This window comes from Micromonospora sp. NPDC004704 (assembly GCF_053601675.1).
This window is the reverse complement of the sequence record NZ_JBSGCD010000005.1, coordinates 113717-171387: the sequence shown is the minus strand read 5'-3', so window position 1 is coordinate 171387 and position 57671 is coordinate 113717. Positions and strand designations below refer to the sequence as shown.

Sequence of the window (57671 nt, the reverse complement as noted above, 5' to 3'; positions counted from 1 at the left end):
GGGGTGGACCCGTACCTGGTCTCGGTGCCGGTCCTGCTGGCGGTCGGGACCTCCCTGATCGCCCTGCGGGTGCTGCCCTGGCCGCTGCGGATGGTCGGGCAGATCGCCGCGAGGGCCCGGGGAGCGGTCGTCTTCCTCGGGTTGGCCCGAGCCGGGCGGGGCGCACCGGTGACCATCGGCCCGCTCGCGGTGCTGGTCATCGCGATCACCACCGGGGTTTTCAGCGGGGTGGTCGCGAGCACCATCTCGCACGCCCGGGACAGGGCGAGCGAGCAGGCCATCCCGGCCGACGCCAGGCTCACCGGGAACACCTTCGCCCCGTCGACGACCGACCGGCTCGACGCGCTGCCCGGGGTGGACGCGGTGACCGCGATCTCGCTGGAGAACGCCCGCCGGCTCCGTACCGGCCCCAGCGCGTCCGATCGTGACCTCGGGCAGACCCAGGTGCTGGTGGTGGACATGCCGAGCTTCGTCGACGTGATGCGGCGCAGCGGCGTACCCGATGACGGGGTGCCGGCGGCGCTACGGAACGCGAAGCGCACCGACGGCCCGGTGCCGGCGCTGGTCTCCCCCGCGATCGCGGCGGAGGTCGGCGACGGCGCCGTGGTGAACGTGCAGGGCCGGCTCTACGGCTTCACGGCGAGCGTGGTGGCGTCGAGCTTCCCCGGGGTGGAGATCGGGGTCGAGCGGTTCGTGGTGCTGCCCTGGCAGGCGCTGCCGGTGCCCGACTTCAAGCCGATCAACCCGACCCGTTACCTGCTCGCCGGGGACGGCTACGACCGGGCCGCGCTGCTGGCCGCCGCCGACGACGGGCAGCGGGAGTGGCGGGAGAGCGTGATCGGCAGGCCGGTCGACGCGCTCCTGGCCCCGGCTGCGGTGACCACCCTGACCGACTACCGGTTGGGGTTGGACCGGACCGGCGGGAACGAGCTGCTCACCCTGGCGTTCACGATCGGTGCCCTGGGCGGGAGCGGGCTGGCGCTGCTGGCGGTCGGTTTCGCGGTGGTCGCCGAGGCGCGGACCCGGGGCCGGGTGCTCTCCCGGCTCCGGACCATGGGGATGTCCGGCCGGCAGGGTCGGCAACTGCTGGTGTACGAGCTGCTTCCGCTGGTCGGCGCCGCGGTGCTGGCCGGCGGGGTGGTCGGGGTGGCACTGCCCGGCCTGATCGGGCCGGCGCTGAACCTGTCCACCTTCACCGCCGGGGTGGCCGCCCGGACCCATCTGGACCCGCTGCTGGTCGGCGGGGTGCTGCTGCTGGTGGTGGTCGGTCTGGCCGCCGCGCTCGTGTTCGAGAATCTGGTCAACCGACGGATGCGCCTCGGCGAGGTCCTCCGGCTGGGAGAGGAAAACTGATGACCGCTGCCCTGACCACCGCCGTACCCGATCTCGCGGCGTTGCAACGCCGCGCCGCCGAACGGGCGGCGGAGCGGGCCGGCGGTAACGACCGCCTGCGTGGCCACATCGTCTGCGACGGCCTGGTACGCATCTTCAAGACCGAGGGTGTCGAGGTGGTGGCCCTGCAGGGGCTGGACCTGGTAATCGACCGGGGCGACCTGATCGCCATCGTCGGCGCCTCCGGCTCGGGCAAGTCCACCGTGCTCAACATCCTCTCCGGGCTGGACGTGCCGACCGCGGGGATCGCCCGGGTGGCCGGGTTCGACCTGTTGACCATGTCGGCGAAGCAGCGGCTGCGCTACCGCCGGAGCACTGTCGGTTTCGTCTGGCAGCAGACCGGACGGAACCTGCTGCCGTACCTGACCGCGCGGGAGAACGTGGAGCTGCCGATGCGGCTGGCCCGGCGTACCTCGGCCCGGGCGGCCCGCAAGCGGGCGCTGGAGCTGCTGGACCTGGTCGGGGTCGGGTACTGCGCGGACCGGCGTCCGGGGCAGATGAGCGGCGGGGAGCAACAGCGGTGCGCGGTGGCGGTCGCGGTCGCGAACGACCCGGAGGTGCTGTTCGCCGACGAGCCGACCGGTGAGCTGGACGAGGCGACCGCGGCCGACGTCTTCGGGGCGCTGCGGACCATCAACGCGGAGCTGGGCGTCACGGTGGTGGTGGTGACCCACGACCTCAACGTCGCGACCCAGGTCCGCCGTACGGTCGCGATCCGCGACGGGCGGACCGCGTCGGAGGTACGGCGGTCGGCCCGGATCGGCGCGGACGGGCTCGAGGAGCTGGTCACCGAGGAGTACGCGGTCCTGGACCGGGCCGGCCGGATGCAGTTGCCGACGGCGTTCGTGGACGCCCTGGTCCTGCGGGACCGGGTGAAGCTCAACCTGCAGCCGGATCACGTGGAGATCCGCCCCGGCGACGAACCTCAGAAGGAGCAGCCATGAGCAGCGAGGACCTGGTACGGGTCGAGGGTCTGAGCCGGTCCTACGGCTCCGGTGACCGGGTGGTGCACGCGCTGCGGGAGGTGTCGTTCCGGGTCGGCCAGGGCGAACTGGTGGCCGTACGGGGCCGGTCCGGTGCGGGTAAGACGACCCTGCTGAACCTGATCGGTGGTCTGGACCGGCCGACCAGCGGTCGGATCTTCGTCGCCGGTCGTGAGGTGACCGCGGCCGGGGAGCGGGACCTGCTGGAGCTGCGCCGGGACACGATGGGTTTCGTGTTCCAGTCCTTCGGCCTGATCCCGATCCTGTCCGCGGCGGAGAACGTCGGGGTGCCGATGCGGCTGGCCAAGGTGCCGGCGGCCGAGCGGGAGCAGCGGGTGTCGATCCTGCTGGAGCTGGTCGGGTTGGGCGGGCACGCGGGTCAGCGGCCGTACGAGCTGTCCGGTGGACAGCAGCAGCGGGTGGCGATCGCCCGTGCCCTGGCGAACGACCCGCCGTTGTTGATCGCGGACGAGCCGACCGGTCAGCTCGACTCGGAGACCGGTCGGGCGATGATGGACCTGCTCCAGGCGCTGGTCCGGTCGCGCGGGATGACCGCGCTGGTGGCTACCCACGACCCGACGTTGATCGAGCTCGCGGACCGGGTGTTGCAGTTGCGGGACGGTCAGTTGGTCGAGGAGACCGATCTGGCGGTCGCGGCCGGCTGAGTGCCGGTGGCGCGGGTGGGCGCCACCGGTACGACTCAGGGGCGGCGGAGTACGGTTTCCCGTATCTCCGCCGCCCCTGAGACCAAACGAAACGCGGCTGGCCCGGTAAGGGGTCAGTCGCCTTGACGCTGCTGGGGAATCTGCCCCTGCAGCAGGGCGCGAACCTCCGACTCGCGGTAACGCCGGTGGCCACCCAACGTTCGAATTGCGCTGAGTTTGCCCGCCTTCGCCCACCGGGTCACGGTTTTCGGGTCGACACGGAACATCGACGCCACCTCGGCCGGCGTGAGTAGCGGCTCTGGTTCGTGCGTACGCGATGCCATCGGTCACTCCTCCACAGGTGCCTATAGACATCGGCCGGGGTCCCGCCGGCCGACGCGTCTCCCATGGTCCGGCTAGTCCCCGATGTCCGACATGGGCCGAACGGCCGAACGTCCCTGGATGGACGGATGAACAATGACCGATTTATACAACTTTTCTATACTGAAACCTGTCTTATTCGGGCGCGTTGTGGCCCATCGTAACCTCAAGATTACGAGCAAACCTCACGTTGGAAACGCTCTCCAAGCCTCTGACCTCGGAGAACGCGAACAAGTGTCGGGATACGGCATTCAACAAGATCAACACCGGGGCGTTAGGGGATTCGACCGGAAGCCCCTAACGGAACCCCCTAGTTGCAGCGCTCCAGCAACTGCACCGCGCGCCACCGGGCGACCAACTTCTCGTACACCTCGGTGGCGGCTTCCGCGTCGCCCCGGGACAGCCCGGCGAGGCCCTCCGCGACCAACGCGGGCGAGTCGTCGTCGGCCAGCGCCTCGTCCGGCAGCAACTGGGTCAGGCCGCCGTAGTCCAACTCCACCACCGACCGGGGATGGAACTCCTCCAGCCAGCGGGCGCCCTCCTCCACCGCCTCGGTGATCGGCGCGTCCCCGACCGACTTGCGCAGCACCGCCAGCCCCCGCGAGGCCCGACGCCGGGCCTTCGAGATCTCCGTCCGGTAGCGCAGCACCCGCCGTTCCGGCCGTACGGTCAGCTCCCGCTCGGCGGGGTCGACGAAGACGAACCAGCGCAGCGGCACACCCCAGGTGGCGATCTGCTCGTGCAGCCTCGGCACCCCGTGCTCCAGCACCCGGGCCCCGCTGCGGAAGTCCTCGACCACGGCCTTGGCCTGGCCGGCGAGGATCGGTGGCACGAACGCGTCGGCGAGCACCGGCGGCACACCGTCGCGGGCGCTCAGGGCCGCCTCGGCCACCCGTACGCGCAGGTTCCACGGGCACACCAGCAGGGTGTCGTCGGCCTCCAGCACGTACGCCTCGTCGGGCAGGTCGGGCAGCCGGGTCCAGCCGGCACCGAGCGCCTCGATCACGGCCGTACGCTGCCGGCCCGGACCTTCCAGCGGGGCGACCGCCCGGCCCTCCTTGACGTACCGGCGCCAAAAGATCTGCCGGTCCCGGTCGAACGCGGTCAACGGCTCATATACCCGCAGGTAGGAAGCGAAGAGCGACGGCACGGCGCGATCCTCCCATGAAACCCGAGTTCCCTGCCGCCGACGGCCCCGATCGCGGGCCGTCGCCCCCGCCAGGTGGGACGGACCGTCCCCGGTCGGTACCGGCAGGTTGCGACGGCCGATATTAGGCTCGGCAGCACCGGCGTCACCCCGCCGGCACCGGAGAGGTCCGCGTCCCACAAAGACGCACACCGACATCAGGAGCAGTCATGGGCGTTTTCGCCACCACCGACCAACAGGTATCGGCCGGGCATGAGCAGGTCGTCTTCTGTCAGGACAAGCCGACCGGGCTGAAGGCGATCATCGGCATCTACTCGACCGCGCTCGGCCCCGCGCTCGGCGGGACCCGGTTCTACCCCTACGCCAGCGAGGCGGACGCACTGCACGACGTGCTCGACCTCTCCCGGGGCATGGCGTACAAGAACGCGCTCGCCGGTCTCGACCTCGGCGGCGGCAAGGCCGTCATCTGGGGTGACCCGGAGCAGCTCAAGACCGAACCGCTGCTGCGCGCGTACGGCCGGTTCGTCCAGTCGCTCGGCGGGCGCTACTACACCGCGTGCGACGTCGGCACCTACGTGCAGGACATGGACGTGGTGGCGCGCGAGACCCGGTTCGTCACCGGCCGCAGCGTCGAGCACGGCGGAGCCGGCGACTCGTCCGTCCTGACCGCCTGGGGCGTGTTCCAGGGCATGCGCGCCGCCGCCGAGCACCAGTGGGGCTCGGCCACCCTCACCGGCCGCCGGGTCGGCGTGTCCGGGCTGGGCAAGGTCGGCAAGCACCTGGTCGGGCACCTGATCGAGGACGGCGCCACGGTGGTGGCCACCGACGTGAACGAGAAGGCCCTGGACTGGGCCCGGCACACGTACCCGGAGGTCGACCTGGTCGCGGACGCGACCGCGTTGATCACCTCCGACATCGACGTGTACGCCCCGTGCGCCCTCGGCGGCGCGCTGGACGACGAGACCGTGCCGGCCCTCCGGGCCAAGATCGTGGCGGGTGCGGCGAACAACCAGCTCGCCCACCCCGGCATCGAGAAGCAGCTCGCCGACCGTGGCGTCCTCTACGCACCGGACTACGTGGTGAACGCCGGCGGCGTGATCCAGGTCGCGGACGAGATCGAGGGCTTCAACTTCGAGCGGGCCAAGCTCCGGGCCACCCGGATCTACGACACCACCCGCGAGATCCTCCGCCTGGCCGACGCCGAGGGCGTACCCCCGGCGGTGGCGGCCGACCGGCTCGCCGAGCGGCGGATGGCCGAGGTCGGCCGGCTCCGCTCGATCCACCTGACCTGACACCGGCAGCGGGCGGCCGGGGCCCGATCCCGTCCGCCCGCCCCGTACGGCGTCCGACCACGACCCCACGTCACCTCGCCCGTGCCGACGGTCGGGTAAGGGGTCCCCGACGTCGACTCCGGGGGCGATCGGGCCGTCACGACCCGCTCAGAGCCGCTAGCGAGGCAGGTCAGCCGCAGCCGACCGGCGTTCACACCCTCGATCGGCGCCCATGGCCCGTACGACGGGTGCGGGTTGCCGGCTGACCAGCGTGATTAACCTCGTTTTGTCCCTGATCGGGGTCTAAGGTCGGTCTCGGCGGTAAGCCCGCAGCACAGGGTGATCGAGCCGTCATGACCGGTTTTCCGACGCGGTCGTTACCCGGCCGAAAATGGCCCGGTCGGGTCAACCTCGACGCGCGGGCACCACCGGCGGTAACCCGAGGTGCCGAACGCGGGCATACCCATGTACCGTAAGACCCACGAGAGATGCCTGACGTCATCGGGGCCCGCCTTCGGGCTGCCCCGAATTCTGTGCGAGGGGGTCGAGCCATGGGGCGCGGCCGTGCTAAGGCCAAGCAGACAAAGGTGGCCCGGGAGTTGAAGTACCACTCCCCGAACACCGACCTCGCCGCCTTGCAGCGAGAACTCGGCGGCAGCGGCAAGTCGGACCACGACTTCGACGACGACTACAAAGAGTATGTCGACGACGATGACGAGGACCATGACGCGGACGACGAACCAGACACCTGGTCGCCTCCAGCCCGCTGACCTCCGTCGGGCACATTGAGCACGCGGTAACGCCCGCGTGCTCACGCGTGTCCGGATGGTGTGGCACACCGTAGATCTACACGGTTCCATCCGGTCGAGGGTCTGCCGTGCGGATCGTTGTCCGACCCGCGCGGCAGGTCCTTGACCGGTCGGACGTGCCAGATCCGACCGATCGGACCGCCGGCCGGTTCAGCGTGGCCGGTTGTTCCAGTTGTAGAAGGTCGGGATGTTCTCGAAGTGGTTCCACGCGCAGACCGCGCTGCCACTCTCGCCCACCGCCGCCTCCTCCGCTCGTTCCCGACGAGCCTGCTCGGCCTCGTGCAGCAGGGTGGTGAGCCCGCTCCGGGCCGCGCGCACCCGATCGGCGACCGGGTCGGGGACGGCGCCCCCGGTCGGCTCAGCGTCCCGCGGGCTGGTGATCTCGAGCATGGTCCAACACTCCCTCGAGTAGGCGGATCTTGCTGTTACGGCAGTGGTTGGTCTCCGTACCGTCGAAACGTCCTTGCTCGAAGTAACGGTTGGCGGCGTGACCGCCGCCGCAGAAGCCGAAGTAGGGGCAGGTGGAGCGGCAGGTCTCCACACCGCCGAGGAACTCGCGGACCCACGGCAGGCCCTCGGCCCCGGCGAGGATCTCGGCCAGCCCCGTGGCCAGCACGTTGCCGCTGGTGAAGTCGCCGTACCGGGGGTCGGAGAAGCCGGCCAGCTCGGGCGAGAGCAGGACCACCGAGCCGTCGTACCCGACGGTCGGGATCGGGTCGAGCCGGCGCGGGAGCAGGTCGTCCGAGGTGCCGTCGAGGACCGCCGAGGCGTACCGCAGGGACCACTCGACCTCACGCAGGTGGATCCGGGGGCGCTGCCGCCAGGCGGTGACCAGCTCGGCCCAGAAGGCGGTGACCGCCTCGGCCGGGTGGGCGTTGAGGCGGGTGTTGACGCCCTCCATCTCCTCGATGTTGATCCCGAGCACGTCGCACCCCAGGTCGAGAAAGTACGCGTACAGCTCGGCGGCGAGGCCGGGCTCGGGTCGGGTCACCACGCACAGGGCGGAGAAACCGACACCGTTGCGCCGCAGCGCCTCGATGCCCCGCTCGATCCGGTCGTACGCCGGCCGCCCGCCCCGGCCCACCCGGTCGGAGTTGCGCTGTCTCGGCCCGTCCACGCTGACGCTGACCCGCATCCCGTGCTCGGCGAAGAACTCGCACCAGGCGTCGTCGATCAGCGTCGCGTTGGTCTGTACGTGGTGTTCCACCCGCTCGTCGAACGGGGCCAGCAGCGCGGCGAGGTGCTCCCGTCCGGTGGCCAGGGGTTCCCCGCCGTGCCACACCACGGAGAAGCGACCGGACCGGGCCCAGTCGTTCACCGGGCCCGCCACCGCCAATGCCACCGGAACCGGCATCTTCCGATCATCCGCCCGAAACGGGAGATAACAGTACGAACAGTCCAGGTTACAGAGCGTGGTCGGCTGCATCACCACGTACGAGGGCACGGTGTTGATGCCCCGCATACCCGTGAACGTTTGCCGCAGGACAGCCATCAGCCGCTCCTCCCCGTAGCTGAGGTGCCCCTCAGGCTAGGTTGCGGTGGCCACTCGGGTGAAGTCCTGATCGGGTATGCGAAGGATCACGGCAATAATTCGGAATGCACGAATGTACGTTCGGTGATCAACCGCGGGTGTGCTGGCCGATCATCTGCACCTCGCCGGTGCCCTCGATGATCTCGCCGGCCTGCCACGCCTCGACGCCCCGGCCCGCCAGGCAGGCCAGCGCCCGGTCCGCGTCCTCGGCGGAGACGATCGCGAACATGCCCACGCCCATGTTGAAGGTGGACTCCATCTCCGGGTCCTCTATCCGGCCCTTGGCCTGCACCAGGTCGAAGATCGGCTGCGGCTTCCAGGTGGCCCGGTTGACCACCGCGTCCACGTTCTCCGGCAGCACCCGGACCAGGTTCCCGGGGATTCCGCCGCCGGTGATGTGCGCGATCGACCGCACCTCGGTCTCGGCGATCAGCTTGAGGCAGTCCTGCGCGTAGATCTTGGTCGGGGTCAGCAGTTCCTCACCGAGGGTCCGCTGCCGGCCGAAGTCCTCGATCACCGTGTCCAGCCGCATCCGGCCGGCGCCCAGGAGCACGTGGCGGACCAGGGAGTAGCCGTTGGAGTGCAGGCCGGAGGAGCGCATCGCGATCACCGCGTCGCCGATCTCGACCCGCTCCGGGCGGAGGATCTCGCTCTCCTCGACCACACCGACACCGGTCGCGGAGATGTCGTACTCGTCGGGCTTCAGCACACCGGGGTGCTCGGCGGTCTCGCCACCGAGCAGCGCGCAGCCGGCGTACCGGCAGCCGTCGGTGATGCCGGCGACGATCTCGGCGACCTTGTCCGGCACGACCTCGCCGGTGGCGATGTAGTCGAGCAGGAAGAGGGGCTCGGCACCGGTCGCGACCAGGTCGTCGACGACCATGGCGACCAGGTCGATGCCGACCGTGTCGTGGATGCCGAGCTGCTGGGCGATGACCAGCTTGGTGCCGACGCCGTCGGTGGAGGCGGAGAGGATCGGGTTGCGGTACTTGGCGGTGTCGAGCCGGAACAGGCCGGCGAAGCCGCCGAGCTGCCCCATCACCTCGGGCCGCTGGGTGGTTCGTACCTTCGACTTGATCAGCTCGACCGCCCGGTCGCCGGCCTCGATCGAGACCCCGGCGTCCGCGTACGAGACGCTGCGCTTGCGGGTGGCGCGACCGGATCCGGCGGTCCAGGGCTGGCGCACGCCGCCGCCGGAGCCGGAGCCCTCGGCCGACCCGCTACCTGCGCCATTGCGCTCAGTCACGTGCGTCACGGTTCTCCCCTTTGTTCCTCGCGGCGGGCCGCGTCGGGTAGCGGTCGAGGATCGCTCGACTTATGGCACTCACCGGACGCTGGGCGTGGGCCGCGCCGGTCGGATCGTTACGGGCGTTGCAGTGCGTCACGTGCGCCCGGGCTGCTGATGAGTGGTAGCGGGGTGTCGTCGGCGTCGGCTCCGTCCGAGCCGCCGTCGTAGCGCTGCTGTGCGGGCTCCGGTGCCTGGTCCGCGACCCGACGCCCTACCCCTTCGAGTACGTGTTTGCCGATCAGGTTCCCGGCCGGCAGCTCGATCGGGTACTCCCCGTCGAAGCAGGCGCGGCACAGCCGCGTCTTCGGCTGCTCGGTCGCCGCGATCAGTCCGGCCAGCGAGACGTAACCGAGGCTGTCCGCACCGATCGACCGGCGGATGCCCTCGTTGTCCAGCCCGTTGGCCAGCAACTCCGCCCGGGTGGCGAAGTCGATGCCGTAGAAACACGGCCAGTTGACCGGCGGCGAGGAGATGCGTACGTGCACCTCCAGCGCGCCGGCCTCGCGCAGCATGCGGACGATCGCGCGTTGGGTGTTGCCGCGGACGATCGAGTCGTCCACCACCACCACCCGCTTGCCCCGCACGTTCTCCCGCAGCGGGTTGAGCTTGAGTCGGATGCCGAGCTGGCGCAGGGTCTGGGACGGCTGGATGAAGGTCCGCCCGACGTACGGGTTCTTCATCAACCCGGCGCCGTAGGTGATGCCGGACGCCTCCGCGTAGCCGATCGCGGCCGGCGTGCCCGACTCCGGTACGGGAATCACCAGGTCGGCCTCGACCGGGTGCTCCTTGGCCAGCTGCCGCCCGATGGCGACCCGGGTGGAATAGACGTTCCGGCCGGCGATGGTGGTGTCCGGCCGGGCGATGTAGACGTACTCGAAGAGGCAGCCCTTCGGCTCCGGTACGGCGAACCGCGCCGACCGCAGGCCGTGCTCGTCGATCGCGATCAGCTCGCCGGGCTCGACCTCGCGGACCACGCTCGCCCCGACGATGTCGAGTGCGGCGGTCTCGCTGGCGACCACCCAGCCGCGCTCCATCCGGCCGAGCACGAGCGGGCGCACCCCGTGCGGGTCGCGGGCGGCGTAGAGGGTGCTCTCGTCCATGAACACGAAGCTGAACGCGCCGCGCAGCATCGGCAGCACCTCGAGCGCGGCGGCCTCGACCGAGAGGTCGGGGCGGCTGGCCAGCAGCGCGGTGACCAGGGCGGTGTCCGAGGTCGAACCGTCCGAGGAATCCATGCCGCGGGCGGCGGACTCCTTGGCCAGCTCGGCGGTGTTGACCAGGTTGCCGTTGTGCGCCAGCGCGATCGTGGTGCCGGCGGTGTTGGCCCGGATCGTCGGCTGGGCGTTCTCCCAGGTCGAGCCGCCGGTGGTCGAGTAGCGGGCGTGCCCGATCGCGAGGTGCCCGCGCAGGCTGGCCAGGGTGGGCTCGTCGAAGACCTGGGCGACCAGGCCGAGGTCCTTGTAGACCACCACGCCCGAGCCGTCGCTGACGGCGATCCCCGCCGCTTCCTGGCCCCGGTGCTGTAGCGCGTACAGACCGAAGTAGGTGAGCTTCGCGACGTCTTCGTCCGGAGCCCAGACGCCGAACACGCCGCAGGCGTCTTGCGGGCCGGGCCGTTCGGGGTCGAGTTCGTGGCTCAACCGGCCGTCGCCTCGGGGCACCTGCCGCTCCTCAAACTGAAGGCCGATCCGCTCAATGCGGATCTGCTCGGACTCGCCTAGCGCGCGGGAATTTGGAAGTTCCGTCGCCGAACAGTGTACGCGAGCCGGAGACAATACAGAAAGTCACGTACTCGCTCCTTACCGTGACGGCCGATAAGCGCGAGATGCACTATTCGAGCGGGATATAGGGCGATATGTCGGCGCGATTCCCACTGGCTCGAACCCGTCCGGCCTCGACCGCGTCGGCCCATCCCAGCCGCCCCGTTGCCAGCAGGATCCAGGTCACCGGATCCAGCTCCACCACGTTTGCCGGCGTACCCCTGGTGTGTCGCGGCCCGGACCCGCACTGAACCGCGCCGTAAGGTGGAACCCGCACCTCCACCGAACGGCCAGGTGCGCGCCGAGCCAGCTCCGCGAGGAGCTCGCGGACCGCGTCCCGAAGCAGCTCACGCTCCGGGGTACGGCCAGCGTCGAGTTCGGCGACCGCCGCCACCACCAGTGAGGACTTATTGTACGGAGAGGACACGACGGGACGATACGACCTGCCGTCGTGTCAATTGACGCTGCCCCTGGGTCGCGCGAGTCCACTCGAACAAGGCATAGTTGCCGACGGTGTACTCGTACGGTAGTGAACCCTGGCCGGAATTGAGTCGGCCGGAGAAGTCAGACCGGAAGGCGGTGGACGTGACAACACACCGACATGCCTGGAAGCGACGGGCCGGTGTGGTCGTGGCGCTGGCAGCCAGTGCCCTGCTCGCTCTCCCCTCGGCACCAGCTCTCGCAGCACCACCAGAACTTGAGGTCGCGAACTCGGCCACCGTCTCGGCTGGCAGTGACACCACCGTCAGTGTCCGCGTCAAGAGCGGTGAAGGCGACATCACGGTAGACATCAGCGTCACCGGCCTGCCACCGGGCGTCAGCTGCTCCGGCGGTTGCGGCAAGGTCACCGTGGCACCGAATCAGCAAAGATCCGTCGCCCTGACCCTCAAGGCGAATGACAACGCCGCCGCCGCCAACGCGACTTCCGTGACGGTGCGAGCCGAGGGCGGACCGTCGGGCGACGTCGCCACCAAGGACTTCGCTCTCACCGTCAGGGCCGCGCAGCAGCCACCGCCGCAGCAGCCGACCCAGCCGGCGGCCACGCCCACGGTCAAGGAGATCTCGGGCCGGGTCACCGACGCCAACGGCACCCCGGTGCCGAACGCCTCGGTGGTGCTGATCGACTCGCAGGGCCACAGCTACGACGCCACCACGAGTTCCAGTGGCAGCTTCAAGTTCCTCGGCACCGCCACCGCTCCGATCACCCCCGGGCAGATCGACCTCGGCGCCAGCCTGAACGACCGGATCCAGAAGAAGAAGATCACGGCTGCCGCCAACCAGACGCTGACCAACCAGCGCGTCGTCCTGGCGCTCGCCGACGCCTCGCCGTCCGCCAGCGCGGAGGCACCGCCCAGTGACGAGGCGGTGCCGACCGAAGAGGGCGAACCGGCTGCGGACGGTAGCGACGCGCCCGGACAGGCCGCGACCGACGAGACCAGCTCCAACGGCGGACTCAGCTCCTGGATCCTGATCATCGTCGGCGGCCTGCTGGTCGCCCTCGGTGTCGGCGCCATCGTCCTGCTCTGGATGCGGCGCAAGGAGAACGCGGACGAGGACGACGACGACCCGAACGGTCCCCGGTCCGGGGCTGCGGCGGGTGCCGGCGGCGGGTACCAGAGCGGCTCCGACCCGACCCGGGTCGCGAACCGCGCCGGTATGGGCAACGACGCCACGGCGATCAACCGGAACACGTCGCTGGCCGACGCACCGACCATGATGCACAACCGCCCCCTGGTGGACGACGAGTTCCCGGACCCGTACGGCGCGCCGCTGCCGTCTCAGCAGCCGCAGGCGTCGACGTACGGCGCCGCAGGGCAGGGCGCCGGCTACGGCTACGGCGGCGCCCCGCAGGGCGGTGGCGAGTACGGCGCCGGTGGCTACGGCAACGCACCGGGCGCGGGCGGCGCCTACGGCAACGCACCGGGTTCGGGCGCCGGCTACCCCAACACCCCCGGCTCCGGCGCGGGCGGCTACGGGGCCCCGGCCAACGGCTACGGCGGCGCCCCCGGTTCGGAGTACGGCAACGCGCCCGGCTCCGGTGCCGGCGGCTACGGCGGGGCACCCGGCGCGGCCGGCTACGGCAACGCACCGGGTTCCGGCGCCGGTTACGGCAACACCCCCGCCTCCGGCGCGGGCGGCTACGGCGCGGCACCGGGTTCGGGTGCCGGTGGCTACGGCGGCGGCAACTACGGCGAGCAGCCCGGCGCGGGGTACCCCCCGGCACCGGGGGCGTACCCGGCCGCGCCGAGTGGTGGCCCCTACCCGCCCACCCCGGCTCCTGGTGGTGGTGGCCGCTACGACGAGCCCACCGGACGCTACGACGGTCCCAGCGCGGGCGGCAGCGAGTACGCCCCGCCGGCCGACCCGTACGCCCAGGGCGGTGCCGGTGGCGGTGCCTACGGGGCCGGCGGCAGCGACGGCACCCGCGCGTACGGTGCCGACCAGCAGCCGTACGGCGGCCAGGGCGGCCAGCAGGGCTACGGCCAGGGTGGTGGCGGTGCCTACGGCGCGCCGACCGCCGGGGCCGGTTACGACCAGCAGGGTGCCGACGGCTATGGCGCCGGTGGTCATGGGGGCTACGGTGACCAGCCCGGTTACGGTGCCGGGCCGGCGGCGGGCGGTTACGACCAGCCCCAGGCCGGTGGATACGACCAGCGTGGCGGTTACGACCAGCGTGGTGGCGCCGACCAGCGCGGTGGCTACGACGACCGCGGCGGTTACGACCAGCAGCAGGGCGGCGGCTACTACGACGAGTCGGCCCAGGGCGGCGGGCACGGCGGCCGGGGCGGTGCGCCCGCACCGCAGCAGCAGAACCGGGGCGGCGAGCGCCGTTCGCTGGACTGGCTGGACGACTGATCATCCGGGCTGGCCGGGACCAACCTCCCGGCCAGCCCGATCAGGCCACGCTTTAACGAAGACGGCCCACGCAAGACAGCACAGAGCCACCGCACGTCGAATGCCACTGCCTGCCCGGACCTTCCGTCGGTCGGTTCAGGCGGCGGCCGCGAAGACTCCGTCCCGGAGCAGCGGCACCACGTTGGAGACACCGATCTGTACGGCGATCTCCACGTCCGACTCGAAACCCCGGTAGATCAGTTCCCGGCCGGAGACGCAGCCCCTGATCGCCGCCGGCAGGTCCGGTACGCTACTCAGCGCCGCCAACGCGACCGCGGCCTCGACCGACAGTCCACCCGGAACCGTGGCAAGCCCGTCGAGCACCAGGGACGCTCCGAGGTGGTCCTCCACGCCGGGGCGTACGGTGCCGTCCGGCCAACGCTCACCCGCGGCGACCACACCGACGGGTGCCTGCGCGGTGCCGTACCCCTGGTTGACGAGCCAGCGCGCGACGGCGGGTGCGTTACGGAGGCACGCCGCCACCACCGGGACGCCGGTTGCGCTGGCGGCGGCACAGATCGCCGAACCGTTCGGTGAGGGCAGGACGAGATCGGGCACGACCGGTGCGGTACGCAGCGCGGCCGGCGACAACGACCAGGGTTGTTCCGGGGTCACCGCACCTCGTCCGACCGCCGCGACCGCGCCGACCCGACGGGCGTACTCGGCCGCCTGGGCGCCCCACGGAAACGGGTGCACCCTGATCCCACGGCTGACCGCCACCTCCACCGCAGTGGTGAAGGAGAGTACGTCGACCACGACCAGGGCCGCGCAGACCCGGCCGAGTTCGGCGGCACCGCCCAGCCCCCAGTCGAAGCGGGCCCCGGATCCGGGTTGGGCGTAGACGGTGCCGACCAACGTGTCAGTCGCCTGTGACCGGGGCCGAAGCCTCCGTCGCGGGCTCCTCCGCTTCTGCCTGCTGCTGCGCCACCGGTACCTCGTCCACTGCCGGTTCGCCGGCTGCCGACGTCCCGGCCGGTACGACGGACTCGTCGGCGTCGGCCGGCTCGGTGCCGACGATCGGCGCCACCGGGGCGTCCGAGGCGGTCCCGGCGACGTCGCCGAACAGGCGCGGCAGGGTCGACTCGAAGGCCGCCCGCAGCTCGTCCAGGCCCAGGTTGAACTGCCCGCGTACGTCCAGGGCGCCGCCGGTCGGGTCGGTGACCCCGAGCGCGGTCACCGGCACCCCACGGTCCTCGCAGAGCGCCTGGAAGGCCTTGTCCTGGCCACGCGGCACGGTCACCAGCGCCCGACCGGCCGACTCGCTGAACAGGTAGACGAACGGCATCGAACCGGTGCTGAACTCGTCCGGCAGCGCGATCTTGACGCCGACGCCGCGGCGCAGGCTGGACTCGACCAGCGACTGGGCGAGCCCACCGTCGGAGAGGTCGTGCGCCGAGGTCAGGTGACCGAGCCGGGACGCCTCCGCGATCAGCTCGGCCAGGGCCCGCTCACCGGAGAGGTCGACCCGGGGCGGTACGCCGCCGAGGTGCTCGTGGGTGACCCAGGCCCACTCGGAGCCGGACAGCTCCAGCCGGGTCTCGCCGAGCAGGAACACCACGTCGTGGTCGCCGCCGGACTTGGCGGCGAAGCCCATCGGCACTCGCTGTGCCACGTCGTCGAGCAGGCCGAGCACACCGACCACCGGGGTCGGGTGGATGGCCGCGGCACCTGTCTGGTTGTAGAAGCTGACGTTGCCGCCGGTGACCGGGATGCCCAGTTCGGCGCAGCCGTCGGCGAGGCCGCGTACCGCCTCGGCGAACTGCCACATGACGCTCGGGTCCTCGGGGGAACCGAAGTTGAGGCAGTCGGTGACGGCGACCGGCTTGGCACCGGTGACCGCCACGTTCCGGTACGACTCGGCCAGCGCCAGCTTGGCCCCGTTGTACGGGTCCAGCCGGGCGTACCGGCCGTTGCCGTCGACGGAGAGCGCGACACCGAGGCCGGTCTCCTCATCCAACCGGATCACGCCGGAGTCTTCCGGCTGGGCCAGGACGGTGTTGCCGAGGACGTAGCGGTCGTACTGCTCGGTGACCCAGGACTTGTCGGCCAGGTTCGGCGACGCGATCATGCGCAGCACGGTCTCCCGGAGCGCCTCCGGCGTCGACGGGCGCGGCAGCGTTTCGGCCCGGTCCGCCTGGAGCAGGATCAGGTCGGCCGGCTCGCGCATCGGGCGGGCGTAGACCGGACCGTCGTCGACCAGCGATCCCGGCGGTACGTCAACCACGGTGTGGTCACGCCAGGTGATCAGCAGTCGTCCCGGCTCGCCGTCGGCCTGGGCCGGGGTGACCTCGCCGATGGCGGTGGCGAGCACGCCCCACTTCTCGGCGGTCTTGAGCACGGCTTCGAGCTGTTCCGGCGTGACGACCAGGAGCATCCGCTCCTGCGACTCGCTGGCCAGGATCTCGTGCGGGGTCATCGATGCCTCGCGCAGCGGAACCCGCTCCAGCCAGACCCGCATGCCGGTGCCGGCCGCGGCGGCGGTCTCGGTCAGGGCGCAGGTGAGGCCGGCGCCGCCGAGGTCCTGGATGCCGACGACGAGCTGGGCGTCGTAGAGCTCCAGGCAGGCTTCGATCAGCAGCTTCTCGGTGAACGGGTCGCCCACCTGGACGGCCGGGCGGCGCTGCTCGCTGCCCTCGTCGAAGGTGGCGCTGGCGAGTACGGAGACGCCGCCGATGCCGTCCCGACCGGTCTTGGCGCCCATCAGTACGACGATGTTGCCCGCGCCGGCCGCTGCCTTGTTCTGCAACCGGTCGACCGGCAGTACGCCGAGGGAGAGGGCGTTGACCAGCGGGTTGCCCTGGTACGACGGGTCGAAGACGATCTCCCCGCCGATGTTCGGGAGGCCGAGGCAGTTGCCGTACCCGCCGACGCCGGCGACGATGCCGGGCAGGACCCGGGCGGTGTCGGGGTGGTCGACGGCGCCGAAGCGCAGGGAGTCCATCACCGCGATCGGGCGGGCGCCCATGGCGAGGATGTCCCGGACGATGCCACCGACACCGGTCGCCGCGCCCTGGTAGGGCTCGACGTAGCTGGGGTGGTTGTGCGACTCGACCTTGAAGGTCACCGCCAGCTTGTCCGAGATCTGGATCACGCCCGCGTTCTCACCGATGCCGGCGAGCATCCGGTCGCTGGGCGGGGCCTTCTCGCTGAACTGGCGCAGGTGCACCTTGCTCGACTTGTACGAGCAGTGCTCGCTCCACATGATCGAGTACATCGCCAGCTCGGCCTGGGTCGGCCGGCGGTCCAGGATCTGCCGGATCCGGTCGTACTCGTCGTCACGGAGGCCGAGCTCGACGTACGGCTGCAGCTCCTCCGGGGTGTCGATGGCCCGCTCGACGGTGTCGAGGTCGTCCGGATAGGCGCTCGGGGCGGCGTGCGCCCCGGTGGCCTGCGCGGGCGGGAAGGACGCCGCGACCTGGCCGGCCGGGGTCTCCGGGGCGGACTCGGCCGCACGGGGCGTGGGCTGGTCGGTCGGCGGGGTCACCCCACCGACCTCGCTCGACGCCGTGTCGGGCTGGGTCGTCATGCCGGCACTCCCGCAAGGTGCTTGAGGACTGAGGTGAAGAAGCCGAGACCGTCGAGCGAGGGGCCGGTCAACGCCTCCACGGCGTGCTCGGGGTGCGGCATGATGCCGACCACGTTGCCCGCCTCGTTGGTGATCGCGGCGATGTCGCGCTGCGAGCCGTTCGGGTTGCCGCGCTGGTAACGGGCGACCACGCGGCCCTCGGCCTCGAGCTGGTCGAGTACGTGCGCTTCGGCGACGTACCGGCCCTCGCCGTTCTTGACCGGGATCAGCACGTCCTGCTCGGGCTGGAAGGTGTTGGTCCAGGCGGTCTTGACCGCCTCGATCCGCAGCCACTGGTCCCGGTTACGGAAGTGCAGGTGCTCGTTGCGGGTCAGCGCGCCGGGAAGCAGGTGCGCCTCGCAGAGGATCTGGAACCCGTTGCAGATGCCGAGCACCGGCATCCCCTCGCGGGCGGCTTCGACCAGCGACTCCATCACCGGGGCGAATCGGGCGATCGCGCCGCAGCGCAGGTAGTCGCCGTACGAGAAGCCACCGGGCAGCACCACGGCGTCGACCTGGTGCAGGTCGCGGTCGCCGTGCCAGAGCCGGACCACGTCCGCCCCGGCGATGCGCGCCGCGCGGGCGGCATCGCCGTCATCCAGTGACCCGGGGAAGGTCACCACACCGATCCGGGCCGTCACGGATGTTCATCCTCGGCATCGGCCACCCGGATCGAGAAGTCCTCGATCACGGGGTTGGCCAGCAGCTTGTCCGCGATTTCCCGAGCTCGATCAAGGTCGGGCTCACCGGCGAACTCGATCTCGATGCGCCGACCGATGCGCACCGAGGAGACGTCACTGACGCCCAGGCGGGGCAGCGCGTTTGCGACGGCCTGGCCCTGAGGATCGAGAATCTCCGGCTTGAGCATGACGTCGACGACGACGCGAGGCACTGGGCACTCCTGACTGTGTACGCAGTTGGGTGCCGGCCCATAGGGGCGAGCGGGGCAAGCCTACCTGGCAGAGCGCTCGGCCGACGCACCGGCCGCCCTGTGGACAACCCTGTGGAAAATCGCACACCCGCCGCCCACCGGCGTGATCACGAGCACTCACGGGCGTACCGGTGGTGATCATTCTCGGCCCCGACGGTCGACCCGCGGAGATCATATCGGGAGGGTTCGATTTGACTCTTGTGGATGAACGACGAACGTCTTAGCGTGTGGCGTCGAACGTCTGGTTCGTCACACCAAACGTTTGATCTTCAAGGCCGTACGGCGGACACCCAACCGCCGTCGGCGGCTCGCCCCGACCCGGAAACCCCGGGTGCCACCCCCCGGAAGGAGCCCCCTCCATGCGCATCCGCCTCACCCTGGTGACGGTCGCCACCGCCCTCGTCGGTGCGCTCGTCGCCCCCTCCGCCGCCTCGGCGAGCAACGAGCCGGTCGCCCCGCTGATCATCGGCGGTGGCACGGTCTCGTCCGCCCCCTGGGCCGCGGCCGTGTTCAGCAACGGATCGTTCACCTGCTCCGGCACGATCATCGCGTCCCGCTGGGTGCTCACCGCCCGGCACTGCGTCAGCGGCACGATGTCGGTCCGGGTCGGCAGCGTCAACCGGACCTCCGGGGGCGTGACCAGCAACGTCTCGTCGTACTCCACCCGGTACGACCTCGCCCTGCTCCAGCTTTCGACCGCGATCAGCACCTCGTACGTGACGCTCTCCAGCGCCTACCCGCCGGTCAACTCGACCAACTCGATCTACGGCTGGGGCATGACCTGCTACGAGGGCTGCGGCGCCTCGACCACGCTCAAGACCGCCAACGTCCGGGTCACCAGCACCAACGTGACCGACGCGTACGGCGGCCGGGCGATCCGGAGCACCCGGGTCAACGGCAACGCGTGGCGCGGTGACTCCGGCGGCCCCGAGTTCTACAACGGTGCCCAGGTCGGCGTCGCCTCCACCGCCGACGGCGTGAACATCCAGAACTACGGCAGCGTGGCCTACAACCGGTCCTGGATCACCTCGGTGACCGGGGTCTAGTCCTCCTCAGGGGTACGGCGCGGACGTTCCGGATCACCCCGGCCGTCCGCGCCGCGCCGTTTCACCTGCTCGCGGCAACGTTTCCGCCGGTCGCGGCGTACCGGCGCGAGAATGCCCTTGCACGCCCCGCACGAGGTTGCGGGCCGTTGCACGCTCCGCACGTCGTTCTACCGTCGCGCGCGGTTTTGCAGCATGAGCCGACGTGAACACACCTCACAATTGCCACCACCCCGGCTCTGCCAGCATCAACACGTGCTGGTCGTGACGACGGATGTCCTTCCCGGGTACGAGATCCGCGCAGTCCTCGGCGAAGTAGTGTCATCGATGGCCCGAACCCGAAACCCGTACCGCGAAGGGGTGAAGAACCTCCGCGGTGGGGCATACGACCCGAAAGCCCCGGAGAACCTCACCCGGTGGCGGACGGAGGCGGTGGCCAATCTGGGCGAAGAAGCCCGCCGGCTCGGCGCCAACGCCGTGATCGGCATGCGTTTCGACCATCGCGAGGTGGGCGAGATGTGGATGGAACTCTGCGCGTACGGCACGGCGGTGGTCATCCGCGAACAGCCGCGGCCACCGCTCCCGGACGCGCCGCTGCTCGCCGCCGACACGGCGCACAGCGCGGAGATCCTGCCCGACCCGATCGGGGTCTCGGAACCGCCCAGCGCGCCCGATCTGCGCAGTGCGGCCGAAACCCCCACCCCAACCCCGGAGACCTAGCCGGCGCGGCCGATATTGGGCTAGCCAGCTAGCCCAATATCGGCACCGGAATCTGTCTTAGAGGATCGGTGCCGGGTGGTAACCGGCTGCCTCCGGGTGTGCCGCGACGACCTCGGCGACCCGGTCGGCGACCGCCCGTACCTGGGCCGGTGCGGCACCGGCGAAGGCTGCCCGGTCGGCGACCAGCGTGTCGATCTCGGCCCGGCTCAGCCCGAGCCGGCCGTCGGTGGCAAGCCGGTCGAACAGGTCGTTCTCGGTCGTACCCTTCTCCCGCATGGCCAGGGCCACCGCGACCGCGTGCTCCTTGATCACCTCGTGCGCCACCTCCCGGCCCACACCCCGGCGAACGGCCGCCACCAGGAGCTTCGTGGTCGCCAGGAACGGCAGGTAACGGTCCAGCTCACGGGCGATCACCGCCGGGTACGCGCCGAACTCGTCGAGCACGGTGAGGAAGGTCTGGAACAGTCCGTCGGCGGCGAAGAACGCGTCCGGCAGCGCCACCCGGCGGACGACCGAGCAGGAGACGTCGCCCTCGTTCCACTGGTCGCCGGCCAGCTCGCCGACCATCGACAGGTAACCCCGGATGATCACGGCGAGCCCGTTGACCCGCTCGCTTGACCGGGTGTTCATCTTGTGCGGCATCGCGCTGGACCCGACCTGGCCGGGGCGGAAGCCCTCGGTGACCAGTTCCTGGCCGACCATCAGCCGGATCGTGGTGGCCAGCGACGACGGCGCCGCCGCGGTCTGCGCGAGCGCGGCCACCACGTCGAAGTCGAGGGAGCGCGGGTAGACCTGGCCGACGCTGTTGAGCACCCGGCTGAAGCCGAGGTGCGCGGCGACCCGCCGTTCCAGCTCGGCCAGCCGCTCGTCGTCGCCGTCGAAGAGGTCGAGCTGGTCGGCGGCGGTGCCGACCGGGCCCTTGATCCCCCGCAGCGGGTACCGGTCGATCAGGTCGGTGAGCCGCTCGTACGCGATCAGCAGTTCCTCGGCGGCCGACGCGAACCGCTTGCCCAGCGTGGTCGCCTGCGCCGCCACGTTGTGCGAGCGTCCGGTCATGACCAGGTCGGAGTGCTCGACCGCGAGCCGGGCCAGCCGGGCGAGGGTGGCGACGACCCGGTCCCGGATCAGCTCCAGCGAGGCCCGGATCTGCAACTGCTCGACGTTCTCGGTCAGGTCGCGGGAGGTCATGCCCTTGTGCACGTGCTCGTGCCCGGCGAGCGCGCTGAACTCCTCGATCCGCGCCTTGACGTCGTGCCGGGTGACCCGCTCACGGGCCGCGATCGACTCCAGGTCGACCTGGTCCAGCACCCGCTCGTACGCCTCGACCACACCGTCCGGCAGCGGCACGCCGAGGTCCCGCTGAGCCCGGAGTACGGCGAGCCAGAGCCGCCGTTCCATCCGGATCTTCTCCTCCGGCGACCAGAGCCGCACCAGCTCGGTCGAGGCGTACCGCCCCGCCAACACATTAGGAACCCGCGCCCGGTCTCCGCTGCTCTCCGTCACACCCCCCATCCTCCCGCACCCCCCGCCACCCCCCATCCCCACCCCGACCAACCCGGTTGATCATGAAGTTAGCGACAGTTTTCGCGCGATTTCCCGTCGCTAACTTCATGATCAACGCCGTGGTGGGGGGTTAGAGGGTGCGGGCTAGGCGGTCGGAGAGGAGGCGGGCGAAGCGGGCGGGGTCGGGGAGTTCGCCGCCCTCGGCCAGTAGGGCGGTGCCGTAGAGGAGTTCGGCGGTTTCGGCGATCGCCGGGTCCTCGGCGCGTTGCTCGTGGGCCTTGCGGAGGCCGGTGACCAGGGGGTGCGTCGGGTTCAGTTCGAGGATTCGCTTGATCTGCGGCACCTCCTGGCCCATCGCCCGGTACATCCGCTCCAGCGTCGGAGTCATGTCCTGCGCGTCGCCGACCAGGATCGCCGGGGAGGTGGTGAGGCGCGACGACAGGCGTACCTCCTTCACCTGCTCCGTGAGCTGCTTCGACAGCCAGGTGAGGAGGGCGGCGTACTCCTCCTTCTGCTGGTCGCGGTCGGGCTCGTCGGCCTTGTTCTCCTGCTCCGCGTCGAGGTCGACCTGCCCCTTGGCGATCGACCGCAACTGCTTGCCGTCGAAGTCGCGAACCGCCTCGACCCACATCTCGTCGACCGGGTCGGTCAGCAGGAGCACCTCGTACCCCTTGGCGTGGAACGCCTCCATGTGCGGCGAGTTCTCAATCATCTTCCGGGACTCGCCGGTCATGTAGTAGATGTCGGTCTGCCCCTCCTTCATCCGCTCGACGTACTGCTGGAGCGTGACCAACTGCTCCGGGTCGTTGGTCGAGGCGAACGAGGAGATGTCGAGGATCGCGCGCTGGTTCTCGAAGTCGTTGAGCAGCCCTTCCTTGACCGCCCGGCCGAACTCCCGCCAGAAGGTGCCGTACTTGTCGGCGTCCTGGGCCATCAGGTCCTTGACCGTCGACAGCACCTTCTTGACCAGGCGGCGGCGCATGAGCTGGATCTGCCGGTCCTGCTGGAGGATCTCCCGCGAGATGTTCAGCGACAGGTCGTGCGCGTCGACCACACCCTTGACGAAGCGCAGGTACTCCGGCATCAGCGCCTGGCAGTCGTCCATGATGAACACACGCTTGACGTAGAGCTGGATGCCGAGTTTGGCGTCGCGGGTGAACAGGTCGAACGGTGCCTGGGACGGGATGAAGAGCAGCGCCTCGTACTCGAAGGTGCCCTCGCCCTTCATCCGGATGATCTCGAGCGGGTCGTTCCAGTCCCGGCTGACGTGCCGGTAGAACTCGTTGTACTCCTCGTCGCTGACCTCGTTGCGCGGACGGGCCCAGAGCGCCTTCATCGAGTTGAGCGTCTTGACCTCGTGCTTCGGAGCGTCGTCACCCTCGCCGTCGGCTTCGGAGGCGGGCCGCTCGACCTCCATCCGGATCGGCCACGCGATGAAGTCGGAGTACCGCTTGACCAACTCGCGGATCTTCCACTCGGTGGTGTAGTCGAAGAGCTGGTCCTCCTCGTCCTCCGGCTTGAGATGCACGGTGACGGCCGTGCCTTGCGGTGCGTCGGGGACAGGCTCGATGGTGTACGTCCCCGCGCCGTCGGACTCCCACCGGGTGCCGTCCTCCTCGCCCACCCGCCGGCTGACCAGGGTCACCCGGTCGGCCACCATGAACGTGGAGTAGAAACCGACACCGAACTGGCCGATCAGGTCCTGCGACGCCGCCGCGTCCTTCGTCTCCTTGAGCTGCCGCAGCAGCTCGGCGGTGCCGGACTTGGCGATCGTGCCGATCAGCCCGACGACCTCGTCCCGCGACATGCCGATGCCGTTGTCCCGTACGGTCAGCGTGCGCTGGTCCCGGTCGACCTCGATCTGGATGTGCAGATCGGAGGTGTCGACCTCCAGCTCCTTGTCGACCAACGATTCCAGCCGCAGCTTGTCCAGCGCGTCGGACGCGTTGGAGATCAGCTCCCGCAGGAAGATGTCCTTGTTCGAATAGATCGAGTGGATCATCAACTGCAAGAGCTGGCGCGCCTCGGCCTGGAACTCGAGCGTTTCGACCCCGGTACTCATGGAACCCCTTTTCCGCCGACGGACCATCCTGACGGATCGTACGACCCTCGTCACGATCTTCACCGTCGCCATCGGATCGGGTATCGGACCCGGCCCTCCCGCTCAGCCTGGCGCTTCGGTCCGCTTAACGCGACGGCCGAGCGGATCAGGCCCCGGACGACACCGGATCGGGCGATGTCCGCTGGCCTTCGGCGTCCTGACCGACGGGCGCGGCCATGTGCCGGCTCGGCAACCGGCGTACGTCCCGACTGCTGAGCATGCCGAGCACCGAGAGTGTGATCAGCCCGGCGGCGATCAGCAGGGTCGTCTCGTTGCCCAGGGCCACCGCCACCGGTCCGATCGCGATCTGGCCGAGCGGAATCGCGAGGAACGACCCGAGCGCGTCGTACGAGTAGACCCGGGCGAGCCGGTCGGCGGGCACGTACTGCTGCACCGAGGTTTCCCAGGCGACGCCGAACTGTTCCATGGCCAGACCGCCGAGGAACGCGGCCGGCACCAGGAGCGCGAAGACCGGCGCCACCGCCAGTGCGAGCAGCAGGGGCACCGCCCCCAGCATGCAGGCCACCCCGAGCAGCAGCAGCCGGCGTACGCGCAGCCGCAGGGCGATCAGGGCCCCGACCACCAGGCCTACGGTTTGCGCCGCCAGCACCAGTCCCCACGCCTTCCGCCCGATCGTCTCGTCGGCGACGGCCGGGCCGAGCACCCCTACACCGCTGCTCATCGCGGCGTTGAGCAGCATGAAGCCGAGCACCACCACCCAGACCCAGGTACGCGAGACGAACTCCGTCCAGCCCTCCCGCAACTCGGTCCAGGTGCTGCGCCGAGCCGACGTGCGGTCCCGCACGGCCACCACGCGTACGCCGGCGAAAGCCAGCCCGGCCAGCGCGAACGTCAACGCGTCGACGGCGATGCCCCAGCCCGGCCCGACGGCGGCGACCAGGATCCCGCCGGCCGAGGCGCCACCGATCGAGCCGATGTTCACCCCGAGCCGGCTGAGCGCGTTCGCCGACTGCAACAGTTCCGCCGGGACGGTCTGCGGCATCAGGGCGGCGGCGGCCGGGAAGGCGAAGGCGCTCACCGTGCCGTTGATCGCACTGAGTACGAGCAGCAGCGGAATGTTGGCGTGCCCGGTGAGCACCAGTGTGGCGACCGCCGCCTGGGTGCCGGCGGCCAGCGTGCAGGAGACGACCATCACCGCCTGGCGGGGCAGCCGGTCGGCGAGCACCCCGCCGAAGAGCAGGAACACCACGTTCGCCAGGGACCGGGCGCCGACCACCAGCCCGAGATCGCGTACGGACCCGGTCAGGTCGAGTACGGCGAACGCCAGCGCGGTCGGCGCGATGGAGTTGCCGAGCACGCTCACGAACCGGCCGATGGCGAGGTAACGGAACGGCGCGTGACGTAGTGGCGCGAGGGCAGCACTGCTCGACATCGCCGCGCTCCTTCCGACCCGGGGAGTCACCGCCCCAGCCCGCCCCGAGAAAAGATCGCCCCCAGGCAACCAGGTCCGACCCCGTCGATCAACCGAACTGGTCGGGCCGCCGTACCCGACCTAGAGTGAACTGTTCGTTCAGTTCAGTTTCTCCAGTTCTCTTCAAGATCCGTTCCGTTCGGTGGGAGTTCCACATGACAGACGCAACCATCAGCGCATCACCCAGCGGCACCTTCCTGCTCGGCGGAGACCTGCCGGTCACCCGGCTCGGATTCGGCTCCATGCGGCTCACCGGCGACGGCATCTGGGGCGACCCGCGCGATCCCGACGAGGCCGTACGCGTACTGCGGCGCTCGGTCGAACTGGGCGTCGACTTCATCGACACGGCCGACTCGTACGGCCCGTTCACCGCCGAACTGCTGATCAAGAAGGCGCTGCATCCGTACCCGGAGAACCTGGTCATCGCGACCAAGGCCGGCTTCACCCGACAGGGTCCGGGCCAATGGACGCCGGTGGGTCGTCCGGAGTACCTGCGCCAGCAGGCCGAACTGAGCCTGCGCCACCTCGGGGTGGACCGGATCGACCTGTTCCAATTGCACCGGATCGACCGCAGCGTCCCGTTGGCCGACCAGATCGGCGAGCTGAAGGCGCTCCAGGACGAGGGCAAGATCCGGCACATCGGGCTCAGCGAGGTGTCGGTCGCCGACGTCGAGGCCGCGTCGAAGTTCGCGAACATCGTGTCGGTGCAGAACCGCTACAACGTCGGCGAGCGGTCGGCCGAGGACCTGCTCGACTACTCCGCGGAGCACGGGATCGGCTTCATTCCGTGGGCGCCGCTGGCCAGCGGCCCGCTCGCCCGCGAGGGAAGCTCGCTCTCCCGGATCGCCCGTGACCACGGGGCCACCCCGGCCCAGCTCGCGCTCGCCTGGCTGCTCAAGCGGTCGCCGGTGATGCTGCCCATTCCGGGTACGTCAACCGTCGCCCACCTGGAGCAGAACATCGCGGCGGCCTCGATCAAGCTCACCGACGCCGAGTACGACACCCTGGCCAAGGCAGCCTGATGCTCCGGGTCAGCCTGATAGGTGCGGCAGTCTGATGGCCTCGGCGGCGGGGGCGGACGCAGTGGCGGGGGCGGACGGCATTCTCGCGTACCCCACGGGCGGGCGCAGCGACCGGATCCACGAGTGTCTGCTGCGTACGACCGAGGAACTGTTGCGCGAGGGTGGCGTCCCCGCCGCCACGGTCGACGCCATCGCCGCCCGCTCCGGCGTCAGCAAGGCGACCATCTACAAACACTGGCCCTGCCGTACGGCATTGGCGGCGAACGCGTTCGGCCGGATGATGGCCGACGCGCTCCCGCTGCCCGACACCGGCAGCGCCAGCGGTGACCTGACCGCCCAGGTACGCCAGGTCAGCACCTTCTACGCCAGCCCCGACGGCCGGGTGTTCGCCCAGCTCATAGCGGCCTGTGTGGACGATCCCTCCGGCGCCGCCTACTTCCGCGAATACTTTCTGGCCGACCGCCGCCGAGCCGTAGCCCAACTCTGGCAACGCGCAGTCGACCGAGGCGAAACCCGCCCCGGCATAGACGCCGAAACCGCCACCGACCTCCTCTTCGGCCCCCTAATCTTCCGCCTCCTAACCAACCACCACCCATTAACGGAACCCGAAGCAGACAAACTAACCACAACCACCCTCCCCGCCCTCCTCCTAGCGAGTTGAGTCGCGGGGCGCCCCACTGAGCCACGTTGATCATGAAGTTAGCGACGCTCCGGGGGCCAAATTCCGTCGCTAACTTCATGGTCAACTTCGCTGGGGACGGCGGCGGGCGGACAAGCTCGACCGAAGCATGATCATTGCGCTCTCAGCTGTTCTCTGAGGGCCTCTCACGACAGCTCCGAGCGCAATGATCATGAGCCCCGCAACGGCAACCCGTAAGTCAGCGTTCGAGGATGGCTACTACGCCTTGGCCGCCGGAGGCGCAGATGGAGATGAGGCCTCGGCGGGGGCGGGCAGCAGAGCCTCCGGCGGGGTCTCGGGCTTCGTGCAGGAGTTTGGCCAGGGTGGCGACGATCCGGCCGCCGGTGGCGGCGAACGGGTGCCCGGCGGCGAGCGAGGACCCGTTGACGTTCAGCTTCGTCCGGTCGATCGTCCCGAGTGGACCGTCGAGCCCCAATCGGTCCTTGCAGAAGTCGGCCGACTCCCACGCCGCCAGGGTGGCCAGCACCTGCGACGCGAACGCCTCGTGGATCTCGTAGTAGTCGAAGTCGGTCAGGCTCAGCCCGGCTCGGGCCAGCATCCGGGGCACCGCGTACGCGGGGGCCATCAGCAGCCCCTCGTCACCGTGCACGAAGTCCACCGCCGCGACCTCGGAGAACGTCAGGTACGCCAGCACCGGCAAATGATGCGCGGCGGCCCACTCCTCGGAGGCGAGCAGGACGGTCGACGCGCCGTCGGTGAGGGGGGACGAGTTGCCGGCCGTCATCGTGGCGCCCGCCCGACCCGGCCCACGGGTGCCGAAGACCGGTGGCAGCGCCCCGAGCTTCTCGATCGAGGTGTCCGGCCGCAGGTTCTGGTCCCGGGTCAGCCCGAGATAGGGAGTCACCAGGTCGTCGAAGAAACCGCGCTCGTACGCGGCGGCAAGTCGCCGGTGCGAGGCGAGCGCCAGCGCGTCCTGGGCCTGCCGCCCGATGCCCCAACGCAGGGCGGTGATCGCGGCGTGCTCCCCCATCGACAGTCCCGTACGCGGCTCGGCGTTGCGCGGGGTCTCGGGCAGGAACGGCTGGTGGGGGCGCAACCGGGCCGCCGCACGCAACCGGGCGAGCGGCGTACGGGCGGAGTTGAGCTTGAGCAGGGTACGGCGGAACTCCTCGTTGACCGCGAGCGGCGCGTCGGAGGTGGTGTCCACTCCACCGGCGATGCCGACCTCGATCTGCCCGAGGGCGATCTTGTTCCCGACCAGGATGGTTGCTTCCAGTCCGGTGCCGCATGCCTGCTGGATGTCGTACGCGGGGGTGCGCGGGTCGAGTCGGGAGCCGAGCACCACCTCGCGGGTGAGGTTGAAGTCGCGGGAGTGCTTCAGCACCGCCCCGGCGACCACCTCGCCGATCTGCTCCCCGGCGAGCCCGAACCGGGCCACCAGTCCGTTGAGCGCGGCGGTGAGCATGTCCTGGTTGGATGCATCGGCATAGCGGCCGTTGGAACGGGCGAACGGGATGCGATTGCCCCCGAGCACCGCGACGCGACGTACGGTCTCCACGTTCCCGTCTCCTCGTTCAGGGCTTGCACCAAACCTACTCACCAGTAGGCTACGCCTATGAGTGACAGGTACGCGAGCTTCGCGAACTCAGGCGCCGGTCGCGCCCTCGTCAAGCGACTCGGCCTGCCCGATCCGCCCAGACTGCGCCGGTACCGGCCGGGCGATCCTCTCGTGCCCGGTCCGGTGCTGTTCGACGCCGCCCCCGGCGGCCGGCTGCGCGATCCAGTCACCAAGCTGCTCGCCGCAGCCGGCGCCCAGCTCACCGACCCGTCGAGCACGGCGACAACCTCCACGCCGACGACGGACGGACCAACAACGATCACCGAACCGACAACGGTCGACACCGCAGTATCGGGCGCGACGGCGGCCAGCGGCATCCGCCCTGCGGCCCTGGTATTCGACGCCACCGGGATCACCGACTCGGCCGGACTCCGCCCGCTCTACGACTTCTTCCACGCGTACGCACGGTCGGTACTGCCGAGCGGTCGGGTGATCGTGCTCGGCACCCCGCCGGAGTCGTGCGCCGCCCCACGGGAAGCCACCGCCCAGCGTGCCCTCGAAGGACTGACCCGCAGCATCGGAAAGGAGTTCGGCCGGGGCATCACCGCCCAACTCGTCTACGTCGACCGGACCGCCGGGTACGAGATTGAGTCGACGCTGCGCTTCCTGCTCTCCGGCCGGTCCGCGTACGTCTCCGGGCAGGTCATCCGGGTCACCGATCCGGGCACCGGCGACGAGGGCGACCGGGAGCGGATCGACTGGAACCGGCCGCTCGCCGGCAAGGTCGCGCTGGTCACCGGTGCCGCCCGTGGGATCGGCACCGCCGTCGCGCAGGTGCTCGCACGGGACGGCGCACACGTGGTCGCGTTGGACGTACCGGCGGTCGGGGACCTGCTCGCGGACGTGGCGAACGACATCCGGGGCAGTGCCGTACAACTCGATCTGACCGCGCCCGACGCGCCGGCCCGCCTCGCCGACCAGCTCGGTGACCGGCACGGCCGGGTCGACATCGTGGTGCACAACGCCGGCATCACCCGGGACCGGACCATCGCCCGGATGGACGCCAGCGGTTGGGACTCGGTGCTCGCGGTGAACCTCTCCAGCCAGGAGCGGATCAACGACCTGCTGCTCTACCGGGACCTGATCCCGGTCGGCGGTCGGATCATCAGCGTCTCCTCGATCGCCGGCATCGCCGGTAACCGGGGCCAGACCAACTACGCCACCGCCAAGGCGGGAGTGATCGGGCTGGTGCACTCGATGACACCGGTCCTCGCCGAACGGGGCATCACCATCAACGCGGTCGCGCCGGGTTTCATCGAGACCCGGATGACGGCCAGGATGCCGATCGGCCTGCGCGAGGCCGGTCGACGGCTGAACAGCATGGCGCAGGGCGGACTCCCGGTCGACGTGGCCGAGACGATCGCCTGGTTCGCCGCGCCGACCTCCGCCGGAGTCACCGGCAACATCGTCCGCGTCTGCGGCCAGAGCCTGCTGGGAGCATGATGTCCAACCCGGACGCCCCCGCCACCCCACCTCCGGACCCGGACGAAACCGTCCGGATCACCAGCACGGACGAGACGGTCGTGCTCGGCAGCGCGGACGAGACGGTTCCCATCAGCGGTCCGGAGCGGGACGAGCAGGTCGAGTTGAGCAGGGCGCCGGCCGTCGGGGCGCTCTACCGGCGGGCCGTCACCGCGCTCCTTCCCCGTCGGCGCCGGCCGGCGGCGGCCACCCGTAGCGAGGTCGAGGCGCCGTTGCCGCGTACGGAGTTGCTGTTGCAGGGCGTGGGCGTGGACCGGGAGCACCTGGCGGCGTACGACAGGGCGTGCGGGTTCCGGCTCACCGACACGCTGCCGGCGACGTACCCGCACGTCCTGGCGTTTCCGTTGGCGATGCGGCTGATGACCGCACCGGACTTCCCGTTCCCGCTGCTCGGGCTCGTGCACGTGGCGAACCGGATCAGTCTGCTCCGGCCGATCGACGCGGGCGAGACGCTCGACCTGGCGGTGCGTACCGCCGACGCGCGTCCGCATGCCCGTGGGCGGCAGTTCGACGTACTCGCCACCGCGTCGGTGAACGGGGAGCCGGTCTGGCACGACGTGTCGACGTACCTCCGCAAGGAGCCGACCCCGACGGCGGGTGAGCGGCGCGAGCCGGGTGACCGCCCGGCGCCGCCGGCCCCCACCGGCCAGTGGCGGGTCAATCCTCACGTGGGTACGGCCTACGCCCGCGTCTCCGGCGACCGTAACCCGATCCACACCTCCCGGATCGGCGCGCGCGTGCTCGGTTACCCGCGCCCGATCGCGCACGGGATGTGGAGCAAGGCCCGCTGCCTGGCCGCGCTGGAGGGTCGGCTGCCGGAGGCGTACACCGTCGAGGTGGCGTTCAAGGTGCCGATCAGGCTGCCCGGGACGGTCAACTTCAGTGCCACTCCGGCCTGGGACTTTTCCCTGCACGATCCGGATTCCGGCGCCCCGCACCTGCTCGGCTCCCTGCGCCCGGTCGACGCCTAGAAGCCGCGCGCGGTCAGGGGGCGGGTGGGCGCCAGAGTTGACCGAGGCGGAGTTGACCGGCGCCGAGCCAGGTGGCGTTCATCAGTCGGGTGGCCAGCCGTTCGGGGTCCTCGGCGGGATGGTCGGTGAGCCAGTCGGCGAGCGACTCGGCGGCACCGATCAGCGCGTACGCCATCACCTCCAGGTCGGTGTCGGTGACCTGGCGGGCTCCGGGCTCCGGAACGGGCAGGTTGCGGCGCAGGAGCGCGGCGACCACCTCGACCACCTGGGTACGCATGGTGGCCAGTTCGCCGGCAAACACCTGCTCGCTGCGGGCCTGCCGGTAGAGCACCGCCCAGCCGTCCCGGTGAGCACCGACGAATCCGAAGAAGGCTCGCAGGCCCCGCCAGAGTTGTTCGTCCGGGGGCAGTTCGGCCGCGACGGCGCCGACGATCGCCTCCATCATGCGGGTGCCCTCGCGGTGCAGGCATGCGGTGAAAAGGCTCTCTTTGGTTCCGAGGTACGCGTAGACCATGGGTTTCGAGATGCCCGCATCCTCGGCGATGTCGTCCATGCTCGCGCTGTGATACCCACGACGGGAGAACACTTTCACGGCAGCGTCGAGCATCTGCTGTTCCCGGACAGCGCGGGGCAGCCGCTTGAAGGTGGGGTAGCTCGACATCCTTGCGAGCATACCTACTCGCCCGTAAGGTTACGCCAGAGTAACTTCAATTTCTCTCGGAAGGTGCACCCATGAGTGACTTCGACCCGGCCAGCTTCTCCTCCCTGGATCCGAAGCAGTTCGCCAAGCTGGTCAAGACCACTCCGGACGCGCAGATCGCCACGGTGATGAAGGGCGAGAGCCGGGGCCCCATCCTCGACCAGATCTTCGAGCGGATGCCGTCGCTGTTCCGAGCCGACCGCGCCGGCTCGACCAACACGGTCATCCACTGGAACATCTCCGGCCGCCCCGACGGTGGCGTCGACACCTACGAGGTTGTCATCGACAACGGCACCTGCACGGTCACCGGCACCCCGGTGCGCGACCCGAAACTCGCCCTCACCCTCGGCCCGGTGGAGTTCCTCAAGGTCGTTTCCGGCGGGGCCAACCCGGTCATGATGTTCATGACCGGCAAGCTGAAGGCAAAGGGCGACCTCGCCCTCGCCTCCAACATCGCCAACCTCTTCGACATCCCCAAGGGCTGACCGGCATGACCGCCCAAGGGCTGACCGGCGTGACCGTACGCGGCCGGGCGGCAACCGCGTGACCGAGTTCTCGCTCGACCTGAACGAGGAGCAGCGCGATCTGCGTGACTGGGTGCACGGCTTCGCCGAAGAGGTCGTGCGCCCGGCCGCCGCCGAATGGGACAGCCGCGAGGAAACCCCGTGGCCGGTGATCCAGGAAGCGGCGAAAATCGGACTGTACGGCTACGAGTTCGTCGCCAACTGCTGGTCCGACCCGACCGGACTCAGCCTGCCCATCGCCAGCGAGGAACTCTTCTGGGGTGACGCCGGCATCGGGCTCGGCATCTTCGGCACCTCCCTCGCCGTCGCCGCCATCTACGGCACCGGCACCCCGGAACAACTCGTCGAATGGGTCCCGCAGTGTTACGGCACCGTCGACGAGCCGGCGGTCGCCGCCTTCTGCAGCACGGAACCGGAGGCCGGATCCGACGTCAGCGCCATCCGTACCCGGGCCCGTTACGACGAGGCCACCGACGAGTGGGTGCTCAACGGGCAGAAGGCGTACGCGACCAACGGTGGGATCGCCGGGGTGCACGTCGTCACCGCCTCGGTGGACCCGACGCTCGGCTCCCGTGGGCAGGCCGCGTTTGTCGTACCGCCGGGGACGGCGGGACTGCACGCGACCAGGAAACTCCGCAAGCTCGGGCTCCGCGCCTCGCACACCGCCGACGTCTTCCTCGATGACGTACGCGTACCCGGGAACTGCCTGCTCGGGGGCAGGGAACGGCTGCTCGAACGCCTCGACCGGGCGCGTACCGGACAGCGGTCGACCGGACAGGCCGCCATGCGCACCTTCGAACTGTCCCGCCCCACCGTCGGCGCACAGGCCCTCGGCGTCGCCCGCGCCGCGTACGAGTACGCGCTCGACTACGCCAAGGAACGGGTCCAGTTCGGCCGCCCGATCGTGGAGCACCAGGCGGTCGCGTTCGCCCTGGCGGACATGCGGATGGAGATCGACGCCGCCCGGCTGCTCGTCTGGCGGGCCGCCTGGATGGGGCGCAACAACCGCCCGTTCCTGGCCGGTGAGGGCTCGATGGCCAAACTCAAGGCCGGCGAGGTGGCCGTATCGGTCACCGAGAAAGCCGTACAGATCCTCGGTGGCGCCGGATTTCTCCGGGATCATCCGGTAGAACGGTGGTATCGGGACGCGAAGATATACACAATTTTCGAGGGAACGTCAGAGATCCAGCGTATGGTCATCGCCCGGGCCATCTCCGGATCCACGATCCGCTGACGCGCCTCCACATTCCCTCTCGTCAGAACGAGGCAAGCACTATGTCCGTCGATTCCATTCAGAGCCAGCAGCAGTTCTACGTACGTCAGCGGCTGCGCATGATGGTGAACCAGTACGAGGTACGCGCGGTGGCGCCCGACGGTGCCGAGGGTGCCCTGTTGGCGTTCGCGCAGCAGAAGCGGATGGCCTTCAAGGAACAGGTCACCTTCTACACCGACGACACCAAGCAGCAGCCGGTGCTCGGCTTCAAGGCCCGGCAGAAGATCGACCTCGGTGCGACGTACGACATCACCGACGCGGCCGGAAACGGCATCGGCCTGTTCCGCAAGGACTTCAAGGCGTCGCTGCTCCGGTCGACCTGGATCGTCGAGCAGCCCGGTCTCGGTGCCGCCCGCGGGCAGGAGCGCAGCCTCCCGGTCGCCCTGCTGCGTCGTTTCGTCGACTCGCTGAGCTGGCTGCCGTACCACTTCGACTTCCTGATCGGCGACCAGCCGGGGTTCTCGGTGGTCAAGAAGTGGGGCCTGCGCGACAAGTACGTCATCGAGATCCAGAACCCGCAGCTCGACCGCCGTCTGGTGATCGCCATGGCGGTCGCCCTGGACGCCCTCCAGAGCCGCTGACCAGCACGCACCCGGCGGGCCCGTCCACACAGGACTTTCCTGTGGGCGGGCCCGTCGGCCACCCGTAAGGCAAGCCCTCCGGGGAAGCCGGGGGTCGCGACCCCGATGTCCGGTAGGTCGCCGCCCGAGAGGGTGAATCGCATGAGATTCACCAAGCGTCGCACCGCCACCCTCGCGCTCCTGCTCGGTACGACCCTCGCGATCGGCACCGCCGGACCGGCGCTCGCGTCCGGGACGGGGACCGCCGGGCACCACCCGCCCGTCGCCTGCCCCTCCGGCACGCTCGACGGCAGCGGATTACGAGCCGCCATCGACGGACTGCCGACCGCCGAGGCCACCAGCGCCCAGGTCCGGCTGACCACGCCGGCCGGCTGCTGGACCGGGGCCGCCGGAGTCGGGAACCTCCGGACCGGCACACCGGTGCCACGGGACGCCCGGTTCCGGATCGGCAGCGTCACGAAGGTCTTCACCGCCACGGTCGTACTGCAACTCGCCGCTGAACACCGGGTCGACCTGGACGCCCCCGTACGCCGCTACCTGCCCGGACTGCTGACCGCCGACTACAACCGGGTGACCGTACGCCAGTTGCTGGACCACACCAGCGGACTGCCGAGCCCGACGTTCCCGGACGACATCGAGTGGGCCATCGACCACCGCTACGACCGCTGGACGCAGGAACGGATCGTCCGGGAGGCGCTGCGGAACGAGCCGGTGTTCACCCCGCCGGGCTCGAAGCAGCAGTATACGAACATGGGCTACATCGTGGCCGGGATGCTGATCGAGAAGGTCACCGGGCACTCGTACGCACGCGAGATGCAGAACCGGATCTTCACACCGCTGGGGTTGCGGGACACCTCCGTACCCGGAAACGACCCGACCATCCGCGGCCCGCACGCCCACGGTTACCAGACCGTGGTCCGCGACGGGCAGACCGAACTGGTGGACGTGACGAACTGGAACCAGTCCATCACCCCGGCCGCCGGTGACATCATCTCCACCCTCGCCGACCTGGACCGCTTCAGCACGGCCCTGTTCGGCGGTCGCCTGCTGCCGGCCGCCCAGCTCAACGAGATGTTCGCCGTCCCGCAGGTCGACGACCTCGACGGCAAACCGGCGGCGTACAGCGTCGGCCTGACCGCGTTCCCGCTGCCCACCGGCGAGACCCTCTGGGTCAAGAGCGGTTCCCGGTACGGCTACTCCAGCGCCATCGCTGCCACCCGCGACGGCACCTTCCGGATCGCCTTCTCCATCACCTCAACCGACGCCAAGGGCGACAACCAAACCGCCGTCAGCCAGGCGATCATCACCGCCGCCCTCGCCCTGCACTGACCCCCGCTTCGGTTGGCCTGGGCTGTGGCGTTCCGGTGCCCCTATAGGGGCAGTGGAACTCCACAGCCTCGCCGACCTTGACCCCCCGGAGGGGTCACACCAACCAGACCTCGACCGGGTCGCCATCGGGCGGAATGATCGTGAACCGTCCGCCCGGCGCGAGCCCGTGCAGGGCTGCGGCCGTCCGCAGGGCACGGCAGAGGGCGTCCGTTTTTGTCGTACGCCGGTCGGCGGTGAGCGCGGTCAGCGCGTCGTTCGCGTCCGGGGTGAGATTGACAGTGATCTTCACCAGCTCGGTCACAGGCGCGGGTGTTCATCGTCGGGTGGAGTGGGCCGACCGGGCACGCACGGACACAGACAGCGGACATCCCGGTAGACGCGTGTTTCCGGTTGGTCGATGCAGTCGTGCGGAAGATCGGTGCCGGCGCGATTACTGCACCGGATACAGATGATCGCCTGATCTTGAAATGTCACTGCCGCCTCGCCTCGTAATGATCGGCGGCGTTCGCGCGTAGCCGCGATTCGCGCAGGATCGTGCCGGCCCAGGCCAACATCTCGCATCCCTCCGGGCGGCACTGCTTACAACTGCCGGTGGAGCGATTCACCCCGGACGGCTCGGTGTGCATCAGGAACACACGCCGAGCCGCCCAGAGCACGAGCGAGGGCGTGGCCGGCGGGGCGTCAACGGGCATGTCACCTCCAGGTGGGCAGCCCCGGCCACGGACTGTCTGTCTCGTAGCCGGGGCGCTATCCGGTGTGTCGACCTTCCGGCAAGGGGCTCGGAAGGTCCCGCAGGCCCGGCCTTTCGAGCGGCCCTACTGCTGAAAACCCTCCCGCGTAAGGGGCAGACAACAACATGTCACCTATGTAATGTCGGGAGACATTCCACGCTCTGTCCCTAGGGGAGGCACAAAACGTGAATGAGGCTCTGCGGGCCGCGATGGCTCAGGCCGGCTATACGGTCGAGTCGCTGGCGGAGAAGACCGCCGTCGATCCTAAAACGGTTAGCCGATGGCTCGATCCGGGTCGGATCCCGCACGCTCGGACCCGCGTACGCGCCGCCAACGTGCTCGGCCAGAAGGTGTCCGACCTCTGGCCGAACACGGGCCGGCGGCGGGATCCACAGTGGTTCAAGCCGTGGGCCGAGGCCGAGCGCGAAGCCCTGTCACTGCGATGGTTCGAGCCGCTGGTCGTGCCGGGCCTGCTGCAAACCGAGGAGTACGCCCGAGCCGTGCTCACCGACGCCGGGCCGACCAGTCGGGACGACGTGGAGCAGAAGGTGCGCGACCGACTGGATCGGCAGTGGATCCTTTCCCGTAAGAACCCGCCCCAGTTCACCGCCTGCCTCGATGAGGGCGTGCTACGTCGCCCGATCGGCAGCCCGCAGGTGATGCTCGAACAGGTGCGCGCGTTGATCTCCGCGTGCCAGGAACCCCACATCCGAGTGCATCTCGTTCCATCGACGGCCGGCGCGTACGCTGGCCTGAACGGACCTTTCGCGGTCGCCGCGGGCCCCGGTGGTCGGATCACCTGTTACCTCGACAACCAGTTGGAGGGCCAGGTGGTCGAGAGCGCCGAGCACGTGGCGGCACTACAGGGTTCGTGGGAGTCGGTCCGGGGTGAAGCCCTGCCCCACCGGCAGTCGATCGAGCTGATGACGGAAGTGGCGGAGACATGGACGTGACCGAGGCCAACTGGCGCAAGAGCACCAAGAGCAGCGGCAACGGCGGCGCGTGCGTCGAGGTGGCGGACAACCTGCCCCGTGTGCTCGTACGCGACACCAAGGACCGCGACGGCGGCACCCTCAGCTTCACCCCCGACGCCTGGCGCGCCTTCGTAGCAGTGACCAAGAACCACTGAATCACCGAGCAGCGGCCGGACCTCAGCACAGGGATCCCGGCCGCTGCCGCTTTCGCCACACCGATCCGGAACACAGGTACGCCGGCACGACCAACGCTCGGACAGCACGTACGCGACACTCGAAACGATCGCCGATCTCGGGAGATCCGACGTGGAACGCCGCGACATCGTGAAGGCACCGTTCATCCTTGCCGCCCTCGGGGCACCCAGTCGGGACTGGCTGCTGGCGACGCTGGAGGAAACCGCGACCGAGCAGGGCCCTCGCCAGGTCGGCATGCGCCAGGTCGCAGGGATCCGAGACATGTTCTCGCTGTTCCAGGACCTGGATGTCATGCGCGGTGGCGGCCACGCTCGTACTGCCCTGGTCGAGTACATGCAGAGTTACGTGTTGCCGCTGCTCAAGCGCGAGCATGAGCCGGCCGTACAGCAGGCGCTCTACGAGGCCACCGCGGAGCAGTCCTACCTGGTTGGCTGGATGGCATACGACGACGGCGAGCACGGCCTGGCTCAGCGCTACCTCATCCAGGCGCTACGGCTCGCGCAGGCGTCGAACAGCGCCGCGCTCGGCGCACACATCCTGGCCGGCATGTCCGACCAGGCCAATCTTCTGGGCTATCCACGCGAAGCCCTGATGCTCGCTCGCGCCGGCCGACGCGGCGTCGCCGAAGACGATTCGCCCGCCTGCGTAGCTGACCTGCACATTCTCGAAGCACGAGCGCTCGCCGCGCTCGGTGAGTCGAGTGCGGCGGCCAGGTCGGTCGCGAAAGCGGAGCAACTGTTCGGCCGAGTGGTTCACGAAAATGAGCCAGCGTGGGCGAAGTTCATCGACGGGCCGTATCTGTTCGGTGAAGCTGCCCACTGCTTCAGAGATCTCGACCAGACGGCCGAGATAGAACGTTTCGCCAACGAGTCGGCCAGCGGCGCGCGGCGCCAGGGTCGAGCGCGTCGGGGTGCGTTGAGCGAGGCGGCACTTTCGATCGCCGAGCTACAGCGCGCGGACGTGGAAGGTGCCGCTACGAGGGCAGCGCACGTCGTGGACCTGGCCGCCTCGGTCAACTCGTCGCGGACAATCGAAACCGTCCGCGACCTGCAACGCCGCATGAAGCCCTACGCCGAGGTGTACGAGGTGCAGCGCTTCAACGCCCACGCGGCAGACCTACTGGGCCTTGCCGCCTAGCCCGAGCAGTGGATCCACCTCATGATGGGAGTGGCGGAGACATGGACGTGACCGAGGCCAACTGGCGCAAGAGCACCAAGAGCAGCGGCAACGGCGGTGACTGTGTCGAGGTGGCGGACAACCTGCCCCGTGTGCTCGTACGCGACACCAAGGACCGCGACGGCGGCACCCTCAGCTTCACCCCCGACGCCTGGCGCGCCTTCGTAGCAGTCACCAAGAACCACTGATCCGCAGCAAGACGGCCGGACCCCTTCACCGGGGGATCCGGCCGTTTCTGCGTCCCAGGGCCTGACGTCGGTCTCCACCTTTTGGTGGAGGCCGCCGCGCACGATCTCATCCCAGCGCCGGCCCGGTGCCGGCTCGCAGGCGGAAGGCACGGTCGCCGCCGGTAGACATTCTCAAATGCATGACCCCGACCCCTTCTCGTACGAGCACCGCCGGACCCGGTGTCACAGCGCCGGAGAACACCAGCGGGTCGCGACCACGAGTTGCCGCCCTTCTCGATTTCCCCACGGCTCTGAGGAGTACGGCATGTTGAAGACGAAGTGGCTCACCGGCGCGGTGATGCTGGTGTGCGGCGGCGCACTGACGGCGTGCACGGGCGGCACGACACCCGGTGCTGCGGGGACGCCACCGACTGCCGCCACGGTCACCGCGACACCATCCGCCACCACCGGAGGCACGGCACCCGGCACGGCCACGGTGGCGCCGCCGCCCGCGAAGGCACCGGCCGCTCCGCCTGCTCCGGCGGGTGCGCCCAGCGCCGAGCTGTCCGGCAAGCGCGAGGTCACCATCGTGCGGGCGCAGGCGTCCGAGGGCGGGGTGTCGCTCGACGATCGGCTCATCGAGGCCGACGACAACAGTGGCCGCCAACTGTTCGTCCCGACCCCGCTCGGCGGTGACAAGTACTTGATCAAGGCGTACACCAGGGCCGACAATCACCCCGCCGCGGACGAGGCGTCCTGCTGGCAGGCGTACAACCCGGGCAATGGGGGGTCGCTGACCGTCGAGGGGGCGCTCTGTGACGCCAAGAACCCGGCCCAGCAGTTCACGATCATCCCCAACGGCAAGGGCTCGTACGGGATCAGCAACAACTCGGCGTACCTGCAACACTCGCCGACCAACGGCCTGATTCTCGAGGAACTGGGCGACGCGCCGCTGCGCAGCACGTTCCGGTTCGTCGACAACGGTCCCGCCCGCCGCCCGGCCGGTGGCTGACTTCGCACGTTTTGGCCGAAGGTCGGGAAGCGGCGAACCAAGCGCTTCCCGACCTTCGAGGTCTCCGCACCGACCTCCTCGGACCTATCCTCGATCGGGACAGTGACGGGATGATCCGGGGAGCCGCAGATGCCCGAATGGTTCATGGCCCTGGCGGGCTGGACATCCCTGGTGTTCGGAGGGCTCGGCCTGTGGCGTGGTGTGACGCTGCTGCTTCGCGGCGATACGAAGGCCCGTGATTCCACCGGCACTGACGCCCGGCTGGTGCTGGTCGAGGGCGGCGGTCAGTTCTTGCTCGGTGCCGCGCTGCTGCTCGGCGACGGCTGGGTACATCTGATCTGGCCGGCGTTCCTCCTGATGGCCATTGCCTCTGTGCAGTGGATCAGGAGCTGGTTATGGCTTGCCCGAGGCAAGGAACGCCCCCGCCGCCCAGGAGTTGGGGACCCCGAAGTCGACCGACAAGCTCGATGAGCTTGTCGTGGATTGACGCGGTTGTCACCGGCCCGGGGTCGGGAGCGTCCAGCCGCTGGAGCGGAGCCATGTGGGCAGGTCCCACGCATTCGGCGCGATCGCTTTCACTGCTCTGATGTCGGCCTGGTAGGCGGGCGTCTCCGCGAACCAGCGGAACATCGCCTGCATATCCGGGTTGTCTCCGAGTGCCTGTAGGGGCAGAGCTTCGTACCGTGCCGGAAGACCGGCGTGCTCGCCGAATGCGGCGGCGATCTGGCTGCCGGTGCGCTCGTCGCCGGCGATCTCGATGGCACCACCAAGCGCGTCGGCGGCCCCGAGCAGGAACGGGGCGCTGATCTCCCCGATGTCCCGGACGGCGATCAGCTGCAGCCCGATGTGATCGGGCAGCGGCATGCGCAGCACGATCTCGCCGTTCTCGACGCTCGGCCCCATGTACGTGAAGTTGTCCATGAAGGCGACCGGGCGGACTATCGTCGCCCGCAGGCCGGACTGTTGGAGGTGCTCCTCTACCCGGCGCTTCGACTCGAAGTGCGGTACGCCCGAGTCGCGCTCGGCGCCGCCGACCGAACTGAACACGATGTGCGGGACGGCCGCCTTGATCGCAGCGTCAACGAGGTTGATGCCCTGTCGCGTCTCGCCCGCCATGTCGGAGAGGGTGTGGCCTGCGGGGGTGGTCATGAGGAAGAAGGCGTCCACCCCCTGGAGCGCGGCCGACAGCGATGCGGCGTCGCCGATCTCGACCCGCTCAAGCTCGACCCCCCGGCCGGCAAGCGCCTGCGCCCGGTCGGACCGGGGGCTGCGGACGAGGGCGCGTACGTGCGCACCGCGGGACAGGAGCGAGTCAATGACCGATCCGCCCTGTTTGCCCGTTCCGCCGAAAACGGCGATCGTGCCGGATGGCTGCGTGTTCATGAGGCCTTCTCTCTTCGTGCGCCCGCGACGAGATCGATCGTCGCCTCCGACGAGGCAGAATAGTTCTCGCCATGAACTAAAAGTAGTTCGTGTCATGAACTTTCGCAAGGTAAGCTGACGCACAGCGAAGGAAGGATGCGCCGGTGGCAGAAAACGACGGCTTCGGGAACGACCTCGTCTGGCTGTCTGTGCTGGTACAGCGCCGATACGCGCAGATCTGCGCCGACCACGACCTCACCTCGGTCCAGGCAACCCTGCTGTGCGCGATCAAGGACCAGCCGCGAGGCATGGGGGAACTCGCGCAGTTGCTCGGCGTGGCCAAGAACGCCCTCAGTGGCCTCGTCGACCGGATCGAACGCCGCGGGCTCGTGCAGCGGGAAACACTCCAGCGCGATCGGCGTGCGGTCACCCTCAGCACCACCGGGCTCGGAAAGGAGATCGTCAGCGCGCTCTATGCCGACGTCGCCGAACGCCTGCCCGACATCACCAGCGCACTGACCTCAGACGAGCGACACCAACTCGCCAACTCCATCGCCCGAATCACCGCCTCCGCCCACCTGACGGAATTACCACACGCGAACCGGTCCACGGCCGACGACGAGCTTCTCGGCGACCGTCACTGCGTCTGACACTGCCATACGTCCGACGCGGAGGACCCGGCCTACCGCTCGGAGTGACTGGCTCGTTCGATCGCGGACTCGACGGCTGCGATCCGATCGGCCAACAAGCCGAGGGCGCCGACCGCACGGCCGATCGCGTCGTCCGAATCACCGCCGAGCGCGCGTTCCCGCAGGTAACCCGCCTTCACCTCGGCCCACCTCCGGGCCTGCTCGTCGGACAACCGGCCGCGCAGCTCGGCCAGCTTCAGCAGGTTCGCCTCCGCGCCGGCCGCCAGGGTTTGCGCCTCACCGAGGTAGTGGTCGTCGATGACCCGTTCCAGTTCCTCGTCGTTCATCACCGGCACGACCCGCTCGGTCAGCTTGTTCATGTTCCGGTACGAGCCCTGGAGCAGGAACGGCGGTTCCGTACGGGACGCGTCCGCCTGTGCCGCCGAGGTGATGTACGCCCGGTTGTTCGCCAGCACCACCTCCTGCACCCGGAGCAGCTTGCGCAGCACCGACAGGATCTGGTCCAACTCGACCGCCGCGTACGGGTGGGTGAGCTGGTCGGCGCGTACGGTCTCGTCGCCCCGGGCCAGCCGGACCAGGAGTTGCAGGTCGCCACGGTCCCGGCCGGCGAGCGGCGCCAGCACCGGGTTCGAGGTGACCGCGTTCTCCAGGTAGCTGAGCGCGAACACCTCCTCCCGACCGGAGAGCACGTCACCGAGGTTCCACACGTCCGCCCGGTTCGCCAGCATGTCCGGCACCCGGAACCGCCGCCCCGACTCCGTGTACGGGTTGCCGGCCATGCAGACCGCGAACCGCTTTCCGCGCAGGTCGTAGCTTCGCGTACGGCCGTCCCAGACGCCCTCCATCCGGCGCTGGCCGTCACAGAGCGAGATGAACTTCTGCAACAGCTCCGGTGAGGTGTGCTGGATGTCGTCCAGGTAGAGCAGCACATTGTTGCCCAGCTCCAACGCGAACGAGATCTTCTCCACCTCCTGCCGGGCGGTGGCGTTCGGTGCCTCGGCCGGGTCGACCGAGGTGACCGCCGAACCGAGAGCCGGCCCGTTCACCTTGACGAAGACCAGGCCGAGCCGGCTGGCGACGTACTCCATCAGGGTTGTCTTGCCGTAACCCGGTGGGGAGATGAGCAGCAGCAGGCCCATCTGGTCGACTCGTTTGCCGTCGCCGGTCGCGCCGATCTGGCGGGCGAGGTTGTCCCCGATGAGCGGCAGGTAGACCTCGTCCAGGAGGCGGTTACGGACGAACGAGCTGAGCACCTTCGGCTGGTGCTCGGACAACCGGAGCCGGGTCCGCTCGCTGGCCACCAGCTCGTTGCGCCGCCGCTGGTACGCCCGGTACGCCGGCACCCGCACGGTCCGGAACTCACGCGTACGGGCCAGCAGCTCGTCGATCCGCAGCGGCAGCCGGGCGTCGACTGTCCGGGGATGGGTGGCGAGCAGCCCGGTCACCTCGGCCGTCAGGGTGGCCGCCGACTCGTGCCGGGGCAGGGCGGTCCCACAGAGTTCGATCGCCACCGCCTCCGCCAGGTCGTACGCGTCCAGCGGTTGCCCGGTCGACGCCGACGTGCCCGCCGTACGCAGGAACGACTCCAGCCACGCTTCGACCAGTTGGTGCCGGGCGGCCAGGTCGTCGCCGAGCGCCCGCAGGTCCTCGTCGTACTCCTGGACCGACTTGGACGCGGGGCCGCCGAGGGTGCGCCGGAACCGGTCGAGCAGGGCGCGGGCACCGGAGCCGGTGACGAAGCCGAACGGTGCCCGGGACAGCTCCTCGAACAGGTACTCGGCGGCGAGCGGGGCCACCGCCGCCTGTTCCGGCAGCCCGGCCTCGTGCAGGAACCGCGCCGCGGCACCGGAGAGTTCCGTACAGAGTTCGGCGATCGCGGCCGAGGCGCCGAACGCGGTACGGGCCCTGGCCAGCGAACCGGCACGGGTGGACCAGCCGGTCCGGGCCGACTCGTCCGCACCGAAGGTCCAGAACAGTTGGGCGGCGGCACGGGCTCCGGGCGGGAACCGCAGCAGGCCGGCGCCGTCGTACAGGCGCAGCAGCGGTTCCAGGATCGCCGCCGCGTCGTGATCGTGGATGCCGCGTTCGTAACCCTCGTCGTACCGGCCCTCGGCGACCCGGCGGACCAGGTCGACCAGCGCCGGCCGGCTCACCGCCGCCTCGTGCAACGCCTCCATGGTCAACCCGCCGGCACCCGCCCCGGCGTCGGCGAGGATCGAGGTGGCCAGGTGTTCCGCCCGACTGACCTCCGGCGACTCGGAGACCAAAAGCTGTTCCCAGAACGGTCGGGTCTGCTGGAACGTCTCGTCCCGGACCGGTGCCCGGTAGTCGGTGCCGGTGACCGCGACCGCCAACTCGCCGTCCTGAGGCACCAGCGTGACGTCGACCTCCTGGGTGTTCACCGAGAAGCTGTGCCGGCCGAGCCGGATCGTCGCACCGCCGTCGAGGTACAGGTCCTGCTGGTCACGCAGCGCCCGCCCGGCCTCCTGCCGGGCGGCCTTGATCCGCCCGGCCAGCTCCTCGGCCCGGACCGGGTCGCCCAGCGTACGCAGCTCGTCGGCGACCCCGCGCAGCTTCGCCACCATCGGATCGGAGGAGAAGTACGTGTTGATCTCGTCGATCGAGCGCAGCCCGGTGAGCCGGCGGTGCACGCTGACCAGGATCCGTTCGGCCGAGCCGACCAGCCGGTCGGAGCGGCGGGCCCGCTCGTCCAGCAGGGCCTGCTTGCGGGCGGAGAACGCCTCGTAGATGTCGGCCCGGCGGGTGGTCAGCTCGCTGAGGAAGTCGTCGAACTCGCCGAACCGGGACTCCAGGTTCTCCACCTGGAGCAGCAGCCGGCCGAGTTGCTCGTCGCACCGCTCGGCGGTGTCGGCCACCGCCAGCGCACCGGTCACCGCCTGCCCGAGCAGGGCGAACTCGGCCGCGAAACCGGCCCGCCCCTCGGCGGTGAGCAGTTGCGCGCGGCGGCCGTCGAGGGTGGCCCGAGCCCGGTTGACCGCACCGAGCACCTCACCGATGCGGGCCAGGATCCCGGTCCGTACGGTCGCGTCGGCGATCTCCAGGGAGCCGACCACCTCGGTCACCACCTGCAGACCCTCGGCCTGCTCGGCGAGCCGGTCGCGCAGCGGGGCGGCCTCGGCCACCGTCCCGATCGCACCGGCGGTGGTACGCAGCCGCTCCACCTCGGCCTGGTAGTCGCCGAACGCGTCGTCGCGTTCGAGGAAGGCGACCACCCGTTGACCGGTGGAGGTGAGTTCGGAGTCGAGTTCCCCGCTCAGCTCGTCGATCCGCGCCAGGTCGACGTACCGCAGGTCGCGCAGGGTCACGAGTTGTCCCTGCGCCTGGCGCAGCCCGGCGAGCTGGCGTACCCACTCGTCGGCGGTGCGCGGGGCCTCACCGCGTACCTGCCGGACCAGGGTCGCGGTCCGGGCGGCGGCCTCGTCCAGAGTCTCGGCGGCGTGCGCGGTGAGCGACTGGACCTTCTCGAACTCGTCCAGCACCTGCTTGCCGGTGGCCCGTACCTCGCTGAGCGGTGCCCGCAGGTCACCGAGGTCGGCCTCACCGAGCCAGTGGTAGTGGTCGAAGATCCGGGCGCAGGCGGTGATCAGGGCCTCGAACACCCCGAGGGTCGGGGTCATCTCGTTGACCATCCGGGCCACCGACAGGCAGTCCGAGATTCCGCGTACGAGGTCAGCGTTGCCGACCCGCTCCAGCGGCCCGGTGCCGACCGGCTGCCCGGCGGCGTAGCTGTCCGACAGGTACGGGGTCTGCCACACCTGCATCGGGTGCACCCGGGTCGGTTCGTCGGAGGTGGCCCGGAAGACCACCAGGGTCCCGTCGTCGAACAGCGAGTAACCGTGACACGGGACCGGGGTGGCGACCTCCTTGCGGATCACGTTGTACGGCAGCAGCAGGGTCCGACCGGCGCTGCGGTTGTGGAAGACGTAGAGGACGTCCTCGCCGTTGGTCGACCGGATGATCCGCTCGAACTCCAGCCCCTCGGTGTCGGTGTCGAAGGTCCGGCTGACCCCGGTGGCCAGGTAGTAGCCGCCGGGGAAGATGATCCCGTGGTCCTCCGGCAGCCGCTGGCAGGCCTGCCCGATGCCGTCGAGCCGGACCACCTCCTGGGTCCTGGTGTTGAACACCAGGTGCCGCCACCGCGTCTCCTTGTACGGCCGCATCCGCAGCAGGATCAGCGGGCCGATCCGGGCGTGCTGGATGTCGGCGTCGGCGAGGCTCTGCAACGGCTCGTCGACCGGTTCCTCGTAGATGCCCTGGCCGGTCTCGGTGTTGTTCTCCACCTTGACCGTGAGCGTCCCGCCGACCGTCTCGACAAACACCTCGTCGTCGATGGAGATGTGCGGGTGCCGGCCGAGGATGTGGTCGTCGCGGGTGGTCTCGGTCCACTCGAAGTCGTGCGACGGCGGGAAGACGTGATCCCGCTCACCCCGGTTGTCCAGGTACGTGATGGTGCCGTCGACGTCGACCTGCCAGCGCAGGACCCGGATGTCCTCCGTACGCGGCCCGGTCTGGAAGACCGCCAGCAGGCGGCCGTCGAGCCGCCGCAACTGCACCAACCGGGTTTCCCGGTAGTAGCGGTACAGCTCGCCGAAGTCGCGTTCGAACTGCGGGTCGCGCAGCAGCCCGGCGAGTTGCCCCGGATCGACGTCGTCGAACCGGAACGCGTCGTCGTCCTCGCTGGTCGGACTGTCGGCAGCGGCCCGGCCCCGGGCGAAGTGGTGCAGCGAGAAGACGTCGTCCACCGTCGTCTCGGGCTTCAGCCCGATGAAGACGTTGTAGCCGAACAGCATCAGCCCGCCGACCGAGACGATGTCCCGGGGTACGCAGTTGTGCTGGGTCCGGATCCGCTCGGTGCCGATCAGCCGCAACTCGGTGCCGCCGAAGACCTCCAACCGGCGGCTGTTCAGCCACTCGGCCCGCCGAGCCAGCTCACCGGCCCGCTCGGCGAGCCGAGCCCGCAGCACCTCGTACGTCCCGGCGTCGACAGCGCTGCCGGCCCCGGCTGTGGTGTTCGGCTCGGTCGGGTCGACCGTGCCGGTCATGCCGCTGGTGGTCGAGGGGTCACTCACCCGTACCCCGTTGCCTCGGGCCGTTCAGGGCGGCGATCGGCTGGTCGGCCAGGCCGAGCTGCTGCGCCGACCGGAGCAGGTCCTGCAACTTGTCCGAGTTGGCCCCACCGGCCTTGATCTGCTGCAACAACCACGCCGACACGGTCAGGTTCTGTACGTCACCGGTGTTCAGCGACCCGATCATCCGGGTCAGGTCGGCGGGGAAACTCGCCTCCCCGTCCAGCCACGGCTTGGCGAGGCTCTGGGCGACCTCGGAGTGCTGGACGAAGCCGTCCACGCTCTTGCCCAGCGTGATCGAGTTGACCAGCCGGTCGAAGAACATGGTGTCCCCGCCGACGATGTCGATGTTCGCCTTCTCCAGCCCGGCGGCGAGCACCATCGCCTGCGACTCGGCCACCTGGTGCTGGGCGTTGATCTCGGCCAGCCGGAGGTCCTTCTCGGCCTCCAACCGCAGCCGGAACTCCTCGTGCCCCCGGCTCGCGTCGGTCAGCGCGGCCATCGCGGCGGCCTTCTCGGTGAGACCCTCCGCCTCGCCCTTGAGCTTGTCCCGCAACGCGTCGGCCAGGACCAGCGCCTTCTCCCGTTCGACCATCGCCTCGGCGCGGCCTTCCTTCTCGATGGCCTCGGCGCCGCGCTCGCGTACCTGGACCTCGGCCAGACCGGCCGCGGCGGCCTCGGCCTGCGCACCCTCCGCCAGCCGGATCTTCGCTCGGGTCTCCAGCTCGGCGGCCTGCTGCCGGGCCTCGGCCAGGACCAGGTTCTCCCTGGCCTTGTGCTTCGCCGCCTGCTCCGACGCCTCGGCCGCCTTGATGTCCTTGACCAGGGCCTCCTGCGCCTCGGCCTCGGCCTGGATGATCACCGCTTGGCGGGTCCGCTCGGCCTCCTCGACCACCCGCAGGCGCTTGATGTTCTCCTCCTGCTCGGCCACGGTCTTGTCGACCGCGATCCGCTCCCGGATGACCTCGGCGATCGCCCGCTTCTCGACCTCGACCTCTTTGTCCTTGGAGATGGTGGACAGCTCGGTCTCCCGCTGCCGGCCGATCACCTCCAGCATGCGGTCCTTCTCGATCCGCTCCGACTCGATCGCGATGACCCGTTCCCGGTTCTTCTCCGCGACCGCGATCTCCCGGGCCTTGTTCTCCTTCTGGATCCCCAACTGCTCGTCGGTACGGATGTGCGCGGTCTCGGCCCGGAGCCGCTCCTCCGCCCGTACCCGGGAGATCTCCGCGTCCTCGCGGGCCCGCAGCGTCTCGATCTCGCGGTTCTGCTTGAGCTCCGCGTCGGCCTGCCGCCGTTCCAACTCCAGGATGGCTTCCCGGGCGTCGACGTTCTGCCGGGTGATTTCCTTCTGCTCGTTGCGCTGGAACTCGTTGGTACGGATGTGCTCGATCGCGGTCAGCTCGGTGATCTTCCGGATGCCCTGGGCGTCGAGGATGTTCGCCGCGTCCAGTTTGGTCAGTGGCGTCTGCTCCAGGAAGTCGATCGCCGCGTCCTCCAGGCTGTAGCCGTTGAGGTCGGTGCCGATCACCCGGATGATCTGGTCCCGGAACTCGTTCCGCTTGGTGTAGAGGTCGACGAAGTCGAGCTGCTTGCCGACCGTCTTGAGCGCCTCGGAGAACTTGGCGTTGAACAGCTCCTGCAACGTCTCCCGGTCACTGGCCCGCGCGGTGCCGATCGCCTGCGCCACCTTGATCACGTCTTCGTTGGTCTTGTTCACCCGGACGAAGAACGTGATCCGGATGTCCGCCCGGATGTTGTCCCGGCAGATCAGGCCCTCCTGGCCGGTCCGCTCGATGTCGATCGTCTTCACCGAGATGTCCATGATCTCGGACTTGTGCAGGACCGGGAGCACCACCGCACCGGTGAACGTCACGTCAACCCGACGGACCTTGGAGATGATCAGCGCCTTGCCCTGTTCGACCTTTCGGAACAGGCGGCTGACCAGGAAAACCACGCCGATCGCGACAAGCAGGATGACGGCCAGCAGCACGCCGACGCCGGTGGTGATCACATCCATCAGTGGTCCTTCTGTCCGTGGGGGTAGTAGTCGGGGTCACCGGTGGTCTCCACCGGCAACACCCAGAAGAACTCGCGGTCGGCGTCGTAGTCGTAGATCATCGCTCGACTGCCGAAACCCATCTCGTCGCCGCTGGCCTGCCGTACCTGGATCACCGCCGACGAGCCGTCGGGTGCGGTCACCTCGGCCTGTCCGAAGTCGACACTGACCAGGCCGGTACGGATCACGCACACCCGGCCGACAAACGCGTTGCGGGAAACCGTCTCGTCGGTGTGGAAGAAGTGCCGCAGCGGGCGTACGAGCAGCCGGGTCACCAACCAGCCGCCGACCAGGGCGCCCAGGAGCAGCACCGTCGAGAGCACCGCCATCAGGACACTCCCCAGGTCGGGCTGCTCCAGCAGTACGGTGCCGGCGAGGCTCACGAACCACGCCACCGCGATCAGCAGCGACAGGACAACCGTGGCGGGCGGCCCACCGAGCCCGATCCCACCGAGGAATCCGGCCGCCCCACCGGGTTCGGCCGTCGCATCGTCGTCCAGCCCGACCACCCCGAACAGCACCAGCACCCAGTAGCCGACCACCACCACGAGCAGGAAACTGAAGAGTGCGGTCGGGAAGCCGAACGCCACGTCCAGGAACTCACCCATCGAACTTCGCCGACCTCCCCGCGCTGCCAACGCACCGGCGCGGACCGCTCCGTACAGAGCTGGATGTCAATCCGTTCCGCGCGACAGGCTGATCATGGCACGGTGTGTCAACGAGGGATGTCCGGTCGTTACACCGAATGGGTGGTCCAGGAGGGATGATCGGTTGGCGGTGGTACGGGTTTCGTCTCAGACGGTCGCGATGTCGTAGACCGTCGCGGTCGCGGTGAGCGTACGGGTTTCGACGTACTTTCCGTGCTTGGCGGTGAGCTTGTACGTGTGCTTCTCGACGCTGCCCGGCTCACCGCCGCAGGAGAAGGTGAAGGACTCCTTGCCCTGCGCGGGATAGGTGTCGTAGAGGCCCGGCCCGTCCACCGCCAGCTCCACCTCCCGGTCCGCCCCGGTGACCTTCCACTCGATCACCAGCGGCGTCGCCTCGACCGGGAACTCAGAGGCACCCTGCGGGCAGGTCGGCTTCTGCTGGATCCGGAACTCGACGATCTGCACCGGGGAGGTCGCCGCGCCCGGCTTGGTCGCCCCGGTGGAGGTGCCGGGGGCCGGCTTGCCGGGACTGTTGCCCGGCTGGGCTGCGGCGCTGGCGCTCGGGCTCGCGCCGACCCCGGCCTCGCCGGCCGGTGCGGTCGGGGACGCGCCGGGGCTGGTGGATGCGCCACCCGCCGACGGAGCCGGTGCGCGGTCCTTCGCCGAACAGCCGGCCCCGGCCACCGTCAACGCCCCCACCAGCAACGGAAGCGCCAGGCGGCTGGTGATACGCCTCCGCACCCGACGGGCGGGCGGGCCGGCGGGGTCGCCGTCGGCGGTGCGCTGCCCGACGTACCGGCTGGCCACGATCGTGTTCATGGTCGCTCCCTGCGGAACTCGCCCCGGCCGATGATCGACCGGGTGTCGGGTCCCAAGGTAAGGACCGGAGCGGGTCCAGCGAATCCCGCTTTCGTGCCGTCGTCGTGGGGCTACCCGCGCGGCGGGGCGACCCGACCTTCGATCGCGGCGAGAGCGATGTCCCGCCGGTAGTGGGAGTCGGCCAACTCGATCCCCTCGACCAGGGCGTACGCCGCGTCCCGCGCGACCTCCAGGTCCGGGCCGATCGCCGTACCGCAGAGGACCCGGCCCCCGGCGGAGACCAGGGCACCGTCCTCCTCGCGGCGCGCGGTGCCGGCGTGGATGATCCCGGGCCGCTCGGCGCCGGTGATCACGTCTCCGGTGCGGGCCGACTCGGGGTATCCGGCCGAGGCGACCACCACCGCGACCCCGGCACCGCCACGCCAGGTCAGCGGCGGGTGCGCGGCGAGCGTCCCGGTCGCGGCCGCGTGCAGCAGGCCGGCCAGCGGCGTCTCCAGCAGCGCGAGTACGACCTGCGTCTCCGGATCCCCGAACCGCGCGTTGAACTCGATCACCTTCGGCCCACCGGCGGTGATGGCCAGGCCGACGTAGAGCAGCCCGGAGAACGGGGTGCCCCGTCGGCGCATCTCCGCCAGGGTCGGCTCGACCACCCGGGCCATCACGTCGTCGACCAGGTCCGGAGCCGCCCACGGCAGTGGCGCGTACGCCCCCATGCCGCCGGTGTTCGGACCGGTGTCGCCGTCTCCGACCCGCTTGAAGTCCTGTGCCGGCAGCAGCGGCAGCGCCGCCTCACCGTCGGTCACCACGAACAGGGAGACCTCGGGTCCGGCGAGGTATTCCTCGACCACCACCCGGGTGCACTGGGCGGCGTGTTCGAGCGCGCGGGACCGGTCCTCGGTCACCACCACGCCCTTGCCGGCGGCGAGCCCGTCGTCCTTCACCACGTACGGCGCGCCGAACTCGTCCAGGGCGCGGGCCACCTCGTCCGCGTTCGTGCAGGTGTACGCCCGTGCGGTGGGTACCCCGGCAGCCGTCATGATCTCCTTGGCGAACGCCTTGGAGCCCTCGAGCTGGGCAGCCGCCCCGGACGGGCCGAACACCGCGATGCCCTTGGCCCGGATCGCATCAGCAACCCCCGCGACCAGCGGCGCCTCGGGCCCGATCACCACCAGATCAGCACCGGTCTCGACGGCCAGCGCCGCCACCGCCCCCGGATCAACCGCGTCCACGGGCAGCACTTCGGCCACCGCAGCAATCCCCGGATTCCCCGGCGCCGCAACCACCGCCTCAACCGCCGGATCGTCCCTCAACCCGAGCGCGAGCGCATGCTCCCGCCCCCCGCCACCCACCACAAGTACCCGCACGACCCCAGATCCTACGCACCCGGGTGGGACTTGCTCGTTGATCATGAAGTTAGCGACGCCTGAAGGGCGATTTCCTGTCGCTAACTTCATGATCAACGCGATGGGGCGGGGAGTTATCCACAGGGGGGTGGGGGGTTTTCCACAGGGGGTGGTGGAGGGGGGCTTGGGGCGGTTGGGTGGGGGGATGGATGGGTGGGGGGTTGTTCGGCGGGTGGCGGCGGGGCAGGACGGGGTGGTTACTCGGGAGCAGGCGCTGGGTGCGGGGTTGACGGTGCGGGAGATCGAGCGGCTGTGTCGCAGCGGGAAGTGGCGGCGGCTGGCTCGGGCTGCGTACCTCGTGGACCTGGCGCCGAGTCCGCTGGCTGCGCGGCGAGCCCGGATCCGGGCCGCGGCGGCATCACTCGGGGAGCTGGCGACGGCGGTGCTCGGGACCGCCGCCGAGTTGCACGGGTTCGCGGGACTGCGGACCGATCCGAGGATCCATGTCTCCGTACCCGGGCCGGCAGCACGGCCGCTTCGACCGACGGATCCGGCCGTGGTGGTGCACCAACTCGTCATCCCACCCGAGCAGGCCGGCACGATCGGCGGGATCCGGACCACCACGGCAACGCGTACGGCGGCCGACCTGCTGCTCCGGGTAGACCGCTTCGCCGGCGTGTCGGTACTGGACTCGGCGTTGCACCAAGGGTCGATCACCGAGTCGGACCTGATGGACGTGCACGCCATGCTCGCCCGGCGCCGAGGAGCGGTGGCCGCCCGGGAGCACCTGGCGGAGGCGGACGGTCGAGCCGAGTCCCCGCTGGAGACCCGGGTACGCCTGCGTTGCGCCGACGGCGGCGTCCCGCCGGACGAGCTACAGCACCCCGTACGCGACGAGGACGGTTACCTGCTCGCCGTGGGTGACCTCGCCTGGCTCCGCGAACGGATCATCGGCGAAGCCGACGGCGCGTCCATTCACGCCACCCCCGAAGCCCTCTACCGAGACCGCCGGCGCCAGAACCTCATCGCCAACGCCGGCTGGCGCGTCCTCCGCTTCACCTGGTCCGACACCCTCAACCCCGACTACATCCCCACCACGATCCGCGCCGCCCTCCTCACCCACCCGACCCGTCGATCATGAAGTTAGCGACGCGTCAGAGCACGTTTCCCGTCGCTAACTTCATGATCAACGAAGTAGGCGGGGGTTAGAGGAGGGGGTGGCGGACTACGTTTTCTTCTCGGCCGGGGCCTACGCCTACTACGGAGACTCGGGTGCCGCAGAGTTCCTCGATGCGGGCTATGTAGCGGCGGGCGTTCTCCGGGAGCTCAGCCTCGGTACGGGCCTTGGTGATGTCCTCCCACCAACCGTCGTGCTCCTCGTAGATCGGCGTGGCGTGGTGGAACGCGGTCTGCGTCATCGGCATGTCACTGAACCGCTCGCCGTCGATCTCGTAGCCGACGCAGATCGGCACCTTCTCCAGCCCCGTCAGCACGTCGAGCTTGGTGACGACCAGGTCCGTGATGCCGTTCAGTCGGGTGGCGTACCGGGCGACCACGGCGTCGAACCAGCCGGTCCGGCGCTCCCGACCGGTGGTGGTGCCGTACTCGGCGCCGACCTTGCGCAGGTGCATGCCGTTGTCGTCGAACAGCTCGGTCGGGAACGGCCCCGAACCCACCCGCGTGGTGTACGCCTTGGTCACCCCGATCACCTTCGTGATCGCGGTCGGCGGGATGCCCGCCCCCACGCAGGCCCCGCCCGCCGTCGGATTCGACGAGGTCACGAACGGGTACGTGCCGTGGTCCATGTCGAGCATGGTCGCCTGGGCACCCTCGAGCAGCACCGTCTCGCCCCGGTCCAGCGCGTCCCAGAGGATCGCCCGGGTCTCCGCGATGTACGGCCGCAGCCGCTTCGCGTACTCGAGGTACTCCTCGGTGACCGCGTCCACGTCCAGCGCCTTGCGGTTGTAGACCTTGAACAGCATCTGGTTCTTCTCGCGCAGCGCGAGTTCCAGCTTCTTGCGCAGGATGCCCGGGTCGAGCAGGTCCTGCAGCCGGATGCCCATCCGAGCGACCTTGTCGCCGTACGCCGGGCCAATGCCTCGACCGGTGGTGCCGATCCGGGCCGAGCCGAGGTAACGCTCGACCACCCGGTCCAGCGCCCGGTGGTGCGGCATGATCAGGTGCGCGTCGCCGGAGATCCGCAGCCGCGAGACGTCGACGCCCCGCTCGGCCAACCCGTCGATCTCGGCCAGGAGCACCTTCGGGTCGACCACCACACCGTTGCCGATCACGATCATCGCGTTCGGCGAGAGTGCACCGGACGGCATCAGGTGCAGTGCGTACTTCTGCCCGTCCGGGGTGATCACGGTGTGTCCGGCGTTGTTGCCGCCGGAGTAACGGACGACGTAGTGGACCTGCTCGCCGAGCAGGTCGGTAACCTTGCCTTTGCCCTCGTCGCCCCACTGCGCCCCGATGAGCACGATCGCTGGCATCTCAACCCGCCTTCGAGGGGCTCGGGTGCCAGGTGGCGACCGCGTGGCGAGCCCGAGGTGTCAGATTAACAAGAAGTGACAGCCCTGCCAGTAGTGGCCGGGAGACAGGCAGGAGGCCACCGCCCGTGTACGACGTGGTGCTGCTCACCCTCGGGTCCGGCCGGGACGGGTCCGCCGGCTGCGGAAGCGGCGACGGATGCTGTGGAACGGGCGCCGAGGGTGCCGGTGACAACTGCACCGATACCCCTCGGGTACCGGTGCTGAACTGCGCAGACGCGCTGACCGCCCGGGGCGCTCGGGTGGAGATGGTCACCGCCTCGTCCGACGCGGAGATCGACGAGGTGCTGTCGCGGCTCGACGCGCCGGAGCGGACCGACGGTCTCACCTGGCCGGACGGGGACAGCAAGACCCGCCTGATCGTCGCCACCGCCAGTGACGGCCAGTTACGCGCTGTGATGCGCCGGATGGTCCGTCGGTACGCCCCACCCCCGAGCCGCCGCCCGGCCGACCTCGCCGGCAACCGTACGGTCCCGGACCTGCCGCCGATCGGACTGCTTCCGCTCGACCCGGCCGGCGCGGGCGCCGGAACTGCCGTGGACCTGGTCGGGCAGCTCGGACTGCCCCGCGAGCCGGCCGAGGTGGCCGCCGCGCTGCTCGACGGCCCGGTCCGCCGGCTCGACCTGCTCCGCAACGACGGCGGCTCGGTCACCCTGGACGGGGTGCTGCTCGGCGGCGGCGACAAGGAGGGCCGGACCATCCCCTGGCGCGGCCGGGTGGAGGTGGACGACACCATCCTGACCAGCGGCGACGACCCGGTACTGGCCTGCGCGATCGGCAACGGGCGCGGGTACGCACAGCTCGCCGGGCTGCCGCTGTTGACCGAGGCGGACCCGACCAGCGGCACCATCGAGGTCGCGGTCGCGGTTCCGGTGCTCACCGGCAGCCGCTGGGGCCGCAAGAAGGTACGCATCGAGGTGCGCCGGGCCCGAGGACGCGCGGTCGCGGTCGTGCCCCGTGACGGTGATCTGCCGTACGTGGACGACGGCGTGAGCGGGGACCTGAGCCGGAAACGTTCCTGGTGGATCGAGCCCGGCGCCTGGGCGGTGTACGGCCGCTGACCACGTACGTCGGCCGACAGCCGGGCTCGGTGCCGGGCTGATCGCGTCCGGCGGGCATATCCTCGGGCGGAGCAGGGGGGAGTTAGCCGTGGTGGACGACCAGCCGGACCAGTTCCGCGGGCCGGGCCGGGGGGCGCCGCCCCGTGACGTCGAGCCGTTCTGGCCGCCGGACGAGATCGTCGCCGAGCCGCCGCAGCCGACGGGTGGCAGCACCCCGGGGACCCATGGCGGGCCGGGCGCGGGTAGCCCGCCGGTGCCGCCGCACACGCCGGGAGTCGGCGCGGACGTCGCCTGGGGAGGCGGCCCGGTTCCGCCTCCGGTGACACCCCGGCCGACCACACCCCCACCGGCCGTACCGCCGGCGCAGGCCGCACCGGTGGTGCCCGTGCCATCGGCACCACCGACACCGACGAGTCCTCCGGCGCCGGTCCTACCGGCCCGCCACGCACCGGAGACCGGGGCCGCCACCAGCGGACCCACGTGGAACAGCACCGCCGGGAGTGGACCCACCGGGACCAGCGAAGCTTTCGGGGGCAGCGCCGCCGCGAGCGGTGCCCCCGCTGGCAGCGTTACCGGGAACGGGGCGGACGGAGGCAGCGCGGCCGGGCCGGCGCCGACCGCAAGCGAGCAGGCGCAGACGCGGGCGGCGGTCGAGCAGCCCACCCGAGCGTGGCCGCTGATCAGTGGCGCGGCCGGAGCGGCGGCCCACCAGCCGCCGGCACAACCGGCACGAGCCGACGACGACCCGGCCCGGAGTTCACCCGGCGCCGGACCGGGACGAGCGCCGGATCCGTGGGCGCCGACCGGAGACACCCCGACCCGGGGTACGGTCCCCGGCCCGGCAACCCCGTCGGTACGCCTCGACGACCCCTTCACCCTGGATGACCTGCTCGCCGGTGGACCCGCCGGACCGGGCGGCGCAGCGGACGGGGCACCCGGCGCCGGGCCACACAGCAACCGGGCGGCGGCACCGGAGTCCCCCTGGGCACAACCGCCGCACCGTCCCGCCGTCGACCCGGCAGCAGCCGCCAACCCCGACTTCGCCAGCCCGTCGGTCCCGGCCGACGCGGCGGCCCCCCACCCCCACCAGCCCTCCATCACCACCCCGACACCGCCGACGACAGCGCCACCGGCATCGGCACGGGTGCCACTGCCCGGACAGCCCCAACCACCGGCACCCCACGGCACGGCAGCGGTGGGCAACGCCGGCATCCGGGCCGGCCAGGGCTATCCGCCAGGCGAGAACCACCCGGGACCGGCCAGGCAGGACCACTTCGGCCCGGCAGCGGCCGGTCAGGAGAATCCGGGGTCGACAGCTCAGGACTACCCGAGGCCGGCCCAACAGGACTACCCGGGTTCGGCCAGGCAGGGCTATCCGGGACCGGCAGGGCAGGGGCAGGGCTACCCAGGGCCGGGCGGGACGATGTACGTGGCCGGGGCGGCTGCCGTACCGGGGCAGGCGGCGGTGCCGAGGGCGGCGCCGTACCCGCCGGTGGGGAGGCCACAGCCGAGGGGCGAGGGTTACCCGGGTGTCGCCGAGGTGCCGCAGCAGCCGTACGGGGAGGCAGCCGGGGTGACCAGGGTGCCGCCGCCGGCGATGACGTATCCGGAGCCGGTCTGGACCCCGGACTCGTCGACCCCCACGGCGGAGGAGTTCGCCCGCCGTCGGGCCAGCCGACCGGCCGACCCGATCGCCACCATGGGCGTACGGGCGGCGGTCAACAAGACCACGCTCGGGCTGGTCCGGCTCTCGCCGGGGCGGCACGAGCAGGAGATCCGGCAGGACGTCGAGATGGTGCGCCGGAACTTCGGTGGGCTGCGCCAGGTGACCGTGGTCAACCCGAAGGGTGGCGCGGGCAAGACGGTGGCGATCCTGCTGCTCGCGATGACCTTCGGTCAGAAGCGCGGCGGATACGTGCTGGCCTGGGACAACAACGAGACCCAGGGCACCCTCGGGATGCGGGCACAGCAGGACTTCCACTCCCGTACGGTCCGGGACATGCTGCGGGACCTGGGGCAGTTCCAGGTGTCGCACGGGCGGGTCGGGGACCTGTCGCAGTACGTCCGGTCGCAGGGCGAGGGAATGTTCGACGTACTCGCCTCGGACGAGTCGGCGACCGGTGGCGAGATGCTGACCGCTGCCGCCTTCGCGGAGATCCGTGAGGTGGTCAGCCGGTTCTACAAGTTGATCTTCGTGGACACCGGGAACAACGTACGGGCGCAGAACTGGCAGGCCGCGATCGACGCCACCGACCAGCTCCTGATCACCATGTCCGCCCGGAACGACTCCGCCGAGACCGCCG

At 70.1% G+C, this 57671-nt stretch carries 50 protein-coding genes and 1 pseudogene (2 of these 51 running past the window's edge); 26 read left to right on the top strand and 25 right to left on the bottom strand.

Annotation, left to right across the window (positions count from 1 at the left end):
• From ACWEFB_RS08955 to ACWEFB_RS08945, 3 genes and pseudogenes are all read left to right on the top strand, one after another.
• A protein-coding gene (locus tag ACWEFB_RS08955) for an FtsX-like permease family protein (RefSeq protein ID WP_452283714.1) crosses the window boundary here: on the top strand, nt 1-1353 show its final stretch. The gene continues 1371 nt to the left of window position 1, outside the view; 1353 of the gene's 2724 nt are visible here — the last part of the coding sequence; the start codon falls outside the window, past its left edge; it ends in the stop codon at nt 1351-1353.
• A pseudogene (locus ACWEFB_RS08950) lies at nt 1353-1961 on the top strand (ABC transporter ATP-binding protein); the annotation flags it as partial. The gene ACWEFB_RS08955 and the pseudogene ACWEFB_RS08950, both read left to right, overlap by 1 nt.
• Before the next feature lie 371 nt (nt 1962-2332).
• Complete coding sequence (locus ACWEFB_RS08945; RefSeq protein WP_326562085.1) at nt 2333-3040, top strand: ABC transporter ATP-binding protein; 708 nt, start codon at nt 2333-2335, stop codon at nt 3038-3040.
• Nucleotides 3041-3153: 113 nt separating this feature from the next.
• Here the strand turns inward: ACWEFB_RS08945 and ACWEFB_RS08940 are convergent, their stop codons facing one another.
• Both ACWEFB_RS08940 and ACWEFB_RS08935 read right to left on the bottom strand, forming a co-directional pair.
• Complete coding sequence (locus ACWEFB_RS08940) at nt 3154-3363, bottom strand: BldC family transcriptional regulator (RefSeq protein ID WP_007073996.1); 210 nt, start codon at nt 3361-3363, stop codon at nt 3154-3156.
• A 347-nt stretch (nt 3364-3710) separates the two neighbouring features.
• Nucleotides 3711-4550: a hypothetical protein gene (locus ACWEFB_RS08935; protein WP_363596767.1), complete on the bottom strand. Its 840-nt coding sequence runs from the start codon at nt 4548-4550 to the stop codon at nt 3711-3713.
• 206 nt (nt 4551-4756) lie between these two features.
• Between ACWEFB_RS08935 and ACWEFB_RS08930 the strand changes: the two genes are divergently transcribed.
• Together ACWEFB_RS08930 and ACWEFB_RS08925 are read left to right on the top strand one after the other, a co-directional pair.
• Nucleotides 4757-5839 (top strand): Glu/Leu/Phe/Val family dehydrogenase, encoded by a 1083-nt coding sequence (locus tag ACWEFB_RS08930; protein WP_452283711.1) that lies wholly within the window; start codon nt 4757-4759, stop codon nt 5837-5839.
• Between the two features lie 530 nt (nt 5840-6369).
• Entirely contained in the window at nt 6370-6588 is a 219-nt protein-coding gene (locus ACWEFB_RS08925) for a DUF3073 domain-containing protein (RefSeq protein WP_326562082.1), read from the top strand.
• A 189-nt stretch (nt 6589-6777) separates the two neighbouring features.
• On the opposite strand, the gene amcA is transcribed toward ACWEFB_RS08925, so the two are convergent.
• From amcA to ACWEFB_RS08900, 5 genes are all read right to left on the bottom strand, one after another.
• Nucleotides 6778-7017 (bottom strand): multiple cyclophane-containing RiPP AmcA, encoded by a 240-nt coding sequence (gene amcA / locus ACWEFB_RS08920; protein WP_452283709.1) that lies wholly within the window; start codon nt 7015-7017, stop codon nt 6778-6780.
• Complete coding sequence (gene amcB / locus ACWEFB_RS08915; RefSeq protein ID WP_452284054.1) at nt 6986-8089, bottom strand: cyclophane-forming radical SAM peptide maturase AmcB; 1104 nt, start codon at nt 8087-8089, stop codon at nt 6986-6988. The genes amcA and amcB overlap by 32 nt, the downstream gene beginning before the upstream one ends.
• 157 nt (nt 8090-8246) lie before the next feature.
• The gene (gene purM, locus ACWEFB_RS08910) at nt 8247-9413 is read right to left on the bottom strand and encodes a phosphoribosylformylglycinamidine cyclo-ligase (protein WP_452283707.1); all 1167 of its coding nucleotides are present in this window, start codon (nt 9411-9413) and stop codon (nt 8247-8249) included.
• A 107-nt stretch (nt 9414-9520) separates the two neighbouring features.
• A complete protein-coding gene (gene purF / locus ACWEFB_RS08905; protein ID WP_326562079.1) occupies nt 9521-11107 on the bottom strand; it encodes an amidophosphoribosyltransferase in 1587 nt (528 codons plus the stop codon).
• A gap of 169 nt (nt 11108-11276) precedes the next feature.
• Nucleotides 11277-11633 carry a sterol carrier family protein gene (locus tag ACWEFB_RS08900; protein ID WP_452283704.1) on the bottom strand — a complete coding sequence of 119 codons (357 nt, stop codon included), beginning with the start codon at nt 11631-11633 and terminating at the stop codon, nt 11277-11279.
• A gap of 158 nt (nt 11634-11791) precedes the next feature.
• On the opposite strand from ACWEFB_RS08900, the gene ACWEFB_RS08895 reads away from it, so the two are divergent.
• Nucleotides 11792-14062, top strand: coding sequence for a carboxypeptidase-like regulatory domain-containing protein (locus ACWEFB_RS08895; RefSeq protein ID WP_452283702.1), 2271 nt, complete (start codon nt 11792-11794; stop codon nt 14060-14062).
• A 135-nt stretch (nt 14063-14197) separates the two neighbouring features.
• Here ACWEFB_RS08895 and ACWEFB_RS08890 read toward each other — a convergent pair whose 3' ends face one another.
• The 4 genes from ACWEFB_RS08890 to purS are packed head-to-tail and all read right to left on the bottom strand — an operon-like array spanning nt 14198 to nt 18558.
• Nucleotides 14198-14956 (bottom strand): 2-phosphosulfolactate phosphatase, encoded by a 759-nt coding sequence (locus ACWEFB_RS08890; protein WP_452283700.1) that lies wholly within the window; start codon nt 14954-14956, stop codon nt 14198-14200.
• Between the two features lie 4 nt (nt 14957-14960).
• Nucleotides 14961-17627 carry a phosphoribosylformylglycinamidine synthase subunit PurL gene (gene purL / locus ACWEFB_RS08885; protein ID WP_452283698.1) on the bottom strand — a complete coding sequence of 889 codons (2667 nt, stop codon included), beginning with the start codon at nt 17625-17627 and terminating at the stop codon, nt 14961-14963.
• Entirely contained in the window at nt 17624-18307 is a 684-nt protein-coding gene (gene purQ, locus ACWEFB_RS08880; protein ID WP_452283696.1) for a phosphoribosylformylglycinamidine synthase subunit PurQ, read from the bottom strand. The genes purL and purQ overlap by 4 nt, the downstream gene beginning before the upstream one ends.
• Entirely contained in the window at nt 18304-18558 is a 255-nt protein-coding gene (gene purS, locus ACWEFB_RS08875; RefSeq protein ID WP_326562073.1) for a phosphoribosylformylglycinamidine synthase subunit PurS, read from the bottom strand. Before purS ends, purQ begins: the two co-directional genes overlap by 4 nt.
• Before the next feature lie 398 nt (nt 18559-18956).
• Between purS and ACWEFB_RS08870 the strand changes: the two genes are divergently transcribed.
• The gene (locus tag ACWEFB_RS08870; RefSeq protein WP_452283693.1) at nt 18957-19643 is read left to right on the top strand and encodes a S1 family peptidase; all 687 of its coding nucleotides are present in this window, start codon (nt 18957-18959) and stop codon (nt 19641-19643) included.
• A gap of 252 nt (nt 19644-19895) precedes the next feature.
• Nucleotides 19896-20360: a YbjQ family protein gene (locus ACWEFB_RS08865; protein ID WP_452283691.1), complete on the top strand. Its 465-nt coding sequence runs from the start codon at nt 19896-19898 to the stop codon at nt 20358-20360.
• 57 nt (nt 20361-20417) lie between these two features.
• Here ACWEFB_RS08865 and purB read toward each other — a convergent pair whose 3' ends face one another.
• From purB to ACWEFB_RS08850, 3 genes are all read right to left on the bottom strand, one after another.
• A complete protein-coding gene (gene purB / locus ACWEFB_RS08860; RefSeq protein WP_452283689.1) occupies nt 20418-21872 on the bottom strand; it encodes an adenylosuccinate lyase in 1455 nt (484 codons plus the stop codon).
• A 121-nt stretch (nt 21873-21993) separates the two neighbouring features.
• On the bottom strand, nt 21994-23925 hold the full coding sequence (gene htpG / locus ACWEFB_RS08855) for a molecular chaperone HtpG (RefSeq protein WP_452283687.1): 1932 nt from the start codon (nt 23923-23925) through the stop codon (nt 21994-21996).
• 145 nt (nt 23926-24070) lie between these two features.
• The gene (locus ACWEFB_RS08850) at nt 24071-25357 is read right to left on the bottom strand and encodes an MFS transporter (RefSeq protein ID WP_452283685.1); all 1287 of its coding nucleotides are present in this window, start codon (nt 25355-25357) and stop codon (nt 24071-24073) included.
• A 194-nt stretch (nt 25358-25551) separates the two neighbouring features.
• Between ACWEFB_RS08850 and ACWEFB_RS08845 the strand changes: the two genes are divergently transcribed.
• Together ACWEFB_RS08845 and ACWEFB_RS08840 are read left to right on the top strand one after the other, a co-directional pair.
• Entirely contained in the window at nt 25552-26418 is an 867-nt protein-coding gene (locus ACWEFB_RS08845; RefSeq protein WP_452283683.1) for an aldo/keto reductase, read from the top strand.
• 34 nt (nt 26419-26452) lie between these two features.
• Nucleotides 26453-27079, top strand: coding sequence for a TetR/AcrR family transcriptional regulator (locus ACWEFB_RS08840; protein ID WP_452283681.1), 627 nt, complete (start codon nt 26453-26455; stop codon nt 27077-27079).
• A 217-nt stretch (nt 27080-27296) separates the two neighbouring features.
• On the opposite strand, the gene ACWEFB_RS08835 is transcribed toward ACWEFB_RS08840, so the two are convergent.
• Nucleotides 27297-28616, bottom strand: a complete 1320-nt coding sequence (locus ACWEFB_RS08835; RefSeq protein ID WP_452283679.1) for an acetyl-CoA C-acetyltransferase — start codon at nt 28614-28616, stop codon at nt 27297-27299.
• A gap of 57 nt (nt 28617-28673) precedes the next feature.
• Between ACWEFB_RS08835 and ACWEFB_RS08830 the strand changes: the two genes are divergently transcribed.
• Nucleotides 28674-30119, top strand: a complete 1446-nt coding sequence (locus ACWEFB_RS08830; protein WP_452283677.1) for a 3-oxoacyl-ACP reductase — start codon at nt 28674-28676, stop codon at nt 30117-30119.
• 80 nt (nt 30120-30199) lie between these two features.
• Nucleotides 30200-31129, top strand: a complete 930-nt coding sequence (locus ACWEFB_RS08825) for a MaoC/PaaZ C-terminal domain-containing protein (RefSeq protein ID WP_452284052.1) — start codon at nt 30200-30202, stop codon at nt 31127-31129.
• Nucleotides 31130-31142: 13 nt separating this feature from the next.
• On the opposite strand, the gene ACWEFB_RS08820 is transcribed toward ACWEFB_RS08825, so the two are convergent.
• The gene (locus ACWEFB_RS08820; RefSeq protein WP_452283675.1) at nt 31143-31790 is read right to left on the bottom strand and encodes a TetR/AcrR family transcriptional regulator; all 648 of its coding nucleotides are present in this window, start codon (nt 31788-31790) and stop codon (nt 31143-31145) included.
• Between the two features lie 71 nt (nt 31791-31861).
• On the opposite strand from ACWEFB_RS08820, the gene ACWEFB_RS08815 reads away from it, so the two are divergent.
• The 4 genes from ACWEFB_RS08815 to ACWEFB_RS08800 all read left to right on the top strand — a co-directional run bounded on the left by ACWEFB_RS08815 (nt 31862) and on the right by ACWEFB_RS08800 (nt 35536).
• Nucleotides 31862-32314, top strand: coding sequence for an SCP2 sterol-binding domain-containing protein (locus ACWEFB_RS08815; protein WP_452283673.1), 453 nt, complete (start codon nt 31862-31864; stop codon nt 32312-32314).
• A gap of 58 nt (nt 32315-32372) precedes the next feature.
• On the top strand, nt 32373-33587 hold the full coding sequence (locus ACWEFB_RS08810) for an acyl-CoA dehydrogenase family protein (RefSeq protein ID WP_452283670.1): 1215 nt from the start codon (nt 32373-32375) through the stop codon (nt 33585-33587).
• Nucleotides 33588-33628: 41 nt separating this feature from the next.
• Nucleotides 33629-34207: a hypothetical protein gene (locus ACWEFB_RS08805; protein WP_452283668.1), complete on the top strand. Its 579-nt coding sequence runs from the start codon at nt 33629-33631 to the stop codon at nt 34205-34207.
• Between the two features lie 141 nt (nt 34208-34348).
• Nucleotides 34349-35536, top strand: coding sequence for a serine hydrolase domain-containing protein (locus ACWEFB_RS08800; protein WP_452283666.1), 1188 nt, complete (start codon nt 34349-34351; stop codon nt 35534-35536).
• A gap of 94 nt (nt 35537-35630) precedes the next feature.
• Here the strand turns inward: ACWEFB_RS08800 and ACWEFB_RS08795 are convergent, their stop codons facing one another.
• Both ACWEFB_RS08795 and ACWEFB_RS08790 read right to left on the bottom strand, forming a co-directional pair.
• A complete protein-coding gene (locus ACWEFB_RS08795) occupies nt 35631-35837 on the bottom strand; it encodes a hypothetical protein (RefSeq protein ID WP_452283664.1) in 207 nt (68 codons plus the stop codon).
• 169 nt (nt 35838-36006) lie between these two features.
• Entirely contained in the window at nt 36007-36228 is a 222-nt protein-coding gene (locus ACWEFB_RS08790; protein ID WP_452283662.1) for a hypothetical protein, read from the bottom strand.
• A gap of 224 nt (nt 36229-36452) precedes the next feature.
• Here ACWEFB_RS08790 and ACWEFB_RS08785 point away from each other — a divergent pair, with 224 nt between their 5' ends.
• The 6 genes from ACWEFB_RS08785 to ACWEFB_RS08760 all read left to right on the top strand — a co-directional run bounded on the left by ACWEFB_RS08785 (nt 36453) and on the right by ACWEFB_RS08760 (nt 40262).
• A complete protein-coding gene (locus ACWEFB_RS08785; protein ID WP_452283660.1) occupies nt 36453-37220 on the top strand; it encodes a helix-turn-helix domain-containing protein in 768 nt (255 codons plus the stop codon).
• On the top strand, nt 37211-37396 hold the full coding sequence (locus tag ACWEFB_RS08780) for a DUF397 domain-containing protein (RefSeq protein WP_326562049.1): 186 nt from the start codon (nt 37211-37213) through the stop codon (nt 37394-37396). The genes ACWEFB_RS08785 and ACWEFB_RS08780 overlap by 10 nt, the downstream gene beginning before the upstream one ends.
• A 151-nt stretch (nt 37397-37547) precedes the next feature.
• Nucleotides 37548-38573, top strand: coding sequence for a hypothetical protein (locus ACWEFB_RS08775; protein ID WP_452283657.1), 1026 nt, complete (start codon nt 37548-37550; stop codon nt 38571-38573).
• A gap of 41 nt (nt 38574-38614) precedes the next feature.
• On the top strand, nt 38615-38800 hold the full coding sequence (locus ACWEFB_RS08770; protein WP_452283655.1) for a DUF397 domain-containing protein: 186 nt from the start codon (nt 38615-38617) through the stop codon (nt 38798-38800).
• Nucleotides 38801-39104: 304 nt separating this feature from the next.
• Nucleotides 39105-39791: a hypothetical protein gene (locus ACWEFB_RS08765; RefSeq protein WP_452283653.1), complete on the top strand. Its 687-nt coding sequence runs from the start codon at nt 39105-39107 to the stop codon at nt 39789-39791.
• 129 nt (nt 39792-39920) lie between these two features.
• Entirely contained in the window at nt 39921-40262 is a 342-nt protein-coding gene (locus tag ACWEFB_RS08760; protein ID WP_452283651.1) for a hypothetical protein, read from the top strand.
• Nucleotides 40263-40286: 24 nt separating this feature from the next.
• Here ACWEFB_RS08760 and ACWEFB_RS08755 read toward each other — a convergent pair whose 3' ends face one another.
• A complete protein-coding gene (locus tag ACWEFB_RS08755; RefSeq protein WP_452283649.1) occupies nt 40287-41174 on the bottom strand; it encodes an NmrA/HSCARG family protein in 888 nt (295 codons plus the stop codon).
• A 143-nt stretch (nt 41175-41317) separates the two neighbouring features.
• Between ACWEFB_RS08755 and ACWEFB_RS08750 the strand changes: the two genes are divergently transcribed.
• Nucleotides 41318-41803 carry a MarR family winged helix-turn-helix transcriptional regulator gene (locus ACWEFB_RS08750; RefSeq protein WP_452283647.1) on the top strand — a complete coding sequence of 162 codons (486 nt, stop codon included), beginning with the start codon at nt 41318-41320 and terminating at the stop codon, nt 41801-41803.
• A gap of 32 nt (nt 41804-41835) precedes the next feature.
• On the opposite strand, the gene ACWEFB_RS08745 is transcribed toward ACWEFB_RS08750, so the two are convergent.
• The 5 genes from ACWEFB_RS08745 to purD all read right to left on the bottom strand — a co-directional run bounded on the left by ACWEFB_RS08745 (nt 41836) and on the right by purD (nt 51779).
• On the bottom strand, nt 41836-46893 hold the full coding sequence (locus ACWEFB_RS08745) for a DNA repair ATPase (RefSeq protein WP_452283645.1): 5058 nt from the start codon (nt 46891-46893) through the stop codon (nt 41836-41838).
• On the bottom strand, nt 46886-48910 hold the full coding sequence (locus ACWEFB_RS08740) for a flotillin family protein (RefSeq protein WP_452283643.1): 2025 nt from the start codon (nt 48908-48910) through the stop codon (nt 46886-46888). The genes ACWEFB_RS08745 and ACWEFB_RS08740 overlap by 8 nt, the downstream gene beginning before the upstream one ends.
• On the bottom strand, nt 48910-49557 hold the full coding sequence (locus tag ACWEFB_RS08735; RefSeq protein WP_452283641.1) for a hypothetical protein: 648 nt from the start codon (nt 49555-49557) through the stop codon (nt 48910-48912). Before ACWEFB_RS08735 ends, ACWEFB_RS08740 begins: the two co-directional genes overlap by 1 nt.
• Before the next feature lie 186 nt (nt 49558-49743).
• Nucleotides 49744-50415 carry a hypothetical protein gene (locus tag ACWEFB_RS08730; protein ID WP_452283639.1) on the bottom strand — a complete coding sequence of 224 codons (672 nt, stop codon included), beginning with the start codon at nt 50413-50415 and terminating at the stop codon, nt 49744-49746.
• Nucleotides 50416-50525: 110 nt separating this feature from the next.
• Nucleotides 50526-51779, bottom strand: coding sequence for a phosphoribosylamine--glycine ligase (gene purD, locus ACWEFB_RS08725; RefSeq protein ID WP_452283637.1), 1254 nt, complete (start codon nt 51777-51779; stop codon nt 50526-50528).
• A gap of 184 nt (nt 51780-51963) precedes the next feature.
• Here purD and ACWEFB_RS08720 point away from each other — a divergent pair, with 184 nt between their 5' ends.
• Entirely contained in the window at nt 51964-52899 is a 936-nt protein-coding gene (locus tag ACWEFB_RS08720) for a type IV toxin-antitoxin system AbiEi family antitoxin domain-containing protein (RefSeq protein WP_452283635.1), read from the top strand.
• Between the two features lie 64 nt (nt 52900-52963).
• Here the strand turns inward: ACWEFB_RS08720 and ACWEFB_RS08715 are convergent, their stop codons facing one another.
• The gene (locus ACWEFB_RS08715) at nt 52964-54250 is read right to left on the bottom strand and encodes an adenylosuccinate synthase (RefSeq protein ID WP_326562035.1); all 1287 of its coding nucleotides are present in this window, start codon (nt 54248-54250) and stop codon (nt 52964-52966) included.
• Nucleotides 54251-54375: 125 nt separating this feature from the next.
• Here ACWEFB_RS08715 and ACWEFB_RS08710 point away from each other — a divergent pair, with 125 nt between their 5' ends.
• Nucleotides 54376-55368 (top strand): hypothetical protein, encoded by a 993-nt coding sequence (locus ACWEFB_RS08710; RefSeq protein WP_452283633.1) that lies wholly within the window; start codon nt 54376-54378, stop codon nt 55366-55368.
• 91 nt (nt 55369-55459) lie between these two features.
• Nucleotides 55460-57671: the 5' portion of a chromosome partitioning protein gene (locus ACWEFB_RS08705; protein ID WP_452284050.1), read on the top strand. 263 nt of this gene lie beyond the right edge of the window; the window shows 2212 of its 2475 coding nt (coding positions 1-2212); it begins with the start codon at nt 55460-55462; the stop codon falls past the right edge of the window.

Bases quoted from the DNA above. Each gene is read 5' to 3' on its own strand.
- ACWEFB_RS08840 (WP_452283681.1), top strand. From the start codon at position 26,453: ATGGCCTCGGCGGCGGGGGCGGACGCAGTGGCGGGGGCGGACGGCATT.
- ACWEFB_RS08940 (WP_007073996.1), bottom strand. From the start codon at position 3,363: ATGGCATCGCGTACGCACGAACCAGAGCCGCTACTCACGCCGGCCGAG.
- ACWEFB_RS08870 (WP_452283693.1), top strand. From the start codon at position 18,957: ATGCGCATCCGCCTCACCCTGGTGACGGTCGCCACCGCCCTCGTCGGT.
- htpG (WP_452283687.1), bottom strand. From the start codon at position 23,925: ATGAGTACCGGGGTCGAAACGCTCGAGTTCCAGGCCGAGGCGCGCCAG.
- ACWEFB_RS08760 (WP_452283651.1), top strand. From the start codon at position 39,921: ATGCCCGAATGGTTCATGGCCCTGGCGGGCTGGACATCCCTGGTGTTC.
- purL (WP_452283698.1), bottom strand. From the start codon at position 17,627: ATGACGACCCAGCCCGACACGGCGTCGAGCGAGGTCGGTGGGGTGACC.
- ACWEFB_RS08770 (WP_452283655.1), top strand. From the start codon at position 38,615: ATGGACGTGACCGAGGCCAACTGGCGCAAGAGCACCAAGAGCAGCGGC.
- ACWEFB_RS08850 (WP_452283685.1), bottom strand. From the start codon at position 25,357: ATGTCGAGCAGTGCTGCCCTCGCGCCACTACGTCACGCGCCGTTCCGT.
- ACWEFB_RS08740 (WP_452283643.1), bottom strand. From the start codon at position 48,910: ATGGATGTGATCACCACCGGCGTCGGCGTGCTGCTGGCCGTCATCCTG.
- ACWEFB_RS08765 (WP_452283653.1), top strand. From the start codon at position 39,105: ATGTTGAAGACGAAGTGGCTCACCGGCGCGGTGATGCTGGTGTGCGGC.
- ACWEFB_RS08790 (WP_452283662.1), bottom strand. From the start codon at position 36,228: ATGCCCGTTGACGCCCCGCCGGCCACGCCCTCGCTCGTGCTCTGGGCG.
- ACWEFB_RS08930 (WP_452283711.1), top strand. From the start codon at position 4,757: ATGGGCGTTTTCGCCACCACCGACCAACAGGTATCGGCCGGGCATGAG.
- ACWEFB_RS08715 (WP_326562035.1), bottom strand. From the start codon at position 54,250: ATGCCAGCGATCGTGCTCATCGGGGCGCAGTGGGGCGACGAGGGCAAA.
- ACWEFB_RS08925 (WP_326562082.1), top strand. From the start codon at position 6,370: ATGGGGCGCGGCCGTGCTAAGGCCAAGCAGACAAAGGTGGCCCGGGAG.
- ACWEFB_RS08805 (WP_452283668.1), top strand. From the start codon at position 33,629: ATGTCCGTCGATTCCATTCAGAGCCAGCAGCAGTTCTACGTACGTCAG.
- amcB (WP_452284054.1), bottom strand. From the start codon at position 8,089: ATGCGGGGCATCAACACCGTGCCCTCGTACGTGGTGATGCAGCCGACC.
- ACWEFB_RS08800 (WP_452283666.1), top strand. From the start codon at position 34,349: ATGAGATTCACCAAGCGTCGCACCGCCACCCTCGCGCTCCTGCTCGGT.
- ACWEFB_RS08735 (WP_452283641.1), bottom strand. From the start codon at position 49,557: ATGGGTGAGTTCCTGGACGTGGCGTTCGGCTTCCCGACCGCACTCTTC.
- ACWEFB_RS08830 (WP_452283677.1), top strand. From the start codon at position 28,674: ATGAGTGACAGGTACGCGAGCTTCGCGAACTCAGGCGCCGGTCGCGCC.
- ACWEFB_RS08945 (WP_326562085.1), top strand. From the start codon at position 2,333: ATGAGCAGCGAGGACCTGGTACGGGTCGAGGGTCTGAGCCGGTCCTAC.
- ACWEFB_RS08720 (WP_452283635.1), top strand. From the start codon at position 51,964: ATGGATGGGTGGGGGGTTGTTCGGCGGGTGGCGGCGGGGCAGGACGGG.
- ACWEFB_RS08730 (WP_452283639.1), bottom strand. From the start codon at position 50,415: ATGAACACGATCGTGGCCAGCCGGTACGTCGGGCAGCGCACCGCCGAC.
- ACWEFB_RS08845 (WP_452283683.1), top strand. From the start codon at position 25,552: ATGACAGACGCAACCATCAGCGCATCACCCAGCGGCACCTTCCTGCTC.
- ACWEFB_RS08780 (WP_326562049.1), top strand. From the start codon at position 37,211: ATGGACGTGACCGAGGCCAACTGGCGCAAGAGCACCAAGAGCAGCGGC.
- ACWEFB_RS08755 (WP_452283649.1), bottom strand. From the start codon at position 41,174: ATGAACACGCAGCCATCCGGCACGATCGCCGTTTTCGGCGGAACGGGC.
- amcA (WP_452283709.1), bottom strand. From the start codon at position 7,017: ATGCTCGAGATCACCAGCCCGCGGGACGCTGAGCCGACCGGGGGCGCC.
- ACWEFB_RS08815 (WP_452283673.1), top strand. From the start codon at position 31,862: ATGAGTGACTTCGACCCGGCCAGCTTCTCCTCCCTGGATCCGAAGCAG.
- purB (WP_452283689.1), bottom strand. From the start codon at position 21,872: ATGGGGGGTGTGACGGAGAGCAGCGGAGACCGGGCGCGGGTTCCTAAT.
- ACWEFB_RS08820 (WP_452283675.1), bottom strand. From the start codon at position 31,790: ATGTCGAGCTACCCCACCTTCAAGCGGCTGCCCCGCGCTGTCCGGGAA.